This window comes from Kribbella sp. NPDC051587, assembly GCF_044453945.1.
Taxonomy (GTDB): domain Bacteria; phylum Actinomycetota; class Actinomycetes; order Propionibacteriales; family Kribbellaceae; genus Kribbella.
The window spans coordinates 561,622-619,292 of record NZ_JBITDE010000003.1; the positions used below are offsets into that span (position 1 = coordinate 561,622).

Annotated in this window: 51 protein-coding genes (1 of these 51 running past the window's edge); 30 read left to right on the forward strand and 21 right to left on the reverse strand. The window is 68.7% G+C overall.

Features of this window, described 5'->3' with window-relative positions:
- Window positions 1-2,732: 2,732 nt before the first annotated feature.
- On the reverse strand, window positions 2,733-5,810 hold the full coding sequence (locus ACIA49_RS14770; RefSeq protein WP_396377672.1) for a hypothetical protein: 3,078 nt from the start codon (window positions 5,808-5,810) through the stop codon (window positions 2,733-2,735).
- A gap of 48 nt (window positions 5,811-5,858) precedes the next feature.
- A complete protein-coding gene (locus tag ACIA49_RS14775; protein WP_396377847.1) occupies window positions 5,859-6,146 on the reverse strand; it encodes an Lrp/AsnC family transcriptional regulator in 288 nt (95 codons plus the stop codon).
- 116 nt (window positions 6,147-6,262) lie between these two features.
- Between ACIA49_RS14775 and ACIA49_RS14780 the strand changes: the two genes are divergently transcribed.
- Window positions 6,263-9,190: a DUF222 domain-containing protein gene (locus ACIA49_RS14780; protein ID WP_396377673.1), complete on the forward strand. Its 2,928-nt coding sequence runs from the start codon at window positions 6,263-6,265 to the stop codon at window positions 9,188-9,190.
- A gap of 686 nt (window positions 9,191-9,876) precedes the next feature.
- Here the strand turns inward: ACIA49_RS14780 and ACIA49_RS14785 are convergent.
- A complete protein-coding gene (locus ACIA49_RS14785) occupies window positions 9,877-11,652 on the reverse strand; it encodes a DEDD exonuclease domain-containing protein (RefSeq protein ID WP_396377674.1) in 1,776 nt (591 codons plus the stop codon).
- A gap of 71 nt (window positions 11,653-11,723) precedes the next feature.
- Here ACIA49_RS14785 and ACIA49_RS14790 point away from each other — a divergent pair, with 71 nt between their 5' ends.
- The 8 genes from ACIA49_RS14790 to ACIA49_RS14825 all read left to right on the forward strand — a co-directional run bounded on the left by ACIA49_RS14790 (window position 11,724) and on the right by ACIA49_RS14825 (window position 20,032).
- Entirely contained in the window at window positions 11,724-11,879 is a 156-nt protein-coding gene (locus ACIA49_RS14790) for a hypothetical protein (protein WP_396377675.1), read from the forward strand.
- Window positions 11,872-13,179: an NYN domain-containing protein gene (locus tag ACIA49_RS14795; protein WP_396377676.1), complete on the forward strand. Its 1,308-nt coding sequence runs from the start codon at window positions 11,872-11,874 to the stop codon at window positions 13,177-13,179. The genes ACIA49_RS14790 and ACIA49_RS14795 overlap by 8 nt, the downstream gene beginning before the upstream one ends.
- Before the next feature lie 105 nt (window positions 13,180-13,284).
- Window positions 13,285-13,542, forward strand: a complete 258-nt coding sequence (locus ACIA49_RS14800) for a hypothetical protein (RefSeq protein WP_396377677.1) — start codon at window positions 13,285-13,287, stop codon at window positions 13,540-13,542.
- A gap of 219 nt (window positions 13,543-13,761) precedes the next feature.
- Window positions 13,762-14,814, forward strand: coding sequence for an NlpC/P60 family protein (locus tag ACIA49_RS14805; protein WP_396377678.1), 1,053 nt, complete (start codon window positions 13,762-13,764; stop codon window positions 14,812-14,814).
- A 98-nt stretch (window positions 14,815-14,912) separates the two neighbouring features.
- The gene (locus ACIA49_RS14810; protein WP_396377679.1) at window positions 14,913-16,373 is read left to right on the forward strand and encodes a hypothetical protein; all 1,461 of its coding nucleotides are present in this window, start codon (window positions 14,913-14,915) and stop codon (window positions 16,371-16,373) included.
- Window positions 16,366-17,568 (forward strand): M48 family metallopeptidase, encoded by a 1,203-nt coding sequence (locus tag ACIA49_RS14815; protein ID WP_396377680.1) that lies wholly within the window; start codon window positions 16,366-16,368, stop codon window positions 17,566-17,568. The genes ACIA49_RS14810 and ACIA49_RS14815 overlap by 8 nt, the downstream gene beginning before the upstream one ends.
- Window positions 17,565-18,665, forward strand: a complete 1,101-nt coding sequence (locus ACIA49_RS14820; RefSeq protein ID WP_396377681.1) for a glycosyltransferase family 4 protein — start codon at window positions 17,565-17,567, stop codon at window positions 18,663-18,665. The genes ACIA49_RS14815 and ACIA49_RS14820 overlap by 4 nt, the downstream gene beginning before the upstream one ends.
- Window positions 18,666-18,862: 197 nt before the next feature.
- A complete protein-coding gene (locus tag ACIA49_RS14825) occupies window positions 18,863-20,032 on the forward strand; it encodes an alanine--tRNA ligase-related protein (RefSeq protein ID WP_396377682.1) in 1,170 nt (389 codons plus the stop codon).
- Here ACIA49_RS14825 and ACIA49_RS14830 read toward each other — a convergent pair.
- A complete protein-coding gene (locus ACIA49_RS14830; RefSeq protein WP_396377683.1) occupies window positions 20,025-20,990 on the reverse strand; it encodes an EamA family transporter in 966 nt (321 codons plus the stop codon). The two genes, ACIA49_RS14825 and ACIA49_RS14830, sit on opposite strands and share 8 nt — an antisense overlap.
- Before the next feature lie 26 nt (window positions 20,991-21,016).
- On the opposite strand from ACIA49_RS14830, the gene ACIA49_RS14835 reads away from it, so the two are divergent.
- The gene (locus ACIA49_RS14835; RefSeq protein WP_396377684.1) at window positions 21,017-21,124 is read left to right on the forward strand and encodes a pentapeptide repeat-containing protein; all 108 of its coding nucleotides are present in this window, start codon (window positions 21,017-21,019) and stop codon (window positions 21,122-21,124) included.
- Here the strand turns inward: ACIA49_RS14835 and ACIA49_RS14840 are convergent.
- Complete coding sequence (locus tag ACIA49_RS14840) at window positions 21,111-21,755, reverse strand: hypothetical protein (protein WP_396377685.1); 645 nt, start codon at window positions 21,753-21,755, stop codon at window positions 21,111-21,113. The genes ACIA49_RS14835 and ACIA49_RS14840 overlap by 14 nt on opposite strands.
- Window positions 21,752-22,672 (reverse strand): DUF5937 family protein, encoded by a 921-nt coding sequence (locus ACIA49_RS14845; protein ID WP_396377686.1) that lies wholly within the window; start codon window positions 22,670-22,672, stop codon window positions 21,752-21,754. Before ACIA49_RS14845 ends, ACIA49_RS14840 begins: the two co-directional genes overlap by 4 nt.
- Before the next feature lie 130 nt (window positions 22,673-22,802).
- On the opposite strand from ACIA49_RS14845, the gene ACIA49_RS14850 reads away from it, so the two are divergent.
- Window positions 22,803-24,005, forward strand: a complete 1,203-nt coding sequence (locus ACIA49_RS14850; RefSeq protein ID WP_396377687.1) for an MFS transporter — start codon at window positions 22,803-22,805, stop codon at window positions 24,003-24,005.
- On the opposite strand, the gene ACIA49_RS14855 is transcribed toward ACIA49_RS14850, so the two are convergent.
- Window positions 23,965-24,708, reverse strand: a complete 744-nt coding sequence (locus ACIA49_RS14855) for an SDR family oxidoreductase (RefSeq protein WP_396377688.1) — start codon at window positions 24,706-24,708, stop codon at window positions 23,965-23,967. The genes ACIA49_RS14850 and ACIA49_RS14855 overlap by 41 nt on opposite strands.
- 70 nt (window positions 24,709-24,778) lie before the next feature.
- On the opposite strand from ACIA49_RS14855, the gene ACIA49_RS14860 reads away from it, so the two are divergent.
- Window positions 24,779-25,669: a LysR family transcriptional regulator gene (locus ACIA49_RS14860; protein WP_396377689.1), complete on the forward strand. Its 891-nt coding sequence runs from the start codon at window positions 24,779-24,781 to the stop codon at window positions 25,667-25,669.
- On the opposite strand, the gene ACIA49_RS14865 is transcribed toward ACIA49_RS14860, so the two are convergent.
- Both ACIA49_RS14865 and ACIA49_RS14870 read right to left on the reverse strand, forming a co-directional pair.
- Window positions 25,635-26,627, reverse strand: coding sequence for a LacI family DNA-binding transcriptional regulator (locus ACIA49_RS14865; protein ID WP_396377690.1), 993 nt, complete (start codon window positions 26,625-26,627; stop codon window positions 25,635-25,637). The two genes, ACIA49_RS14860 and ACIA49_RS14865, sit on opposite strands and share 35 nt — an antisense overlap.
- A 9-nt stretch (window positions 26,628-26,636) precedes the next feature.
- Window positions 26,637-28,367, reverse strand: coding sequence for a glycoside hydrolase family 36 protein (locus ACIA49_RS14870; RefSeq protein WP_396377691.1), 1,731 nt, complete (start codon window positions 28,365-28,367; stop codon window positions 26,637-26,639).
- Between the two features lie 114 nt (window positions 28,368-28,481).
- Between ACIA49_RS14870 and ACIA49_RS14875 the strand changes: the two genes are divergently transcribed.
- From ACIA49_RS14875 to ACIA49_RS14895, 5 genes are all read left to right on the forward strand, one after another.
- A complete protein-coding gene (locus tag ACIA49_RS14875; protein WP_396377692.1) occupies window positions 28,482-29,681 on the forward strand; it encodes a hypothetical protein in 1,200 nt (399 codons plus the stop codon).
- Between the two features lie 11 nt (window positions 29,682-29,692).
- Window positions 29,693-30,934, forward strand: a complete 1,242-nt coding sequence (locus ACIA49_RS14880) for an extracellular solute-binding protein (RefSeq protein WP_396377693.1) — start codon at window positions 29,693-29,695, stop codon at window positions 30,932-30,934.
- Window positions 30,931-31,974 carry a carbohydrate ABC transporter permease gene (locus tag ACIA49_RS14885; RefSeq protein WP_396377694.1) on the forward strand — a complete coding sequence of 348 codons (1,044 nt, stop codon included), beginning with the start codon at window positions 30,931-30,933 and terminating at the stop codon, window positions 31,972-31,974. Before ACIA49_RS14880 ends, ACIA49_RS14885 begins: the two co-directional genes overlap by 4 nt.
- Window positions 31,974-32,801 (forward strand): carbohydrate ABC transporter permease, encoded by an 828-nt coding sequence (locus tag ACIA49_RS14890; RefSeq protein WP_391542130.1) that lies wholly within the window; start codon window positions 31,974-31,976, stop codon window positions 32,799-32,801. The genes ACIA49_RS14885 and ACIA49_RS14890 overlap by 1 nt, the downstream gene beginning before the upstream one ends.
- A gap of 138 nt (window positions 32,802-32,939) precedes the next feature.
- Window positions 32,940-33,488, forward strand: a complete 549-nt coding sequence (locus ACIA49_RS14895; protein ID WP_396377695.1) for a hypothetical protein — start codon at window positions 32,940-32,942, stop codon at window positions 33,486-33,488.
- A 44-nt stretch (window positions 33,489-33,532) separates the two neighbouring features.
- Here ACIA49_RS14895 and ACIA49_RS14900 read toward each other — a convergent pair whose 3' ends face one another.
- The 5 genes from ACIA49_RS14900 to ACIA49_RS14920 form a co-directional block, all read right to left on the reverse strand.
- Window positions 33,533-34,171 (reverse strand): response regulator, encoded by a 639-nt coding sequence (locus tag ACIA49_RS14900; RefSeq protein ID WP_396377696.1) that lies wholly within the window; start codon window positions 34,169-34,171, stop codon window positions 33,533-33,535.
- Window positions 34,168-35,409 (reverse strand): sensor histidine kinase, encoded by a 1,242-nt coding sequence (locus tag ACIA49_RS14905; protein WP_396377697.1) that lies wholly within the window; start codon window positions 35,407-35,409, stop codon window positions 34,168-34,170. The genes ACIA49_RS14900 and ACIA49_RS14905 overlap by 4 nt, the downstream gene beginning before the upstream one ends.
- 24 nt (window positions 35,410-35,433) lie before the next feature.
- Window positions 35,434-36,207, reverse strand: coding sequence for an ABC transporter permease (locus tag ACIA49_RS14910; protein ID WP_396377698.1), 774 nt, complete (start codon window positions 36,205-36,207; stop codon window positions 35,434-35,436).
- Window positions 36,204-37,109 carry an ABC transporter ATP-binding protein gene (locus ACIA49_RS14915; RefSeq protein WP_396377699.1) on the reverse strand — a complete coding sequence of 302 codons (906 nt, stop codon included), beginning with the start codon at window positions 37,107-37,109 and terminating at the stop codon, window positions 36,204-36,206. Before ACIA49_RS14915 ends, ACIA49_RS14910 begins: the two co-directional genes overlap by 4 nt.
- Window positions 37,110-37,188: 79 nt before the next feature.
- The gene (locus ACIA49_RS14920; RefSeq protein ID WP_396377700.1) at window positions 37,189-38,976 is read right to left on the reverse strand and encodes an AMP-dependent synthetase/ligase; all 1,788 of its coding nucleotides are present in this window, start codon (window positions 38,974-38,976) and stop codon (window positions 37,189-37,191) included.
- Between the two features lie 105 nt (window positions 38,977-39,081).
- On the opposite strand from ACIA49_RS14920, the gene ACIA49_RS14925 reads away from it, so the two are divergent.
- From ACIA49_RS14925 to ACIA49_RS14960, 8 genes are read left to right on the forward strand one after another with little or no spacing between them, the layout of a single operon-like run.
- Window positions 39,082-39,960: an SRPBCC family protein gene (locus ACIA49_RS14925; protein WP_396377701.1), complete on the forward strand. Its 879-nt coding sequence runs from the start codon at window positions 39,082-39,084 to the stop codon at window positions 39,958-39,960.
- A gap of 6 nt (window positions 39,961-39,966) precedes the next feature.
- Window positions 39,967-41,277, forward strand: coding sequence for an ArsA family ATPase (locus tag ACIA49_RS14930; RefSeq protein ID WP_396377702.1), 1,311 nt, complete (start codon window positions 39,967-39,969; stop codon window positions 41,275-41,277).
- On the forward strand, window positions 41,274-41,672 hold the full coding sequence (locus ACIA49_RS14935; RefSeq protein ID WP_396377703.1) for a hypothetical protein: 399 nt from the start codon (window positions 41,274-41,276) through the stop codon (window positions 41,670-41,672). The genes ACIA49_RS14930 and ACIA49_RS14935 overlap by 4 nt, the downstream gene beginning before the upstream one ends.
- Window positions 41,663-42,637, forward strand: a complete 975-nt coding sequence (locus ACIA49_RS14940; protein ID WP_396377704.1) for an ROK family glucokinase — start codon at window positions 41,663-41,665, stop codon at window positions 42,635-42,637. Before ACIA49_RS14935 ends, ACIA49_RS14940 begins: the two co-directional genes overlap by 10 nt.
- 55 nt (window positions 42,638-42,692) lie before the next feature.
- The gene (locus ACIA49_RS14945; RefSeq protein ID WP_391542120.1) at window positions 42,693-43,832 is read left to right on the forward strand and encodes an ROK family glucokinase; all 1,140 of its coding nucleotides are present in this window, start codon (window positions 42,693-42,695) and stop codon (window positions 43,830-43,832) included.
- Window positions 43,829-44,539 carry an endonuclease/exonuclease/phosphatase family protein gene (locus ACIA49_RS14950; protein WP_396377705.1) on the forward strand — a complete coding sequence of 237 codons (711 nt, stop codon included), beginning with the start codon at window positions 43,829-43,831 and terminating at the stop codon, window positions 44,537-44,539. The genes ACIA49_RS14945 and ACIA49_RS14950 overlap by 4 nt, the downstream gene beginning before the upstream one ends.
- Before the next feature lie 29 nt (window positions 44,540-44,568).
- Window positions 44,569-46,824, forward strand: a complete 2,256-nt coding sequence (locus tag ACIA49_RS14955) for a glycosyl hydrolase family 95 catalytic domain-containing protein (protein ID WP_396377706.1) — start codon at window positions 44,569-44,571, stop codon at window positions 46,822-46,824.
- 29 nt (window positions 46,825-46,853) lie between these two features.
- Complete coding sequence (locus tag ACIA49_RS14960) at window positions 46,854-47,942, forward strand: hypothetical protein (protein ID WP_396377707.1); 1,089 nt, start codon at window positions 46,854-46,856, stop codon at window positions 47,940-47,942.
- Window position 47,943: 1 nt separating this feature from the next.
- On the opposite strand, the gene ACIA49_RS14965 is transcribed toward ACIA49_RS14960, so the two are convergent.
- From ACIA49_RS14965 to ACIA49_RS14985, 5 genes are read right to left on the reverse strand one after another with little or no spacing between them, the layout of a single operon-like run.
- Window positions 47,944-48,696: an enoyl-CoA hydratase-related protein gene (locus ACIA49_RS14965; protein WP_396377708.1), complete on the reverse strand. Its 753-nt coding sequence runs from the start codon at window positions 48,694-48,696 to the stop codon at window positions 47,944-47,946.
- 16 nt (window positions 48,697-48,712) lie between these two features.
- Entirely contained in the window at window positions 48,713-49,171 is a 459-nt protein-coding gene (locus ACIA49_RS14970; protein ID WP_396377709.1) for a YybH family protein, read from the reverse strand.
- Between the two features lie 4 nt (window positions 49,172-49,175).
- The gene (locus ACIA49_RS14975) at window positions 49,176-50,405 is read right to left on the reverse strand and encodes a TIGR00300 family protein (RefSeq protein WP_396377710.1); all 1,230 of its coding nucleotides are present in this window, start codon (window positions 50,403-50,405) and stop codon (window positions 49,176-49,178) included.
- A gap of 53 nt (window positions 50,406-50,458) precedes the next feature.
- Entirely contained in the window at window positions 50,459-51,115 is a 657-nt protein-coding gene (locus ACIA49_RS14980) for a hypothetical protein (protein WP_396377711.1), read from the reverse strand.
- A complete protein-coding gene (locus tag ACIA49_RS14985) occupies window positions 51,108-51,878 on the reverse strand; it encodes an alpha/beta hydrolase (protein ID WP_396377712.1) in 771 nt (256 codons plus the stop codon). The genes ACIA49_RS14980 and ACIA49_RS14985 overlap by 8 nt, the downstream gene beginning before the upstream one ends.
- Before the next feature lie 300 nt (window positions 51,879-52,178).
- Here ACIA49_RS14985 and ACIA49_RS14990 point away from each other — a divergent pair, with 300 nt between their 5' ends.
- On the forward strand, window positions 52,179-52,943 hold the full coding sequence (locus ACIA49_RS14990; RefSeq protein WP_396377713.1) for a lysophospholipid acyltransferase family protein: 765 nt from the start codon (window positions 52,179-52,181) through the stop codon (window positions 52,941-52,943).
- Here the strand turns inward: ACIA49_RS14990 and ACIA49_RS14995 are convergent.
- A complete protein-coding gene (locus ACIA49_RS14995; protein WP_396377714.1) occupies window positions 52,910-53,821 on the reverse strand; it encodes a LysR family transcriptional regulator in 912 nt (303 codons plus the stop codon). The two genes, ACIA49_RS14990 and ACIA49_RS14995, sit on opposite strands and share 34 nt — an antisense overlap.
- Window positions 53,822-53,888: 67 nt before the next feature.
- Here ACIA49_RS14995 and ACIA49_RS15000 point away from each other — a divergent pair, with 67 nt between their 5' ends.
- Genes ACIA49_RS15000 through ACIA49_RS15010 form a run of 3 tightly spaced genes read left to right on the forward strand, consistent with a single transcriptional unit; the run spans window position 53,889 to window position 55,919 of the window.
- Window positions 53,889-54,668, forward strand: coding sequence for an inositol monophosphatase family protein (locus tag ACIA49_RS15000; protein WP_396377715.1), 780 nt, complete (start codon window positions 53,889-53,891; stop codon window positions 54,666-54,668).
- The gene (locus ACIA49_RS15005) at window positions 54,665-55,270 is read left to right on the forward strand and encodes an NAD(P)-dependent oxidoreductase (RefSeq protein WP_396377716.1); all 606 of its coding nucleotides are present in this window, start codon (window positions 54,665-54,667) and stop codon (window positions 55,268-55,270) included. Before ACIA49_RS15000 ends, ACIA49_RS15005 begins: the two co-directional genes overlap by 4 nt.
- Window positions 55,271-55,298: 28 nt before the next feature.
- Window positions 55,299-55,919: a DUF4240 domain-containing protein gene (locus tag ACIA49_RS15010; RefSeq protein ID WP_396377717.1), complete on the forward strand. Its 621-nt coding sequence runs from the start codon at window positions 55,299-55,301 to the stop codon at window positions 55,917-55,919.
- A gap of 73 nt (window positions 55,920-55,992) precedes the next feature.
- Here ACIA49_RS15010 and ACIA49_RS15015 read toward each other — a convergent pair whose 3' ends face one another.
- A complete protein-coding gene (locus ACIA49_RS15015) occupies window positions 55,993-56,955 on the reverse strand; it encodes a hypothetical protein (RefSeq protein WP_396377718.1) in 963 nt (320 codons plus the stop codon).
- A 378-nt stretch (window positions 56,956-57,333) separates the two neighbouring features.
- On the opposite strand from ACIA49_RS15015, the gene ACIA49_RS15020 reads away from it, so the two are divergent.
- Window positions 57,334-57,671: the 5' portion of a class II 3-deoxy-7-phosphoheptulonate synthase gene (locus ACIA49_RS15020; protein ID WP_396377719.1), read on the forward strand. Its footprint extends 1,036 nt past the window's final position; only the first 338 of its 1,374 coding nucleotides appear in the window; its start codon is at window positions 57,334-57,336; its stop codon lies beyond the right edge, outside the window.

The window sequence follows — 57,671 nt, forward strand, 5'->3', positions numbered from 1 at the left end:
CGTCCCCGTACGGCGGCGCGCCCGCTGGCTGGCCGGGTCCCTGCGAGCCGCCGCCCCCAGCCAATGCAGCCAACGGCTGCCCGCCGCGCCCGTACGGCGGCGCGCCCGCTGGCTGGCCCGGTCCCTGCGAACCGCCGCCCCCAGCCGAAGCAGACAACGGCAGCCCGCCGCCTCCGTACGGCGACACCTCCGCCGGCTGACTCGGTCCGCCGTGCTCCGCGCTCGACAGCGGTCGCACCGGCGTGCCTTGGGGACCAACTGGCGTCAAAGCCCCCGGCTCTGCACTCACGGGGCCCGCATTCGCCGGCCCCGCCGGAACACCTCGCTGCACATTCTGGCCACCTGCCGCCGCCGAGCGGGCCCCCGGCACCGGTTGTACGTTCTGGGGACCCCTGTACGCCGGTCCAACCGGAGCACCGGGCTGCACGTTCTGTGGACCCACGTATGCCGGAGCGCCGGGCTGCACGTTCTGTGGACCTGTGGGAGTCGGGTACGGCGCAGGTCCAGGCTGCACGTTCATCCCGCCTGGAGGCGTCGACTGATGCGGGGGCCCTGCTTGACCGCTCTGAGGATCAACAGGTGCCGAGCCCATGCCAGCACCCGGCTGCACACCTTGCGGACCCGCCTGCGCATAACCGGGTGGCGCAGCCTGCGGACCACTGACCGGCGGCCGCACGCCAGGCTGCGGCGGTGCACCCGGCGGACGTGTCGACCGTACAGGCGTCACATATCCCGCCTGCGGCTGCCCGCTCGCTGGTCCACCGACTACACCAGGAGCAGGCGCATACCCCTGCTGCCCACCCTGAGGGCCCGCCACCGGCGGTCTACCCCCGGAACCACCTGCCGGCTGCCCGCTCGCAGCCCAACCCGCCGGCTGCCCGCTCGCAGCCCAACCCGACGGCTGCCCACCGGCTGAACCACCCGGCGCCTGCCCACCGGCCGAACCACCCGGCGCCTGACCCACTGAACCGACCACCGGCTGCCCATCTGTTGAGCCAGCCGAGGGTCGCCCGCTCGCCGGGCCAGTCGTCCCTTGCGCGCCCGCCGAACCAACCGTCGGTTGACCACCTGTCGAGCCCGCCGGCGGCCGCCCATCTGCGCGGCCAGTCGTCCCTTGAGCACCTACCGAACCGGCCGGCGGCTGACCACCTGTTGAGCCCGCCGTCGGTCGCACACCTGCGGGACCAGCGGTCGCTTGAGCACCTGCCGAGCCAGTCGTCGGTTGCCCACCTGTTGATCCAGTCGACGGTCGCCCATCGCTCGGTTGCGCACCCACTGGACCAGCCGGCGCTTGCACGCCAGCCGGACGGGCCGTGGGCGGTCCGCTCATCGGACCGCTAGGTGGAGCTGGCGGCCCCGACCGCGGACCGTAACCCGGCTGCCCGGTATGACCCGGCTGAATACCCTGCGGGCCAGATACATCGCCCAGCTCAGGGCGAGTTCCCTGCACAGCTCGAGGATGTGACGGATCGACGTGCTGCGTCGGCTGACCAGTGCGTGCGGGCGGCGAGCCGTACGAACCCGCAGCCGCCTGTCCTCCCAGCTGCGCTCCATCGCCAGAACGCGCCGGCGATCCCGCGTCATCCGCCGGACCTACAACAGTCCAACCCGGCCCCTGCCCACCCACCTGCCGTACGCCGCCCACCTGCGAGACACCACCCGCCTGCGGGGCACCGCCTCCACGTGGAGCGCCGCTAGCTGAAGGCATACCACCCGCCTGAGGCGTACCGCTTGCCTGCGGGCTACCACCTGCCTGAGGGACGTCACTTGCCTGTTTGGTACCTCCCACCGGAGGTGTACCGCCCACCTGCGGTTCCGTGCCCGGCTGCGGACCACGAGCCTGCGACTCCGGAGCTGGACCGGGCCCATACGCCCGTCCCTGCATCGGGTCCTGACCGCCGTACCCACCGGACTGTGCACCCGGCTGTGGGACATACGCCGACGGCGGCCCCACCGGTGGAGTCGGCTGCTCACCAGGCCCGCCGTACTGCTGGCCGACGGGTGGAGTCGGCTGCCCGCTAGGACCGCCGTACTGCTGGCCGATGGGCGGCGTCGGCTGCCCGGCAGGCTCGCCGTACTGGCTGCGACTGGGGGAACGCGGTGGCGGAGGCGGCGGGGGCGCAGGCGCAGGCGACTGCCCCATCAACACATCGCTCGCCCCGCCAAGCCCGGCCGACCGACCCAATGCATCCGACTCACCCAAAGCATCGGACCCACCCAAAGCATCCGACCCACCCAAACCACCCGGAGCATCCGAGCGGCCCAGAGCATCCGACCCGCCCAGACCGTCCAAACCACCCGGGGCATCCGAGCGCCCGGGAGCACCCGCGGTATCCGCCGCGCCCGGAGTATCCGAGCGACCCGGAGCATCCGCCGTACCCGGAGTATCCGAGCGACCCCGAGCATCCGCCGTACCCGCAGCATCCGCTGTACCCGGACCATCCGACTCACTCCACCCGGCTGACCGGTCCGCGGCGACCGGCGTGCCTGCGTCGCCCACCCCATCTGCGTTGTGCACCCCATCGGGACGGTCCGGTGCGGTCGCAGCCTCAGGCTCGGTGCGGGCTACGGAGGACAGGTGTGGGAGGCCGTCGGGGACTGGCATGGTGGTTCCGTCTGCGGTGGGGGAGTCGGGGGCGTCCGACGGTGGGCGGCGAGCGGGGAGTACCGGGGGCGGAGGCGGGGCGCTGTGGCGGCCGGAGCGCCGTGGGGGCGGGGTTTGGTTCTCGTTGTCAGCCAACGTTGATTCCCTTGTAGGCCTGGCTTTCGGCCGCCTTCAGGTCCGGCCGGTTGGTGGGGATGTCGCTGATGTACGCGACCGCGGTCCCGTCCCCGAGGTCGAAGACGGCGATGGTCAGGGTGAGGGTCCGCGCCTGCACCTTGGCCGACTTCGCGGTGATCGTCTGCTGGACGTACCAGCCCGACTTGTCCGACCGCTTCACCGCGCCGTTGACCCCCGGCTTGCGCGTGATCGAGATGCCGCCGTACAGCGAGGCCGGCAGTTCGTCCGCGAGCGCCAGCGCGGTCGCCTTCGGGTCGCCGCCGAACCCGGATTGGTTGCCCAAGGCACCGACAAAGATGTCGGCGTACCAGTTGTTGGTCCCGTCGAACTTCTCCTGCAGTACGACGTACTGCCCGCTCGAGTCGAGCAACTGCGGTACCAGCCGCTTGCGGTCCGACCACAACCCGGTACGGCGCGGGAACGAGATCGCGGTCGACGCGATCCGCTCGCCCTCATGGAGCTTCGGATTCTTCGACTGGCCGGGCTTCGTGGCGTCGGTCGGCTGGTTCGTGGGTTGGTTCGTCGGCGGCGTCGGGCTGGGGTCAGCCTTGTCGTCGCCCGGTTTCGTGATCAGGAAGATCGCGGCGACGATCAGCATCACCAGCGCGATCCCACCACCGATCAGCAGCGGTAGCTTCGCGCCCGGCCCACCGCCTCCGCCAGCTGGCTTCTTGGCTGGTCCACCACGTCCGGTGCTCTTCTTCGCCTTGCCACCACCGCGACCAGGACCGTCCGCATCTACACCCGCCCCGGCACCCCACCCACCGGCCTGCTGCGCGTCGCCCCACGGCCCGCCCTCGCTCTGCGGCGCGGGGGTAGCACCAGCTCCCCAAGAAGCCTCCTTCTGCTCACCCCAAGGCCCGCCAGCAGCCTGCCCGGCGCCCCAAGCCGCAGCACCAGTCTTCTGCTCGCCCTCGGCCGCAGCACCGCCGCCACTCGCAGCAGCTCCCCATGGGTTGTTGCTCGGTGCCACAGTCTCCGCTTGCTCACCCCAGGGAGTACCAGCCGTCTGTACGCCGGATTGCTCCGCGCCCCACGGATTCTGAGCCGCCGGCTGATTGTCCGCAGCGTCGCCAGCCGTCTCCTGAGTACCCCAGGAGCTAGCCCCCTGCGCGTCGGCCGAAGCCTGCGACGCCTCCGCACCCCAAACCTGCGTCTTGTCGTCCTGACCGTCGGGAGTCGCCGCAGTCCAGCCAGCGCTCTGTCCACCGGCCGCAACACCCCAGCTCTGCTGACTGGGAGCCTGCTCCAGATCCGGATCCACACCCCAAGCCGACTGCTCCTGCGGCCCCTCACCCGCACCCTGCTGAACCGCCCCACCCGCCTGCCCCGCCTGAGCACGCCAGGCCTGTTGTGCCTGAGTGGCTTCGTCACCCGATGCCTGCGCAGCCCAGGTTGGCTGCGGCTGCGCGGCCTCGTCGCCTGACGTCTGCGCACCCCAGGCCGGTTGTGCCTGGGTGGCCTCGTCACTCGAGGCCTGCGCACCCCAGGTGGGCTGCACTTGGGTCGTCTCGTTGTCTGATTGCCCACCCCAGGCTGGCTGTACCTGCGCGGCTTCGTTGCCCGACGACTCCGCACCCCAGGTCGGCTGTACCTGGGTGGTCTCGCTGTCCGGCTCTCCACCTGCGTCCGCCTGAGCCGCAGCGGTCTCGTCCGGAGCATGTGACCCACGGGGCTTCCGGGCAGCATTTGGAGCCTCAGTCCAACTCACATCGGACCACCCCTGCCCACCACCCTCGGCAGCACTAGGGTCTCCAGTCGCGGTGCCCCAAGCCTCCGGCGTACCGGGCGTCTCAACCGGCTCACCGCCGCTCGCCTCAGCACCCCAACCAGCGGCCGCGGTCTGATCGCCGCCCTCCGGCTCCACGCCCCAACCACCAGCCGAGGCACCACCGTCCTCGCTGCCCCAACCACCGGCAGCACTAACCCCAGCCTGTACGCCGGTCTCACCCTCGACACCCCAGTCACCACTGGCCGCCGCACCCCATGAACCACCCTCGGCCCCGGCGCCCGCCGTACCCGCGTCGACCTCCGGCGCACCACCGTCACTCCAGCCAGCCGCCGTACCGGCCTCAGCCCCAACCTCCGACGCACCACCGTCGGTCCAGGAGCTCGCCGCACCGGCCCCAGCCTCAGCCGCCGATGCACCACCGTCAGTCCAGGCAGCCGCCGTACCACCGTCAGTCCCGGCCTCGGCCGCACCGGTCTCAGCCCCAGCTGCCGCCGTACTACCGTCAGCCGCGGCGTTCGCCGTACCGGCCTCAGCTCCAGCCGTCGCCGTACCGGCATCAGCTCCAGCCGTCGCCGTACCACCGTCAGTCGGGACGATCGCCGGACCAGCGTCAGTCCCGGCACTCGCCGTACCAGCGTTACCCTGCGCATCGTCCGGCGTGGAGGCCAGCCGCAGCGTCCACCCGTTAGGCGCGGCCTGATCATCACCTTGCGGCGCAACGGCGGTCTGCTCGCCTGCGGCAGTCGCATCGACATCCAGTACCGGTCGCTGGGTCCAGTGCTCCGGCGGGGCCGGTGCGATCTCCGGTGCGTTCCAGGTAGCCCGGGCCCGCTCGAACGGCGTCAGCCCATCGTCCCCGCGCACCTCACCACTAGCAGCGCTCTCACCACTATCCACCGGCCCGACCGCCGTCAGCCGCGGCGCACCCGTGTTTACGGATTCATCCGGATTAGGCCACCAACCACCTTGCTGTGGCGGCGACGTCGTATCCCACCCGGCCCGCGGACTCGCACCCCAAGCCGTCTCCTGAGACGACGACGCCCCCCAAACAGGCTGAGGCCCCGTCTGCTGCGGTGACACCGGCGCGTGAGAATCCGCCGTACCGACAGCAGGCTGTACGGCGTCGCCAGCCCCAGCCGCGTCCGGCGCAGACTCGTCCACCGGTTCAGGCGCCGTGGACTCGCTCGGAACCGCTTCCTTCTCGGTGCGGTTGGTCCACTGCTTCCCGTTCCACCAGCGGATGGTGTCTGGCAGCCCGGTCGGGTCCGGGTACCAGCCTGCGGGAGGGTTGCTCATGCGTTCACCGTAACTTCAGCGCGTGTCAGAAAGTACAGGTTCCGAGCCTCAGACACCGTCCTCCTGGCCCAGGCTGAACGCCGCCTCCAGGTCGTGGCTCGAGTACGCGCGGAACGCGATGTGGGTCTCCGTGCTCAGTACGCCGGGCACGCGGTTCACGTGGTCGGGAATCACCGTCGCCAGTTCGTCGTGATGCGCGACCCGGATCATCGCGATCAGGTCGAGCCCGCCGGTCACTGAGTAGACCTCGCTGACTCCCTCGATCGCCGCCACCTGCTCGGCGACCTCCGGGATCCGCGCGACATCGGCCTTGATGAACACGATCGCGGTGACCATGTCGTCCTCTCCCTCGAAGCACATCGGACCTGCCGAAGCATAGTGGCGGCCACCCCCGGACTCCGCGCCGATCCCGCCGATTTGGTGCATTCGAACAGGTGTTCTAATATGTATGCATGACGATTCACCCGGCCCGCGCCACCGATGAGCAACCGCTCGTCGGGAGTTTCGCGAGCCGGTCGGGTGGAAGGCTCGCGCTGGTCCCACCGCCGCCTGACTCCCAGCCTGCGGCGACGTTCTTCCCGCCCGGCGATCCGGACGAGGTGCCCGACGACGCGTACGACGAGGTGTGGGACCTCGACGACCCAGAAGCGCCGATGGTGATCAGCGAAGAGGAGTTCTACGACGCCGACCTCCCACCGATGTCGGCCGTCGACCAACTGGAGTGGGAGCTGTGGGCGTCGGCTGATCAGGACGAGGCCGAGCGGTTCATGCTGCGCCAATCCGCGCCCGACTGGGTGTTCCTGCCACCCGGCGGTGACCTGGCGGCGGCGCTGGGCTCGGTTCGCGTGCAATGCCTGTCACCAATGGCCCTGATCGAGTACCTCAAGGCAGCCTCGCGGCTGGCGTCCTGGGCCGAGGCGATGAAGGCGGCCGCCATGGCGACGTTCTTCCGCCAGCGCAAAGCGCAAGAGACCGAGACGCCACGCCCCGAGGAGATCGACTCGTCCGGCCGGCCAGTCAATCCGGAGCGTTCGTGGGCCGCCGAGGTCGGCGCAGCACTGCACCTGTCGCCCAACACCGCAGTCCGGCACATCGAGACTGCCCTGCACCTGACCGGGCCCCTGGCAGCCACCTTCACCGCCCTGAGAACAGGCGCCCTGTCCCACTCGAAGGCGCTAGCGATCTCGGAAGCCACCCGCGCCCTGTCCGACGACGACGCCCGCGCAGTCGAGTCCCACGTCCTGCGCCGAGCCGCCTCACAGACCCACGCCAACCTGCGCCGCTCGCTACGTCACCAGGTCGCCAAACACCAAGCCGACGTCGAGGCCGACCGCCACCGCGAAGCCGTCAGCGAACGTACCTGCAAGATCGTCCCTCTCGCCGACGGCATGGCTGGCCTCTGGATCGTCCACACCGCCGACAACATCCAAAAGATCTGGGTCGTGGTCCAAGCCCTGGCAGACCTAGCCAAACGCCCCACCCCCACAACCCCTGAACCCACCGCCCCAAAGCCACCCACAGAATCCACTGCCCCCGCACCAACACCAGCATCCGCGGAACCCACCGAGCCGACGCGACCCACAGAACCCGCAGAACGCGCAGAACGCGCAGACCCCAAAGGACGCGAAGCACGCGGAGCACGCGGAGCACACGAAGCACGTGGAGGTCGCGAAGGTCGCGGAGCACACGAAGCACGTGGAGGTCGCGAAGAGCTCGCCGGACGCTGCGCATCCGGCGCAGCCGAAGCCTGCGCGTCACCCACCGATTCCGCGGTCCCCTCGGAGTTCGCCGAGTCCACGACAGTCGCAGAGTCACCGGCTCCTTCGGCATCCGCTGACCGCGACGCATCGTGCGAGCCTGCGGCATCGACCGCCTCGACCGCCTCCGGCGTACCTGCACCGTCTGCGGCGCACACAGGAACCGCCGGCCTTGGAGCGCGAGTCGATCGCGAGGTATCCACGGGATATTCAGCACCTGCGGCGTCCGCCGATCCTTCGGAACGCCCAACGTCATGCGGGCCTTCGGTACGCGCGGAGTCCACCGATCCTTCGGAGCACCTAACGTCAGGTGATCCCACGCAACGTGCTGCGTCCACCGATCCTTTGGGTCGGGCGGTGTCGGGTGGGCACTCGGAGCGTGTGCCGTCGGGCGATCCTTCGGTACCTGCGGTGACCGGCGAACCCACGGACGGCGCTGCGTCCCGTGCAATCTCCCGACCCGCGACATCCCCCGCGAGGTCGCTCGACGCCCCGGAGCTCACCCAGCCGGTGGCGAATTCCGCTCGCACCGCCTTGGACTCTGCCAGTACCGCGCACGGCCATGCCGCTCCCGTCAGCCGTATCGCAGGCGAGGCCACGCCTGGAGACCCGTTCCCCTCCGTTGACGGACTCCGCGAGACGGCAGATGCAGCTACCCGGTCGACCAAGGCCAGCGCTCGCGTAGACACGGCCGCCGAATCGAACCCGACTGAGTCGGATCTCGCCAAACCGAACTCCGCAGGCCCGAACCCCGCAGACCCCAATTCGGCTGAGCCGAGGCTGGCCGAACCGAACCCGGCCGAGTCGGATCTCGCCAAGTCGAACCCCGCAAAGCCGAACCCAGCCAAGGCCAACCCCGCCAAGCCGAACCCTGTTGAGTCGAATCGTCCCGAGTCGAACCGGGCTGAACTGGACCCGGCCGATCCGAAGCCGGCCGAACCGAACCCCGCCGATTCGAAGCCCGCACGCGATGAGCGGACGGCTGAACAGCGGCGGGCGGACTCGGTGGCGGACCTGTTCGGGCACATGCTCTCGAACGGGCTCGACTGGCTCGGGCGCCGCTTGCCGGATCAGCATCGTCGTCGCCCCCACATCGAGGTACTGATCCCGGTGGGCACCTTGCTGAGCCTCGACGACGAACCGTGCGAGCTCACCGGATACGGACCGATCCCTGCGGAGATGGCGCGCCGGATCGCTGCGGACGGTACCTGGCGCCGACTGCTCACCGACCCCGAGAACGGCGTCGTCCTGAACGCCTCCACCACTCGCCACGATCCCAGCCCGATGGTCAGCGAGACGCTACTCGCACGCCATCCGGTCTGTGCCTGGCCCGGATGCAACCGCTCATCTCGTGAATGCGACCGCGATCACGGTACGCCGTTCGCCGTATCGGGCCGGACCAGTCTGGCCGGGCTCGCGCCGTACTGCGAGTACCACCACGTCATCAAAGACACCCCTCGCTGGGGCTGGCGGACCGAGAACCATCCCGACGGCTCGGTCACCCTCATCGCTCCCACCGGCCACCGCTACACCACCGTCCCACCTGCCCGAGGCCCCATCACCCGCGCCCCCACCCGCGCCCACCCGGGTGGTCAGGCTGCCACGGACCCGCCGCCGTTCTAGCAAGGCTGCACTCGGCCGCTCAGCCACGAGTGAAGCTCAGAGCAGGGGCGCCGAACCCCAGCCGAGGTTGTGGGGGCTCTCGGATTCGCGCCAGCTGACCGGTGGAGCTCGCTCACCGGGTCAGATCGGGCTTGGTCAGAGTCCACGTCATGCGTTGAAAATCTTGCCGCGCGGCACATTTGCGACATCGTCACCAGCCGCATCCCTTCTGGGACAACACCCGCCTCTGGGATATCACCCGGCTCTGGGCCATCGCCCGGCCCTGTCCGGCTCGTGGTCGGGCCGACTGACGGTGGGGGATAACCAAGCCCTGCGTAGAAGATCTGGGGCCGGGGCGGCTAACCGGTACGGGAATGCTGGGCTGCCATCGCGAAGCTGGTTGTCAGGCTGGTGGTTCAGGCCGCGTGCTGGCAAAGGCACGGTTGGCCGTTGGCCGTTGGCCGTTGGCCGTTGGCCGTTGGCCGTTGGTGGTGGAGTGGGTGGGCTCCGTCCGGAGCGCACGTTGGCCCGGGGGTCGATCGATGCTCGTGCTGTTCCGCGCAGCTGCCAGTCGGAGCAGTAACGCAAAGCAGAATGTTCGTCGGGATGCGGGCGTAGGGGACTGCCGGCGCTGGCGGAGGCGGGGCGGGAGGCACGCGGGCGTGGGCGCTGCTCGCGGCCTGAGCGCGCGGAGATGAGGCGGATCGTTAGCTGGCTCGGGCGGGGCCTAGGGGGCGGAGGCGGCGGCGTTCGGTGGGGTGGTGGAGGTCGGCGGTGGCGTTGTCGATGCGGGTGAGGTGGCGGCCGGCGCCGGTGATGGGGCAGGTCCAGGTGCCGTCCATTTCGACCAGGCGGATGCCGGGCTGGTCCAGCCAGCGCAGGACCAGGTCGATCTCTTCGGGGGAGGCGGTGGCGACGGGGCCGATGCCGGGCAGGACGGTTTCGGCGGAGGCTCGCAGCATGTCGAGGTAGCGGCGGGGGTCGGTGCCGCGGGGGCTGATGCCGGCGGCGGCGAGGCGGCCGCGGCGGATGACGTGGAGTTCCCAGCCGCCGTCGTCGGTACGGCGGGCCGCGCAGATCTCGGCGCAGCTCGTGACGGATGCCATCCGCTGCATGCGGGCGGAGCTGCGGACGAAGGCGCTCAGGCGGTCGCGGTGGACGGCGGCGTCTTCGAAGCGTTCGTCGGCGGACAGTACGTCGATGCGCCGGTCGAGGGCGGTGATGACGGGGGTCGGGTCCGCGGTCAGGGCGGTCCGCAGGTTGTCGACGAATTCGCCGTACGAATCGGACGAGATCCGGCCGTCGCACGGTGCCACGCAGCGTCCCATCTCGGCCAGGACACAGGGCGACAGCCGTGGGGTGCGCGACATGCGGGCTGTGCACTGGCGGATGGGGAAGGCTTCGTGGAGCGCCGCCATCGCGCGCTCGGCGGTTTTGCGGGAGCTGAACGGGCCGAGGTAGCCGCCGTCGTCGTCGCGGACCTGTTTGACCAGGGAGAGCCGGGGGAACGGCTCGACGGTGACCTTCAGCCAGTGCTGCCGTTCCGGGAACTTGGACTTCCGGTTGTACCGCGGTTTGTGTTCCGCGATCAGCCGCAGTTCGCGGACCTCGGCCTCGAGCGACGTCCCGCACTCGATCCCGCGGACCGAGGTCGCGATGCCGACCATCTCGCCGATCCGGTTCCGCGTCTCGGAGGCCGTGAAGTACGAGCGGACCCGGTTCCGCAGGTCCTTCGACTTGCCGACGTACAGCACCTCGCCGCGGTCGTCGGTGAAGAGATACACACCCGGTGCGTGCGGCAACGATTCGGCGAGATGCCGCTTGGCCCGGACGGCGGGGGCGACCCGCGAGTTGAAGGTCTGCAGATCCTCGAGCGTCTGTACGCCGAGCGAACCGACCCGCTCGAACAGTCCGTGCAACACGTCCACGGTGGCCCGCGCATCGGACAGTGCGCGGTGGTTCGGGGTCGTGGTGGTGCGGAACAGCTTCGCCAACGTGCCGAGCTTGCAGTTGGGCGCTTCGTCCGGCGTGATCACGCGGCGCGCGAGCAGCGCGGTGTCGACGACGGTGAAGTCGGGCCAGTCGTATCCGTGCACGAGGCTGTCGTGCTTGAGGAAGCCCATGTCGAACGGCGCGTTGTGCGCCACCATCACGCAGCCGCGGGCGAACTCCAGGAAGGCCGGCAGCACCGAGTCGATCCGGGGTGACGAGGCAACCATCGGGTTGGTGATGCCGGTCAGCACCGCGATGAACGCCGGGATCGGTTTCCCCGGATTCACCAGCGTCTGGAACTCGCCGACGATCTCACCCGCCCGCACCTTCACCGCACCGATCTCGGTGATCCCCGAGTCTCCGGGCGCACCGCCGGTCGTCTCCAGGTCGACCACGCAGAACGTGACGTCGCGCAGCGGGGTCCCGAGGTCGTCGAAACTCGGCTGGACACCCCGGATCGGCAGCGCTGTCGGGACGGGCGGGCTGGTCATGGCAACGACGCTAAGAGCCGCCACCGACAATTCCGCGGGTGACACGCGAGCTGGTCGACTACGCTCTCGGTATGCGTACACAGGCGATCACCGCGAAATGGGCCCGTTCGGCCGTTCGTTGTGGTCTGCATCACGGGCTGCTGCCGCACGGTTCCGAGCGTCCGGAGTTCACGGACCGGACCAGCGCGGCGGCCGTCGTCCCAGCCGGACTGCGGACCGGTGACTGAGGCAGGCACCGCCGCGAGCTCCGCCGCTACGACCTTGCCCGAACCCGTCCGGCAACGAGTCCTCACTCTTGCCGCGCAGGCGCTCGGCCAGCTTCCCGCGACCGACATTCCGGCGCCGCTGCGCCGGTTCGCGAGCTTCGCCCCGGCCAAGCGCGCCAAGCTCTCGGCGTCCGTCCTCGGCCCGATCCTCGAGACCGACGAGCACTTCCGCCGGCTCACCGCTTTCCAGGTACGGCGGGAGCACGCGGAACTGGGTGATGCGATCGCGGAGGGAATCGCCGTACCGATGGCGGATCCGATCGAGGTCGCCGCGCTGGCGTACCTGCTCCGGCCGGACGATTGGGAGGCGCGCGTCGCCGCCGCGGCTCAGCTGCCGGTGGAGACGCCGCGAGCCGACGATGAAGCCATCGGCCGGTTGTCGGACCAGCTCGATCAGGCTCGCACCGAGACACGTCAGGTCCGCGAACGGCTCCGCGAACAGGTCAACGAGCTGAAGGCCGAGAACGTCACCCTGCGCCGCAAGCTCAACGAGGCCCGGCAACGGATCACCGGTCTGCAGACCGATCTCGAGAAGCGCACGACCGAGGCGGAGACCGCGGACGAACGCGTCGAGGCCGCACGGACCGAGGTCGATCGTGAGCTTCGTCGGCTGCGCGCTCGGATCACTGAGCTCGAGGCGGTCGAACACGCAGCACGTCGTACGGCGGGACAGGAGCGCGAACTCGCATCGACGCGTACCCGGTTGTTGCTGGACACCGTGCTTGAGGCAGCGAGCGGATTACGGCGGGAGCTAGCCCTGCCGCCAGGTGGTGAGCTCAGGCCGGCAGACACGGTGGCCGGCCGGGAGCCTGAGGCGGCGCCCGTCGGGCGGACTGCTCCAGAGGACGACCCGGCGCTCTTTGACGAGCTGCTGGCGTTGCCGCAGGTGCATCTGATCATCGACGGCTACAACGTCACGAAGACCGCTTGGCCGACCTCGCCGCTGCATTCGCAACGTCAGCGCCTGGTGACGGCACTCGGCGCGCTGGTGGCCCAGCGCCGGATCGAAGTGACGGTCGTCTTCGACGGCGCCGAACTGTCCGGTCCCGTGCAGCTGAACCCACCCCGCGGCGTCCGCGTGCGCTTCAGCCCGGCCGGCGTGATCGCCGACGAGGTGATCCGCCAACTAGTCCGTGCCGAACCACCCGGCCGCCCGATCGTCGTCGTCTCGACCGACCGTGAGGTTGCCGAGAGTGTCGGAAAGCTCGGCGCCCGCTCACTGTCCGCAACCAGCCTGATCACCCGCATCGCCCGCGCCTGAAACCAGCCTCCAGCAGGTAGGCCTTCACAAAACTGTCGGCGGCCTTCTCTAGCGTCCTGATCAGCCGGATGCAAGTCCGGGTGCTTCCCCACTTTGGAGGACGTTGTGCTGATCGACTGCGACGCCTGTGTGATGCGTGGTCCGGGCTGCCAGGACTGCGTGGTGACGGTGGTGCTCGGCTTCTCCGCCGAACGAGATGAAACCATCACCATCGACGACGATGAGCGTGCGGCGCTCGACGTACTGGCCCAGTCCGGGCTGGTGCCACCGTTACGCCTGGTGCACGCGGTCAGGAGCGTCGATCCCAACACTCCTGCCGAAACCCTTGCTGGAGAAGGCGATACGGCGGTCGGCTCGGGGTGATCCGACGTTAAGTTTGGATCAAACCCGAGGGGCGAGTTGTACCGGTCACGAAACGGTCACTACTGTTACGTCCTGTTGCCTCAGGGTGTCGGTTGATCGGACCGACCGGGCAACGGGGAAGCCGAGGGAGTGACCTCGCGGGCAGCTCGGGCGTTAAGCCTGTAGCACCGGCGTGGTTGACGGGGACGGCGTCGAGCAGAGGAAGGGACCGACCGGGCTGTGTCCACCGGACGCATCAACCGCACCAAGGGAATCGCCCTCGCCGCCATCACCAGCACCGCTGTCGTAGCGGGTGTGCTGTTCATCCAGTCGGGAGCGGACGCTGATCCGAAGCCGACGCTGGAAGAGGCGAAGAAGCAGGTTGCCGCTCTGCAGCACAAGTCCGAGGAAGCCGGTGAGGCTGCCAACGACCTGCGTGGTCAGATCACTGCCTCCCAGGCTCGGTTGAAGGCCCTGCAGGCCGCTGTGAACAAGCAGCAGGCCCAGGCCGACGAGGTCAAGCGTCAGATCGGCTCGCTCGCGGTCGCCGGGTACCAGACCTCCGGGATGTCGACGACGGCCCAGTTGCTGCTCTCGCAGAACCCGGACCAGTTCCTCAGCCAGGCCTCCACCGCCCAGGCCTTCGCCGGCCAGCAGAACTCGGTGCTCCGGAAGTTCCAGGACGCGCAGGGCAAGGTCGCGGACCTGCAGGCCAGCGCCCAGAGTGAGCTCGCCTCCCTGCAGGCCGTCCAGACGCAGCAGAACAAGCTGATCGCCGAGGCGAAGGGCAACCTGGACGCCGCGGAGAAGGTGCTTGGCAAGCTCAGCGACGCCGAGCGCGCGCGGATCCGGGAAGAGAACGAGAAGGAAGCCGAGAAGGCGCGCAACGAGCGCCCGAGCCGCGACGGCGACCGGATGGACGACGATCTGCCGGTCCCGGCCAATGGTCGCGCCGGACAGGCTGTCGCGGTGGCGATGAACCAGCTGGGCGACCCCTACGTCTGGGGCGCTGCCGGACCGAGCACCTTCGACTGCTCCGGTCTGATGATGTACGCCTGGGGCAAGGCGGGCGTCTCGCTGCCGCACTCCTCGAAGGCGCAGGCCAACGAGGGCCGTCGGGTCAGCAAGAGCCAGCTGATGCCGGGCGACCTGATCTTCTTCTACAGCCCGGTCAGCCACGTCGGCATGTACATCGGCAACGGTCGGATGGTGCACGCGCCGCGCCCGGGTAAGAGCGTCGAGACCTCGTCCATCGACACGATGCCGTACAACACGGCCGTTCGTCCGGGCTGACCCGTCGGCTTGCGATACTCACCGGCTCCGGGGTCTCGACCCCGGAGCCGAGTCGTTTCACGACCGTCCAAGTGCTCTACTGTCGGAGGAGGCACGTAGTGTCGCGCCTGACTGGGGCAGGTGAGCAGCGAGGGGCTGAAGTGATCGACGAGCAGGGCGATACGGTGCCGATGCCCGCCGTCGAGGAGCCGGCTCACGACGAGCTCGGGCCATCTGAGCCCAAGCCGTTCCTCAATACATCGATCGTCAAGAAGGTCGCGATCGGTGTTGCCGTGTGCCTGGTGGCGGGTGCTGGGTACGCCGGCCTCCGTCAGGTGGCCAACGCCCCTGCCGATCCGAATGCGCCGGTGGGTGCGCATGATCCGCAGACCTCGACATCACCGGACGACGAAGCGGCAGCCGGTGTTCAGCGTGCTACCGACGGTGACGCCGTACTGCAGGCGATGGCCGACGCGGTGAAGAGTGACAGCCGCAGCGCCTTCCTGGACACGATCGACCCGCGGTCGACGGCGTTCAAGGCCAGCGCGCGGACGATCTTCGCGAACCTCGAGCAGCTCCCGATCGGGGCGTTCCAGTTCCGCTACGTGAGTGACGACACCGGTGCGCTCACGCCGGATCGCACGACCGAGCTCGGCGGTACGGCGTCCTGGCTGGCGCAGGTCGAGGTCTCGTGGCAACTTACCGGGTACGACGCCAAGCCGGCCCGCGCGATTCTCCCGGTCACGTTCGTCACTCGTGACGGCAAGACGTACGCCGCTTCGTTCTCGGAGCGCTTCGTCGCCGGCCAGCGGCGTCCGGTCTGGACGCTCGGCGCGCTCGATGTCGCCAAAGGCGATCGCAGTCTGGTGATCAGCCTGAAGTCCGAGGCCCAGGCGGAGGCGTACGTCACCGTCGCCGATCGGGCGGTCACTTCGGTGAGCAAGGTCTGGGGCAAGGCGTGGTCGCAGAAGGTGGTTGTCTACCTGCCGGCCAAGCAGTCGCAGATGGAGGCCGTGCTCGGTGCCGCGCCGAACACCTACACCCAGATCGCGGCCGTCACGATGGCCGAACTCGACCAGCCGCAGGTTGGTGCGCCGGTGCGGATCGTTGCCAACCCGAAGCTGTTCGAGGAGCTCGGCAAGCAAGGCCGCCGGATCGTGCTGACTCACGAGACCACGCACGTCGCGTCGACGGCGACCGCGTCGCCGGTGCCGTTGTGGCTGGCCGAGGGATTCGCCGACTACGTGGCATTCACCGCCGTACCGGTGCAGGACGAGTCGGCGGCGAAGGAGCTCTTCAAGGCGATCCGCGCGGGCAAGGTGCCGGCCGCGTTGCCCGATACGAACGCGTTCGCTGCCTCGTCGGCGGATCTCTCCCAGGCGTACGAGTCCGCGTGGCTGGCCTGCCGGCTGATCGCGGAACGCGACGGGCAGGCGCAGTTGGTGAAGTTCTATCGCGCGGTGCACGCGTCGAAGAGCGCGAGCGGGCTCGCTGATGCGTTCAAGTCGATCCTGGGGATGACCGAGCAGGAGTTCGTCGCCGAGTGGCAGAAGTACCTGAAGCGGCTTGCTGGTGCTTGACAGTCGTTGGGCGCCACGGGTCGCGGCCGTCGTGCTCGCGATTGCACTGGTCGTGGTGATCGTCACCACGACCCCCTGGCACCTGATCGATCTCCCGACCCCCGATCCGGCACACGATTTCACCTCGGCCGAGATCGCCCGCCAGCAGGCGTTCCGGTCCGAGCTGTTGCCGTGGTCAACGACCTCATGGGTGCTGACTGTCGTGGTACCACTCGTGATCGGCTTCAGCCCGCTGGGCCGCCGCCTGTACGACGCTCTCCGCATCAACCGCTGGTACGTCGCCGTACCGCTGCTGATCGCTGGACTCGGACTCCTCACCAGCGTGATCACGTTGCCGACCGACATCCTCGCCGAGCAGGTCACCCGGAAGTACGGCCTGTCGGTGCAGGGGTGGGGGTTGTGGGCCCGCGATCGCGCGGTGAACTGGTTGCTGGTGGCATTGGCGATGGCTGTGATCGCCGTTTGCCTGATGGGCTTGGCGAAACGACGGCAGCGGACGTGGTGGTTGCCTGCGGCCATCGTCACCGCGTTGCTGGTGCTCGGGATCTCGTTCGCGTACCCGGTGCTGGTCGAGCCGCGGTTCAATCACTTCACGTCGATGCCGGCTGGTACGCAGCGGGACGAATTCCTCAAGCTCGCGGCGGAGGACGGCGTACCGGTGAAGGACGTACTGGTCGCTGATGCTTCGCGGCGGACAACTGCCTTGAATGCTTACGTTTCCGGCTTCGGGTCGACGCGACGGCTGGTCGTCTACGACACGCTCCTGAAGCAGCCGCCGGCGCAGACGCGACTCGTGGTGGCGCACGAACTCGGGCATGCGGCCGAGGACGACGTCCTGCACGGGACGTTGATCGGGGTGCTCGGCGCCGCGTTCGGCATCGTCCTGCTCGGAGCGTTGCTCGGGGCAAGGATGGCGGATCCGCGGCGGACGGCTGCCTTGCTGGCGTTGATCGCGATCGGTACGACGGTCTCCGCACCGGTGCAGAATCTGGTCAGCCGGCGGATCGAGGCGCGCGCGGACTACCACTCGCTACGGCTGACCAACGATCCACAAGACTTCATCGCGATGCAGCACGACCTGGCGGTCACCAACATCTCCGGCCTCACACCGAGCCGCTGGCGGTACTGGATGTTCGCCTCGCACCCGACCCCGCCGGAACGGATCGCGATGGGTCGCGCCTGGGCAGACCGGTGACAGTTCTCGTTGTCACCAACGATTTTCCGCCCCGGCAAGGCGGGATCGAAACCTTCGTCCGCTCCCTGTGCGACCAGCTGCCCGACCTCGTCGTCTACACCTCCGACGAGCCAGGCGCCGCCGAGTACGACGCGATGCTGCCGTTCCCGGTGATTCGCGACCGTACGACGATGTTGCTGCCGACGCCGAGGATCACCCGACGGGCGGTCGCGTTGATGGTCGAGTACGGCGCCGACCGCGTGCTGTTCGGTGCGGCCGCGCCTCTCGGTCTGATGGGCCCGGCGCTCCGACGAGCCGGAGCCCACCGGATCGTTGCCCTCAGCCACGGTCACGAGACCTGGTGGGCGACCGTCCCCGGCACCCGTCAAGCCCTGCGCCGAATCGCGGACGCCGCCGACACCCTCACCACAGTCTCAACCTGGTGCGCCGACCAGATCGCCCCAGCCCTCTCGCCAACTGCCGTACGACGCATGCACCGCCTCAGCCCCGGCGTGGACACCCAGCGCTTCTACCCCGGATGCGGCGGAGAGCAGGCGAGTCGGGGACCACGCGTGGTCTGCGTTTCACGGCTGGTGGCTCGGAAGGGGCAGGACACGTTGATTCGGGCTTGGCCTCGGGTGTTGGCGGCGGTGCCGAATGCCACGCTGCTGCTGGTCGGGGGTGGACCGGATCGCTCCAGGTTGGAGCAATTGGCGGCGGCGACAGGCGTTCAGGCATCGGTGGTGTTCACCGGACCAGTCGCCTGGGCGGACATTCCGCCGTACCTGGATGCTGCGGATGTTTTCGCGATGCCGACCCGCACGCGGCGGTTCGGGTTCGAGCCGGAGGCGCTGGGAATCGTGACGCTCGAGGCTTCGGCGACCGGCCTGCCAGTGGTGATCGGGGACTCCGGAGGGACGCCGGACACCGTCAGACATGGGGAGACCGGGTATCTCGTCGACCCCTACAACCCGACGGCGGTGGCGGTTCGGCTGATCGAGTTGCTGAGTGATCCGGCCGAAGCACAGCGAATGGGCGAGGCGGGCCGGCGGTGGGTCACCGATGAATGGTCCTGGGAGCGGGCCGGCGCCACGCTGCGAGAGCTACTGGACAGCTAGCGCGTCCGGTCGTGTACTCTTCGAATCATGCATCAGATGTTCAGCGTTGTCGTAGCAGCCGTACGAGCTTCGTGCTCTCCGGCTGCCGCTGCCTGACATCTTCTTCCACCACCGGCGACCGGAAACGGTTCGCCGGTTTTGTCGTTCCTGACGCCAGGTGACTCGGTTCCGGTCTTCTTCCAGACAAGGACCAGACCATGACCACCACGCTGCAGAAGAGCATTACCCGCACCTTCATCGACTTCTTCCACGAGCACGGCCACATCCCGACGACCGGGTCCACGCTGATCCCGCGGCTGGGTGATCCGGTGCTGTTCACGACGTCCGGGATGCATCCGCTGACGCCGTACCTGGAAGGTGAACCGCATCCGATGGGTCGCCGCCTCGTGGGCATCCAGCGCTGCCTGCGCACCACGGACCTCGACGAGGTCGGCGACCCGACGCACCTGACCGTGTTCGAGATGCTCGGATCGTGGTCGCTCGGCGACTACGGCAGCAGCCAGACGCTCCGCTGGGGCTACGAGCTGCTGACCGAGGGCTTCGGCATCGATCCGACCCGCCTGTACGTGACGGTGTTCGGCGGCGACGAGCAGGTCCCGCTCGACCAGGAATCCCTGCGGACCTGGCAGGATCTCGGTCTCCCGATCGAGCTGACCACCGAGGACAACTGGTGGTCGAACGGCCCGACGGGCCCGTGCGGTCCCGACTCCGAGATGTTCGTGTGGACCGGCGACGGCGACCCGGAGGGTACGCCGACCACCGACGACCGCTGGGTGGAGGTCTGGAACCACGTGATGATGCGGTACCGCCGCCACGAGGACGGTTCGCTGGAGACCCTGCGGCAGCAGAACGTCGACACGGGCCTCGGGCTCGAGCGGCTGACCATGCTGCTGGAGGGCAAGGGCTCGGTGTACGAGACGAGTCTGTTCGAGCCGTGGATGCGCGAGATCCCGAAGCTGTGGACGCTCGGCACCGAGGAGCAGCGCATTGTCATCGATCACCTCAGGTCGAGCATCGTGATCGTCGGTGACGGTGTGCACCCGTCGAACACCGGTCGCGGGTACGTCCTGCGCCGGCTGATCCGCCGCGTGCTGACGCTGCTGTGGACGCACGACGACTCGAGCAGCCTGTCCGACCTGCCGCTCGAACTCTTCGAGCACACGCTGAACCACTTCCACCAGGGCGAGACGGTGACGCTGGTCCGGCGGATCCTGATCGACGAGGAGATCCGGTTCAGCAACCTGCTCGAGCGTGGCCGCAAGGTGCTCAGCCACGAGCGCTTCCACAAGACACTGAACGAGACCGACTACGAGTATCTGCACGAGACCCACGGCCTGCCTCGTGAATTGGTGGACTCGCTCAGGTGAGGCTGGGATCCAGTACGTCGGTGGGCACGGGCACCTCCGAAGGAGGCGCGACCTTCCCCACCGACGACTGGGCCACGAACGCACCGACGAGTACGATCGCCCCACCGATGATCTGGTTCGTGGTCAGTCGTTCGTTCAGCAGGATCAAGGCGAACAGGCTGGCCGCGACAACTTCGACGTACGCGACAGCTCCGGCGACAGCAGCTGACAGTCGCTGTACGGCGGCCGCTCCGGCGAGGTAGGCGATCACGGTGCTGACCCCGATCAGCCAGGCGGCCATGATCCAGCCCGGTGCATGCCGATCGCCGATCGCGATCGTGTCCGTCAGCACGTGCCACGGCGTCTTCCACGGCACCGCGATCAGCGTGAGCAGGACCGCGCCAACGACACTGCCGGCCGCGGTCATCACGAGCGGGTCGGCGACACCGGTCAGCTTGTCGATCAGGATGAAGTACGTCGCCTGGCACGCGGCCGCCGCGAGTCCGGCCAGCAATCCGATCAGGTCGATGGTCAGACCGGACCAGATCTCGGCCACCGTCGCCAGGCCGATCAGCGCGATCCCGACGCCGATGGCGGCCGAGCGCGGTACGGCGACCTTCTGCCCGAACTTGAGCCACAGCACGACCAGCACCGGCCCGGAGAACTCGAGCATCAGCGCGACCCCGACCGGTAGCCGGCTGGCCGCGATGAAGAACAGCGTCTGGCAACCGGCGATCCCGGTCAGCCCGTAGAGCACCAGCGGCTTCCAGGACGCCCGCGCGGCGCGCAGACCCGCCTTGCCCCGCAGTGCCAGCACCAGCGGGACGAGCAGCAGCGCCGCGCCCAGGATCCGCACCCAGGCGGCCTGTTGCGGCGAGAAACCGGCGCCGATCAGCGCCTTCGCGAACGGTCCCGAGCCGCCGAACGTGACGGCCGAGAAGAGCGCAAAACCGAGCCCCACCGACTTCGTGCTGTACATGGGCATAACGCTCTCATGCCCATTACATGCCTGTCGAGGCCCATCTCACCGGCGCACGTCTGACCGGCGCACGTCTGACCGGCGCTCGTCTTACAGACGCAGGTCTCACCGGCGCACGGCTCAGAGGACGTTGACCGCGCGGGCGGCGACGACGGCGACGGTGAGCAGCGCGATGGCCGACTGGATCGCCATCAGCACCTTCACCCGGGCGGTCAGCGGCATCGTGTCGGTCGGGCTGAACGCGGTCGCCGCGGTGAACGCGACGAACAGGTAGTCGGTGAACCCGGGGAGCCACTTGTCCCACCCGTCCAGGTCGACCGTCATCTGCGGGAACAGCAGGTCGGCCCGCTCCTCGGTGTGCTCGTGTTCAGGGGCCCGCGCGAAGGGCCCGCCGCGGTCGACCTCCCAGTACCAAACGCCGAAGGCAACGACGTTCGTCGCCCAGATCAGCACCGCCGCCTTCACCAGCACGACACCGTTGTTGGCGGCACCTGAGTTCAGATAGATGATCAGTTCGACCAGATAGATCGCGTTGGCCAGCACGAGGACCCCGAGCAGGGCCAGCTCGACCCAGCGCAGCCAGGGCTCGTCGCGGCGCAGGTGGAACGGGTTCATCCACACCAGCGGCAGCAGGAGCAAGGCGCCGAGCGCCGGCATCACCCAGCGCGGGAATGTCGCGATCTGGATCGGGATCAGCAGTTGCAGGATCAGTACGGCGACCACCGCGAGCGAAGCCGGCCAGCGCCGGATGTGCCGCATGTTCATCTCGCCATTATGGAGGCGTCGATGACGGCCTGGCCCACTTCGGTCCGTCGGTAGTGCACCCGATGTCCGGTACGGCGGCGTGTCGCGAGCCCGGAGTCGTGGAGCGCGGCCAGGTGTTCGGCGACCGTGGCCAGCGCCAGCCCGTGTTCCGCCGCGAGCGCACTGGTCGTGGCCGGCGGATCAAGGGCAACGAGCAGCGTGGCGCGGGTCCGTCCCAGCAAGCGGGCCAAGGGATCCGGGGGAGCGGGGGAGTCGGACCACAGCCGGGCCGCACCGCGGGCCGGATAGATCAAGGACGGTTGGTAGTTCGGGTCGACGATCATCACGAGGTGCGGCCAGGCGAAGACGCCGGGGACCAGCAACAGGCCTTGGCCGGTCAGGTCGCGATCGGGTTCGCGGTACTGGCCCGCGATCAGCCGGTCGCCCACCCAGCTCACGGTGGGATGCAGGTCGTCGAAGAGACCGGCGAGGCCGCCGCCGGTGAACTGGTTGCCGCGGTAGGCGATGTCGTCCTCGAGGACCCGGCTGATCATCGGCCAGTCGGGCTCGATCAGCGCGTGCCAGGCGCTCTCGATCTCGTCGGCCAGCCGGTCCCGGGCGCGGGCCGGATCGGCCAGCATCCGGTCGATCTCGGGTCCGCCCGGGTTGTTGAACTCGTCCCGGGAACGGATCATCTCGGTCCGGACCCGGTCGAGCGGCGTACTGCGGACCCGGGCCAGCTCGGTGCTGATCTTCGCCCGTGACGCCTTGGGCGGCGGCGTCAGGAAGTCGGGGGAGTAGCCGGTGCGCGGCTGGAGCGCCAGCAGTCCGCTCAGGTCCAGTCCGGCGGCGGCGTCCGTTTCGCCGTCACCCAGGGCGTGTACATCGGGCGGTGCTGGATTCCGTTCAGGACCCGGACGGCGGACACGGTCTCCCACAACGGTGACAGGCCGAAGCGGCAGCGCAAGGTATCGCTCTGGGTGAAACGCAGGACGGTCATCCGCCCGGACTTTCGGTCACAACCAAAAGTCTAGATTGTGCATGGACAAGTCGGACACCCTTCGGGGCGTGAGGTCCTATCGCCGTGTTCTCGGCATCCCTGGCTTGCGTAACGTGTTCGTCGCCCATGCCGTCTCGATGCTGGGCACGATCGCCGCCCAGGTCGCGTTGTCGATCCTGATCTTCGAACGCACCGGTTCACCGTTGCTGTCGGCCCTCGTTCTGGCCTGCTCGTTCCTCCCGTACGCGCTCGGCGGCATCCTGCTCTCGTCGGTCGCCGACCGCTTCCCGGCGCGGCGCGTGCTGGTGGTGTGCGATGTGCTGAGCGCGGTCTGCATCGGGTTGATGTTGATCCCGGGGCTGCCGGTTGGAGCGCTACTCGGGTTGTTGTTGGCGACTGGCGTGATCGCACCGATCTTCGCGGGCGCCCGTGCGGCGAGCCTCGCTCACCTGTTGCCGGTTGAGCTGTTCCCGGTGGGGCGATCGTTGCTGCGGGCAATCAGTCAGCTGACCGTACTGACCGGGTTCGCGCTCGGTGCGGCCGCGGTGGCGGCTGTTGGCGCACCTTGGTTGCTCGCGGTGGACGTGCTCACCTTTCTCGTCTCCGCGCTGCTGATCGGTCTCGGTACGCCGTACTCTCCGGCAGGCGAGCGGAGCCGCAGTACTGTGCGCGACTCGTGGACCGGGCTGCGGCATCTTTTCACGCATCCTCGGTTGCGGCCGCTGATCCTGCTGACCTGGGTGACGCCAGCCTTCTCGTCAGTGCCGGACGGGCTCGCAGTCGCCTACTCGGCGCAGACCGGCGCGGCGCCCGCGGCCGCCGGGGCGCTCTTTACCGGCTACGCCGCCGGCACTGTACTCGGCGAGCTTGTCGTCGCGCGGTTCACCCCTTCCACGCGACGACGGCTCGTCGTTCCACTCCTGCTAGCCACTCAGGTGCCCGCGATCGCCTTCCTGGCAACGCCTTCCGTGCCGGTCGCGGCAGTGTTGCTGGCGGTGGCGGGCAGCGGGTTCGCGTTCAACCAGGCGATCGATCCGATGATCCTCGACGCGGCCGATCCGGCGTACCGGGGTCGGTTGTTCACCGTGCAGACCAGCGGGCTGATGGCGATCCAGGGCGTGAGCATTGCGTTGGCCGGGGTCGTCGGGACGCTGATCCGGCCCAGTCTCACGATTGCCCTCGGTGGTGTGCTGGGTACGGCGGTGGTGCTTGGCATTGCGCGTCAGGCGCTCACCACAGTGCGACCTCATCCAGTGCCGACGGTCCTCTGAACACACCGGTCGGTCCGTCGGCGGGGATGGTTGCCAGCAGCACCGGTACGACGGCGCCGTCGGCCGGTGTGCGTTGACCGCGATCCACCGTGGCCTCGGTGTTGAGGTCGGTGGGGACCAGGCCGGGTGTCGCCGCGTTGACCTTGATGCCGTCGGGGCGGAGGGCACCGGCGTACAGGAGGGTCAGTGCGTTGAGGGCGGCCTTGGAGGAGCTGTAGGCGAGCAGGCCCTGGGTGTTCAGACGGCCGTCGAGGTCGGAGAGCAGGTTGACCGAGCCGAGGCCGCTCGACATGTTCACGATGCGCGCGTTCGGTGACTGGCGCAGGAGCGGGATGCCGGCCTGGGTCGTCGTGATCACGCCGAACACGTTGACGTCGTACGCCGTCCGGACCTGTGCGGCGGTGATGTCGGGGACCTTCGTGCCCCACTCGGAGACGATGCCCGCGTTGTTGATCAGGACGTCGAGTCGGCCGGAGTCGGCCTCGATGTGCTCGACGGCGGCCTGGACCGACGCCACGTCGGTGACGTCGAGCTGGACGAAGCGGACGTCCGACCCAGCCAGCTCCTCGGCTGCTGCGAGACCGAGCGCAGGGTTGCGGGCGCCCAGGTAGACGGTGAAGCCGCGGGTAGCGAGCTGACGGACGATCTCGTGGCCGATGCCTTTGTTTCCGCCCGTGACGAGGGCGACTTCGTTGCTGTTCATGGTTCCAGTGGAGCCCCGGCACCCGTCGGGGGGCCAACACCGATCAGGTACGTCGCCATACCCTGGAGGTATGGCCGAGCCCGAGATCCGTGAACTGCGGTACTTCCGCGCGGTCGCGGAGGACCTGAACATCACCCGTGCCGCCGAGCGGCTCGGCATCGCCCAGCCGCCGCTCTCACGCGCGATCCGGCAGTTGGAGCATCGGCTGGGTGTCGAGCTGTTCGACCGGTCGGGACCGCGGCTGGTGCTGACCGACGCCGGTGAGACGCTGCTGAAGGAGTCCGGTCCGGTGCTCGAGGCGCTCGATTCCGCCGTACGGCGGACGCAGCGGGCCGGCCGGGTGTCGCACGGTCCGGTGGTGACGGCGAAGCCTGGTGTCGCGACCGAACTGTTGCACCGGGTCGTCGGCGAGCTCCGGCGCGACGGTGAGCTACCGGGGATCGAGATCCTCGTGAGTGGGTTCGGGGAGCAGGCCGCCATGGTCCGCGACGGCCGGGCGGATGTGGCGCTGGTCAGCCTGCCGTTCGATCCGCGCGGGCTGGAGTGCGAGGCGCTCTACACCGAGCCGCGCGTCGCGGCGTTGCCGGCCGGGCACGAGCTGGCCGAGCGCGAGGTGTTGGAGGTCGCCGACCTGATCGGCTTCCCCGCACCGCGCTGGAACGGCGCGAGCGACGGCGACTACAACTACTGGTCCGCCGAGCCGAAGGCGCCGATCGACGGACCAGTCGTCCACGACACCTCACAGCTGCTGGAGGTGATTGCCTTCGGTCAGGCGATTGCCTTGGTGCCGCGTTCGATGGCGCTCCGGAACCTCCGGCCGGAGGTCGTGTACCGGCCGGTGGTCGGTGCCGAGCCCTACGAGATGCTGGTGGTCTGGCCGGCCGGCAGCCGATCGCCCGAGATCGCGCACTTCGTCGAAGCGGCGGTCAGGCACTCGACCGAACCACCAGCGGTGCCGTGACGAGCCGGCCGGGCTGATCAGGGTCGCCGTTGATCTCCAGCAGCGCGCGGTCGAACAGGCAGGCCGCGATGTCGCGCAACGGGATGCGCGCGGTGGTCAGGGGAGTGTCGAGCATGCCGGCGAACGGGAAGTCGTTGAAGCCGGTGACCGCGACGTCCTCGCCGACAGGGATACCGCGGCGTTGCAGGGCGCGCATGGCGACCACCGCGAAGGCGTCGTTGTCGGCGACGAGAACATCCGGGGGAGCGCTCTGCGACGAGACGTAGGCGTCCACCTGTTCCAACGAGCTGAACGGGTGGACGACGGTGTTCGGGAATTCGCGGACGAAGCCGTCCTGCCGCTGGTGAACCCACGGCAGGGAGCTGTCCGTTCTCAGGTAGAGAGCGCTGTCTCTGCCGCTGTCCCGCAGGTGCCGCGCGATGCCGGCCATCGAGGTCTCGTTGTCCACGTCGACCCAGCACTGCCGGTGCTGCGGACCCGTGCGGCCGAACGCGACGAACGGGAACCGGCGCTGACTGAGGAACTCGATCCGCGCGTCGTTCGGCATCGTCTCCAGGACCACGATCGCGTCGACCTGCCGAGCCGCGATCAGCTTCTCGTAGAGCGCTATCTCGGTTGCTCCCGCGGTCGGCGTGGTGACATGAACGCCGTACCCGGAGACCGCCGCAGCGCGCACCAGGCCGTCGAGCAGGCCGTGCAGGAACCCGCTGAGACCTGGGTTCTCCTCACTGAACTCGTCGTACAGGGGCAGACCGATGACCTGGCTGCGACCCGACGACAGCGCGCGGGCCGCGTGGTTCGGGATGTAGCCGAGCTCGTCGATCGCCGCTTGCACCGTGCGGACCGTCGGCTCGCTCACGCGGTGCGGTGCGTTCAAGACGTTCGACACCGTCATCGCGGACACCCCGGCGAGGCGCGCGACGTCCGCAACCGTCGTACGGCGTGGTCGTGATACCAATCCAGCCCCCTAGTTCCGTTCGATGCGCGCTACTCCAGCCACCGGTACGTCGATCGCCCACAGCGCAGAAGGCGTTTCCGTACGGCGATACACCTCAACCCCCGAACAGTCCGACACTACGAGGTCGACCGGTCCGGGACCGGCACCTTCGACCAGGAGTCGCGGTCCACTCCCACCGTTCACCAGCAGGACCGACCGATCGGAGTCGGCCAGCTGCACCACCGGGTCGGTGAAAGCCGCCACCACCGTCGTCGCACCGACCGCCTTCACCTGCGCATACCGCGCATCCGACCGCGAAGGCAACAACTCCCCACCTTGCAGTACGTCGAGATGCTGGCGCATGAATCCCAGCCAGTGGCGGACCACCCGATCGTGCTCGGGCGACAGCTCCGAGATGTCCATCGACACCTGGACCGTGCTGAAAAGCGCACCGATGAACTGCTGAGCCACGGTCTCCGGCGTCGCCGTCGGGTGCCACACCAGCATGTCGGAGTGCACCGCGCGATCCCCAGCGAGTAGCCGGGTGTCGATGGTCCGCACGCGATTCTCCACCGGATCCATCGCGCAGTCGCCGGCCCGCAGGAAGGTGCCGAACTGCCACAGCCGCGGGTTCACGTAGTCCTGCCGGAACTCGATCAGTACGTCGTCCCGCAGCCGCTGCACCTCGTCCCGAACGGCCTGCAGCAACCGCTCCACGCCCTCATCGATCGAGGTGCAGTCAGCATCTGGCGCATCAGGGACGGCACCTTCCCACGCCCACGAGTCGATGAAGTCGATCTTGAGGCCGTCGACACCCCAGTCACGCACCGGGCGGACGCAGCACTCGACCAGATGCTCGCGCACCTCGGGGTACCGCGGATCCAGCACCGCCACCACGTCACCGTCGGCGAACCCGAGCACGCGGTCCTTCAACCGCTCCCACGCCTTGGAGTGCACGCCGATCAGCGGCGGCGCGATCCACAGCACGTAACGCAGTCCGAGCTCGTGCACCCGCCGTACATGCTCGGCCATGTCGGGGAACTTGCCGCTGGTCGGCTCCCAGTCACCGCAGTACGCGTACCCGCGCGCGGTGCTGTCCGTCTGCCAGCCGTCGTCGACGATGATCGCCTCACACCCGTACGCCGCGCTGGCACTCGCGTGGTGCTCGACCGTCGACGCGGTCACGTGCTGATGGTCGCTGTACCAGGTCGAATACATGGCCTGCCGGCCAATCTCCGGTACGACGGCCACCCGGTCACCGAGGTCGGCCGCCCACTCGGCCGTCACACCGCGCAGCGCCTCGGCGAAATGGACGTCGCGCAGATCGATCCGGAGGACGAACCGGGCAGCGCCGTCGGTCAGCTCGATGTCGTCGGCAACCAACTCGATCAGCTGCTCGGCGGTCTCCTCGTTCACCCCGATCGCGAACTCGCAGCCGCGAACGTGCGCCGACAAGGCCACGGTCAGCAGGCTGCGGTCGCGATCGTCGACCAGACTGCCGACCGGGGCGGACCGGACCGAGTTGATCCGGCGTCGCGAACCCCAATCGGTCGGGAGCTCGCGGCGCGCGCCACACGAGGCCCGCCACAGCGTCACCGCCGACCCGGTCGGCCAGGTCCAGGTCAGCGTCACCGGACCGTCCGCGATCACCTCGAACCGCAGTACGCCGGACTCGGCGCTCGGTAGTTCTCTCACCGAGCGCGCACCGGTCGCCGTACCGGTCCGCCGCAGGGTCCCGGCCAGGATCTCGAAGCTCGTCACGGCGGCGACTATAGCGGTAAAACCGGCTCGGCTGAAGTATTGACGGAATTGGTCTACATGCTTACTTTAGCAAGGAAATTTTACCGCTAATATCCGATCTTCGAGGAGCGTCAAGTGCTCACTGTGAGCTCCGACTCCGGCTACGTCGAGGATGCCTTCGCCTGGGCGTCGCGGCGTGCTCTGGACTGGGTCCAGACCGGGAAGGCGCCCGGCAACCTGCCGTCGTACTGGGCGGGCTACCCGTCGCGGGAGATGTTCTACTCGCGCGACGTGTGCCACCAGGCGGCCGGTGCGCACCTGCTCGGCCTGGACGCCGAGAACTTCGCGATGGTCCGGCATTTCGCCCGGTCCGCGACGCCGGCCCGGAAATGGTTCCCGATCTGGGCGTTCCACTTCGACGGCCGGATCGCGGCCCTGGACTATCACGACGACGAGCACTTCGTCCGGGAGATCCCCGCGGTGTTCGACCTGTGCTACCGGGCGCTGGAACAGTACGACTGGACCGGCGACCGCCGCTGGCTCGACGACCCCGACCTCGCGGCGTACTACGCGAACAGCGTCGGCGCGTTCGTGGCGGCCCACGATGCCGATGGTGACGGCATCCCGGAGGCCGGCGGTACCGCGGACATCTTCCTCGGCACCGCGACCTACAACGAGCGGGAGGCTCCGCTCCTGATCGCGGGCGACGGCCTCGCGACGCAGTACGCCGTACTGCGCAAACTCGGCCGGGACGCCGAGGCGGACAAGATCCAGGCGACGTACGAGAGTTGGTGGGGTGGTGATCACTTCGCCCGCGGCGTGACCAAGGACGGCTTGGACTTCGACTGGGGGTTGGAGTCGCACACGTTGCCGCCGCTGTTCGGGCTCGGCGGTACCGACGAGTCGCTGGACTGGCTCGAGTCCACGATGGACTCGGACCCGCCGAAGAACATCGAGTCGCTCAGCTACTACCCCGAACTGCTGTTCAAGTACGGGCGGGACGAGTCGGCCTGGCGCTGGACCAAGCACCTGATCGACAGCCGGGACGAGTACCCGGAGATCTCGTTCACGGTCGTCGAGCACCTGGTTGCCGGCCTTCTCGGCCTGCGCCCCAGCAAGGGTGTTGCCCTGAGCATCGAATCCCACCTGCCGGAAGAGATCGGCTGGCTGACCGCCGACCACGTAAAGGTCGGCGACTGGGACCTCCGCATCACCCAGGAGGCCCGGCACACCACCGAGGTCGCCGTGCACAGCGGACCCGGGCCGCTGCCGGTGACGGTCGGCGCCGAAACACATCCCCTCGAACCGGGCCAGACCGCCCGGTTCATCCTCTAAGGAACCCCCTCATGAAGCTCCGTTTGATCCCAGTCGCCGCCGCCCTCGTGCTCGCCGCGGGCTGCGCGACCAGCAGCCAGCCCGCGAGCAACAGCAACAGCGATTCCGCCGGCATCACGTTCTCCTTCTGGGGCACGAACTCGGAGGCCGCATCGCTGAAGGCGATCGCCGCCGCCTTCGAGCAGGCCAACCCCGGAACCAAGGTGACCACCAACTGGATCCAGGCCGACTACGAGCAGAAAGTCCTGACCTCGATCGCCGGCGGCACCCAGTCGACCGTGATGGAGATCAGCAACAACAGCCTGGCCGGGTTCGTGCCCAGCTTCGCCGAGCAGCAGGTCGACCCGGGCAAGTACGTCCAGCCGAACATCTCGTCGGCCCTGCGGTTCCAGGGCAAGTACTACGCGATGCCGTTCGCGGCCAAGCCCAAGGTGATGGCGATCAACGTCGACGCCTTCAAGGCCGCCGGTGTGCCGTTGCCGAGCGCAACGACACCGCTGACCCTCGACGAGTTCAAGACACTCGCGGCCAAGCTGTCCCACGGTGACGGCAAGGCGCGCGTCTTCGGGTCGAGCAACCTGTACTACCGCGGCTGGCTCACGGCGGCCGGCGGCGGCTACTACAACGCCGACGGGACCGCCTGCACCTTCGGCGACGAGACCGGAGTGAAGGCCGCGCAGTACGTCGTCGATCTGCAGAACCAGAAGTCGGCGCCGACCTCGACCGACATCCAGGGCCAGGACCAGGCGCAGTGGTTCGCCGCGGGCCGGCTGGCGATGTTCAGCGACTTCGGACCGTGGACGGTGGCCGACTTCGCGAAGATCAGCAAGCCGAACTGGACGCTGGTCCCGGTCCCGGGCAAGGGCTTCCAGATGGAGGTCGACGGGCTCGCGATCAGCAAGAAGGCGACCGGCAAGCAGTTGGAGACGGCGAAGAAGTTCGTCGAGTTCGCCGGGACCCAGCAGATCGCGCAGGATCAGCTCATCCAGGGCAACACCGCCCTCGGCGTACCGGTGATCGCCGCGTCGTCGGGGACCTTGGAGAAGGTGCTGCCGGCCGATCGCAACCTGGCCGCCTTCACCACCGCCCTGAAGACCGGTGTCGTCGGTCCGTCGGTGGCCAAGGAGAACCAGGTCTCCGGTGATGCCGAGAAGGGCATGAACAGCTACACCCCGCTGGGCACCGGCAAGGACGACGTCGCCAAGATCCTTCCGGAGCTGTCCGACAAGTGCACGGCGGCCCTCACACAGTGAATCCGACCATTGGCTGGATCCGGGACCTGGCCGCCTCCTGGGGAGTCCCCAGCGCGCTGGTCCCGCTGGTCCCGTTCCTGCTGTTGCTGATCGTCCTGTACGCCGTCATCGGGCTGGCGGCGTACGGGGCCCGGCGACGGTGGCCGCGGGCCGACAAGACGATCGCGTTCTGGCTGTTCATCTCGCCCTGGCTGATCGGGTTCGCGATCTTCACGATCGGGCCGATGATCTCGTCGATCTTCGTCAGCCTGACGTCGTGGGACCTGATCACGCCGCCGCGGTTCGTCGGTTTCGCCAACTACACCGAGGCGTTCCAGGACCCGCGGGTCGGGCAGGCGCTCAAGGTCACCCTCCTGTACGGCGTGATCAGCGTGCCGTTGCAGACCGCGCTCGCGTTCGTGGTCGCGCTGCTGCTGAACGCCGAACTCCCCGGGATGCGGTTCTTCCGGACCGTCTGGTACCTGCCGAGCCTGGTGTCCGGCGTGGCCCAGATGGTCCTGTTCCTCTGGGTGTTCAATCCGCGGTACGGCCTCGCGAACGACGTACTGGCCAAGGTCGGGATCGAGGGACCGGGCTGGTTCAACGACTCGGCCTGGGCGTTGCCGACGGTGATCCTGATGAGCCTGTGGACGGTCGGCGGGGCGATGGTGATCTACCTGGCCGGGCTGAAGGACGTCCCGGCGAACCTGTACGAGGCGGCCGCCATCGACGGCGCCGGGACGCTGCGGATGTTCTGGCACGTGACGATGCCGCAGATGTCGCCGATCATCCTGTTCAACGCGCTCACCGGGATCATCGGCTCGCTGCAGATCTTCACCCAGGGCTTCATCGCGAACGGCGGCCCGAAGGACTCGCTGCTGTTCTTCGTCTACTACCTGTACGACAACGCGTTCAAGAACTTCCGGATGGGCTACGCCTCGGCGCTGGCCTGGATCCTGTTCGTCGTCATCCTGGCGCTGACCACGGTGACGCTGCGGGGGAGTTCGTTCGCTGTCTACTACGAGACCGAGCTGGCGACCCGGAAGAAGAGGAAGGCCTGATGAGACGCCGCAGTGTGGCCACCACGATCAGCCTGTACGTCGTCCTGGCCGTCGGCTCGGTGGTGTTCGTGTACCCGTTCCTGTGGATGATTGCCACCTCACTGCGGTCCCTGGCCGGAGTGGGCAGTTCGGGGGCGAGCGTCGTACCGCATGAGTTCTTGTGGGACAACTACCGGCGGGCGGTGACATCGTTCCCGTTCTGGCGGTACACGCTGAACTCGGCGCTGACCACGTTGATCCCGATCGTCGGGACGGTCTTCTCGTGCTCGCTGGCCGGGTTCGCGTTCGCGCGGCTGCGGGTGCGGTTCTCCGGGCTGGTGTTCGGCGTCGTCCTGGCGACGATGCTGCTGCCGGGAGAGGTGACGATGGTGCCGCAGTTCATGCTCTTCAACAACCTCGGCATGATCGACACGCTCTACCCGCTGATCCTGCCCGCGTTCTTCGGGTCGCCGTTCTTCATCTTCCTGTTCCGGCAGTTCTTCGCGCGGATGCCGTCGGAGCTGGCGGACGCCGCGGTGGTCGACGGGTGCGGATGGTTCAAGACCTTCTGGCTGGTCTACCTGCCGCTGGCCCGGCCGGCGGTGGTGGCGGTCTCGATCCTGCTGTTCATGGGGTACTGGAACAACTTCCTCGGGCCGGCGATCTACATCAACTCCGACGAGTGGAAAACGTTGCCCTTGGCCCTGGCCGGGTTCCAGTCGGTGAACGGCACGGACACCCCGTTGCTGATGGCAACCTCGCTGCTGATCACGCTGCCGTGCCTGGTGCTGTTCTTCGTCGCCCAGAAGCAGATCACGCAAGGGATTACCTTCACGGGCGGAAAGTAATCGAAGGGTTCCGGAGTGTGACCGAACCATGGACACCGTTGTCAATCTCTTCTAGCGTGGCCGCACCTTCTGCCTCCGCCCAGTTCTTTCACCATTTGGCGTGTGAGGCACCGCCCCCCACCACAGAAGGAGAAATCAATGGCTCGCAAGCTGTTGATGGTGTCCGGCCTGGCCAGTGTGGTCCTTGCCGTCGTCACCTACGCCGCCCCGGTCGCCCTCGCCGGGGCAGCACCGTCCCCATCCGCCCCCGCCGCGAGCGCTTCGGCGTCTCACGGCACGACAGCGATCGATACCCCAGCAGCCCTTCAGGGCAAGGCGAAAGTCCTCGCGCCTCCGCCCGGCGGCTGGTCGGTACCGAGTCAGCGCAACTACACCATCACGTCGTCCTGCCAGCCTTACGCAGCCGCCATTCGGCAGGGTGCCGCGGCGTGGGCCGGGCTGCGTGAAGGTGGCGGTACTCCGGTCGAGTGCCGCAACGGCTACATCACCGACTGCGGCGGCGGCAGCAATGTCGTCGGCTGCAACTGGGGTTCCGGTCAGCGCATCGCCTTGTACATGGGCGGTGTGAACGACGACGCCCTGCTGGCAGCACACGAGTTCGGCCACGACTGGTACGGCCACTCGAACGTCCAATGTGCCGCCTGGGACAGTCCCACCACGGTGATGTCACCAACCATCTGTAACTGAGTGAGGTCGGTGGTCCGGTCCGCACCTGCCGGCGGACCGGGACACTACCGGCCCAGAATCCCTTGCTCGTAACCCTTCGCGACCGCGGCCGCGCGATCATTCACGTCCAGCTTGGTGAAGATGTGGCTGAGGTGCGTCTTCACCGTGGCCTCGCTGATGAACAGCTCGCGGGCGATCTCGCGGTTCGACGTACCCTTCGCGACCAGGACGAGGACCTCGCGTTCCCGCGCGGCCAACGGGCTCGGTGCCGGCGTCTGTACGGCGGACACCAGCCGGGAAGCGACTGCGGGGGACAGGACCGCCCGCCCGGCCGCGGCCTCGCGAACGCCGAGGAACAGTTCCGCCGGGGGAGCGTCCTTGAGTAGGTAGCCGGTCGCGCCGGCCTCGATCGCGGGGACGGTGTCGGTATCGGTGTCCCAGGTCGTCAGGACGAGGACCTTCGCGCGGGCGCGGCGACGCTGTAGCTCGGCGATCGCGTCGAGCCCACTTCCACCGGGCATCCGGAGGTCCATCAGGATCACGTCGGGATCGAGCTCAGCGGCCAGCGCGACCGCCTCGACGCCGTTCGAGGCTTCGGCGAGCACGGTGAATCCCTCGGTGGACTCGAACATGCCGCGGAGTCCGTTGCGGACCACTGGGTGGTCGTCTACCAGGAGCAATGAGATCACGCGTTCCCCAGTCATCGTTCGTCGACCACCAACGGTACGCGGGCCGAGACCGCCGTACCGGCTCCTGGTTCTGCTTCCACGGTGAGTGAGCCGGCGATCCGCTCGGCGCGAGCTCGCATGCCGTCCAGGCCGAAGCCGCCGGTGCCGGTGCGGACCGGCAGGCTCAGCGGGTCGAAGCCGGAACCGTCGTCGCGAACGTCCAGCGTCACCTCGCCGTCCATGAAGCTGAGCGTCACGCCGACCCGCGACGCATTTGCGTGCTTCCCGACATTCGCCAGCGCCTCCTGGGTGATTCGGAGCAGGGTCGCGGAGATCTCGCCGTGCAGCTGTTGCGCCGTGCCAGTGACGGTCAATTCCGTGTGTACGCCGGTCCGCTCGGCCCACTGGTCGACCGTCTTGCGCAGCGTCTGCGGCAGGCCGTCGTGCGAAAGCCCTTCTGGGGCTAGGTTCTGGACCGATCGGCGGGCCTCGCCGAGGCTGTGCCGGGCGAGGTCGGTCGCGCGGCCGACATGCTCCTCGGCGACCTTCGGATCCGTGGTCGTCGCGACCACTTGGAGCTGGGCGATGATGCCGGTCAGCCCCTGCGCGAGGGTGTCGTGGATCTCCGCGGCCAGCCGTCGACGTTCGTCGGCGACCCCGGCCTCGCGAGCCTGGATGAGGAGCTGCGTGTGCAGAGCGGCGTTCTCCGCCTGCGCCTGCTGGAGTTCGGCGATCGTCGCCGCGCGCGCCCGCGAGCGCTCCTCCTCCTGCTCGGCCATCCGGCCGACGAAGTTCAGCAACGCGTTGTTGGCCGTGAGCAGGCACGCGAACACGATCCAGCCCACCGGCCCGTCGGTCGGGATACCCCCGACCTGCGCGAACGAGATCGGCACCGAGCAGGCGAACAGCGCGAACCGCCGCCGGCGCTTGCCGGGAATGAAGGTGGCGGAGTCGAAGTACCCGGCGGCCATGAAGAACGCGAAGAAGCCGTTCAGCAGCGCGAGCGTGGCGCCGAGCAACCAGCGGACCACGAAGTAGGTCACCGAGAGCGCATCCGGGCGGGAGCGCCGAGGGCCTGCCCACAACCAGAAGAGCTGCAGGACCGCGGTCGCGGCGACCACCACGACGATGAGCTGCTGCTTCCAGGGCTCCGGTGTGATCACGTCTTTGGTGACGAAGGCCAGAATGCCGGCGATGACGAGCAGCAACGGCGACGCCAGGCGATTGAACATCGCCCGGCGCCGATCGATGGCGCGGTCGCTTGCTGTCGTCACAGCCTCAGTCTGCACGAGTGGAGCTCACTCCCACCGGAACCAGCGCATCGCAGCGGCCGACAGGACAATCGCCCAAGCAGCCAGTACGCCGAGCTGTGACCAGGCCGGCCAATCACCGGCCGCTGCCTCGCCGAGTGCCTTCGCGGCCGCGCCGAACGGCGTGAGGGTGATGATGCGGGCCATCGCGTCCGGCATCGCCTGCACCGGCACCCACACGCCCGTGGTGAACAGCGCGGGGAAGTAGGCGATGGTGCCGATCGCGGAAGCGATCTTGGCGGTCCGCGCGACGGCGGTGATCAACGCGCCCAGGGACAGCGCTGCGGCCGCGGTAAGGACGAGTGTGAGTACATAGCCGATCGGCTGACTCGGCAACTTGACGCCGAACGCGATCCGGCCGATCGCGAGGCAGAGTACGACGGACGCCAGCGCCGCGCCACCGGCCAGGACTACCTGCGCGGACAGCAGGGCCGACGGACGGACCGGAGTCGCCGACATCCGGCGCAGGATGCCTCGTTCGCGGTACCCGGTGAGGACCGGCGGCAGCATCTGCAGGCTGGTTGTCACCACTGAGACCAGGACCAGAACCGGCACGTAGACGTCGATCAGCCGCAGCCCGCCGAGCCCCGGATCGGCCTTCCGGAAGGACGTGATGGAGCCGAGAATCACGAGCAGGATCGAGGGAAACGCCAACCCCCAGAACAGGACGCCGGGCTCGCGCCAGAACAACCGGGTCTCGGTACGCAGGACAGCGGCGTACGGCGAAGTCCTTCGGGTCGGTGTGGTCGCGATCGTCGTCATGAGGTGGCTCCGGTGAGGTTCAGGAAGGCATCGTCCAGGGTCGCGTCGGTGACGCGGAGTTGGTGGGCGGTGATGTGGTGCCGGGCGAGCAGCGAGATGACCGCGTTGACGGTCTCGTCGGATCCGCTCAGGGTGATCCGGCCGTTCTTGTGCTCGACCGAGGCGAGCGCGGGAAGCGCGGCCAACTCCTCGTCGTCGACCGGGGACGACGGCGTGAACGAGATGACGGTCGCGCCCGCGGAGCGCGCGATCAGACCCTGCGGGGTGTCGAGCGCGGTGATCCGGCCCTGGTCGATCAGCGCGATCCGGTCACACAACCGCTGCGCTTCCTCCATGAAGTGCGTGACCAGCAGCACCGTGACCCCGCGCGCCCGGACGTCCTCGACGACCTCCCAGGTCTCACGGCGAGCCCGCGGATCGAGCCCGGTTGTCAACTCGTCCAGTACGACGATCCGCGGGTTGCCGATCAGCGCGAGCGCGATAAACAACCGCTGCTTCTGACCACCACTCAGTACGCCGAACCGCTTGGGCAGCAGCGCAGTGAGCCCCAACCGCTCCGCGAGCGACCGCCATTCGGCCGGCCGCGGGTAGAAAGCGGCGTACAGCTCAAGGGCCTCCTGCACAGTGAGCTTGGCCTGCAGCTCACTCTCCTGCAACTGCGACCCCAGCACCTCGGTGACCGCCTTGCGGTCACTGGCCGGGTCCAGCCCGGTCACCCGCACCCGACCGCTGTCGGGCACCCGCAACCCCGAGATGCACTCGACCGTGGTGGTCTTCCCCGCGCCATTCGGCCCGAGGATCCCGAAGATCTCGCCCTCACCAACCGTGAACGACACGTCGTCCACGACGGTCCGACCGCCGTACGACTTCCGCAGACCACTGACCTCGACAACCGGATTCATACCCTGAGCCTGCCGGTCGAGCCCCTGGCTCGGCATCGCCCGACAAGCTCGACCCGGTATCAACCGATCGGCTGATGGCCTACTTCGTGTAGAGGGCTTCCACGTCGTCGCCGTGGTTGGCCATGACGATGTGGCGGCGCAGCGAGAGCTTGAGGGACAGCTCGCCCGACTCCTGCGTCCAGTCGATGGGGAGGATCTGGAACTTGCGGATCGCCTCGGCCTTGGAGACCGAGTTGTTGGCCTCGTCGACGGCCTTCTGGATCTCGGCGATCAGGTCGGCGTCGTCGGTGAGCGAGGCGACGTCGGTGGGCTTGCCGCGCTCGGTGGCCCACGGCACGATCGTTTCGGGGTCGATGGTGACCAGGGCGGCGATGAAGGGCTTGCCGTCGCCGACCACCATGCACTGGCTGACCAGCGGGTGCAGGCGGATCTGGTCCTCGAGGACGGTCGGGGCGACGTTCTTGCCGCCGGCGGTGACCAGGATCTCCTTCTTGCGGCCGGTGATCTTGATGAAGCCGTCGACGTCGAACTCACCCAGGTCGCCGGTGTGGAACCAGCCGTCACCGTCGATCGCGGCCGCGGTGGCGTCGTCGTTCTTCCAGTAGCCCTGCATGACCTGGCCGCCCTTGAAGAGCAGCTCGCCGTCGTCCGCCACGCCGACCGTCACACCAGGAAGCGGCCGGCCGACAGTGCCGATGCGGATGTCGTCGGGCAGGTTCACCGCGACGGCGGCGGTGGTCTCGGTCAGGCCGTAGCCCTCGAGGACCGGTACGCCGATGCCGCGGAAGAAGTGGCCGAGCTTGTCACCGAGCGGTGCGCCGCCGGAGACGGCGTACTGGACCTTGCCGCCGAGGACCGCGCGGAGCTTGCTGAAGACGAGGCGGTCGAACAGCGCGTGCTTGGCCTTCAGGCCGAACGACGCGCCGCCCTTGTCCTGCGCCTGCGAGTAGGCGATCGCGGTCTCGGCGGCGGCGTCGAAGATCTTGCCCTTGCCGCTGGAGTGCGCGTTCTGGCTGGCCGAGTTGTAGACCTTCTCGAAGACCCGCGGCACGCTCAGGATGAAGGTGGGCTGGAACGACCCGAGGTCGGGGACCAGATTCTTCACGTCCGGGCTGTGCGCGACCTTGACCCGCCGCATCACGCAGCCGACCTGGATGATCCGGGCGAACACGTGCGCCAGCGGGAGGAACAGCAGCGTGCTCGCGCCGGTGGTGTCGAAGAGCTCGTCGAGGATCTTGACGGCCGGCTCGAGCTCGGCCAGGAAGTTCCCGTGGCTGATCCGGCAGCCCTTCGGCCGGCCCGTCGTACCGGAGGTGTAGATCAGCGTCGCCAGGTCGTCCGGTGTTACCGCGGTCCGGCGCTTGTCGTAGTCGGCGTCGGTGACGTCGCGGCCGAGCTCGGTGAGCTGGTCGACCGCACCGGCCTCGATCTGCCAGACCTCCTGCAGGGCAGGGGCCTCGGCGCGGGCCGACTCGACGACGGCACCGTGGGTGGCGTTCTCGACGATCGCGACGACGGCTTCGGAGTCGGTCAGGATCCACTGGATCTGGGAGGCCGAGGAGGTCTCGTAGATCGGCACGGTGACGGCGCCGATGCTCCAGATCGCGTAGTCGATCAGAGTCCACTCGTAGCGGGTGGGGCTGAGCAGTGCGACCCGCTCGCCGTGCTTCACACCGGCCGCGATCAGGCCCTTGGCGACCCCGGTCACCTCGGCGGCGAACTCGGCTGCCGTCACGTCTTGCCAGGCATCACCCGCACGCTTGCTGAACACCGCGGTGTCCGGGTGGGAGGACGCGTTCGCCCACACAGGATCGCTCAAGCTGCCGCCGGGCGGCTCAGTCACAGCAGGAACGGTGTACTCACGCATCCGCGTCTCCTCAGTCGGTCACGAATTGTCGACTTCCGGCGCACGCTACAGTCACTTACCCGCAAGTAGCCAGGTTTATGTGACCCAGGGAACTAGGTTCTAGTCATGCCCACGCTCGACATCAGTTGCGACGACATGGTCGTTGCTGATCCAGCCTACGTTGCCGAGCGGCTCGGCTCGGACACCCTCTGGCGTGAGTGGTGGCCGGAGCTCACGCTGACCCCGTCCGAGCGGCGTGGTGCGGAGGGTGTGCGGTGGGCTGTCACCGGGGCCGCGATCGGTACGGCGGAGTGGTGGCTGGAGCGGGTTCGCGACGGGGTCGTCGTGCACTGGTACCTGCGGGTCGACCCGGCCCGCCCGGTCCGGGGCCGGGCGCTCACCCGGCTGCGGGAACGGTATGTGACGCAGTACCGGGAGCGGTTGTGGGCGTTCAAGGACGAAGCCGAAACGGGCCGCGCCGCGGGCGAGCGACGTACCGGGGACCAACCCGCGATAGTCTCTCGCTCTGAGCAACTCCCGACGGTGCAGTCCCGGCAGCAAAGAGGTGAATCGATGGCGGAACAGACCACCTCGACCATCGTGGTGAACGCGACCCCCAAAGAGATCATGGCGGTGATCGCGGACTTCGCGGCGTACCCGGAGTGGGCCGACTCGATGCGGGAGACCCAGGTGCTGTCCACCGACGAGGCCGGCCGGCCCAAGCAGGTCCGGTTCAAGGTCGACGCCGGTGCGATCTCCGACGAGTACACGCTGGACTACGTCTGGTCCCGCAACGAGGTGACCTGGACGCTGGTCGAGGCGAAGATGGTCAAGGGCATGGACGGCGCGTACGTCCTGCGAGAGCTCGGTGCGGAGGGTACGGAAGTGACCTACCGGCTGGCGGTCGACATCGCCATCCCGATGATCGGCATGCTCAAGCGCAAGGCCGAGAAGGTCATCATCGACACAGCCCTGAAGGGGCTCAAGAAGCGCGTCGAGTCCTGATCCGACGTGACTCGGGTACTGCTGTACACAGGGAAAGGCGGCGTCGGCAAGACGACGTCGGCCGCGGGGACCGCGACGCTCGCCGCGTTGCGCGGGCTGCGCACGCTGGTGCTGTCCACGGACGCCTCGCACTCGTTGTCGGATGCCTTCGACTCCGAGGTCGGCCAGGAGCCGACCGAGATCGACGACCTGCTGTTCGTCCAGCAGATCGACGCGCAGCGCCGGTTCGAGCGGTCCTGGGGTGACATCCAGGCCTATCTGCGCTCGGTGCTGCACATGGTCGGCGTCGACCCGATCGAGGCCGAGGAGCTGACCGTGCTGCCGGGCGCCGAGGAGGTGCTCGCGCTGCTCGAGGTGCGCGACCACGTCCGGTCCGGGCGCTGGGACGTGATCGTCGTCGACTGTGCGCCGACCGCGGAGACGCTGCGGCTGCTGGCGCTGCCCGACGCGCTCAACTGGTACATGGAGCGGATCTTCAACGCCGAGCGCAAGGTGATGCGGACGTTCCGGCCGTTCCTGAGCCGCTCGTCGAGCATTCCGATGCCGGATGACACCGTCTTCGACGCGCTGCGGCGGTTGCAGAGCGACCTGTCGGACATCCGTGCGCTGCTGGCCGGCCCGGACGCTTCGGTGCGGCTGGTGCTGACGCCGGAGGCCGTGGTGGTCGCGGAGGCTCGCCGTTCGCTCACCCGCTTGTCCTTGTACGGCTACCGAGTCGACGGCGTGGTGGCCAACCGGGTGTTCCCGGCGGCCGGCGCCGACACGTGGCGGCGGCAGTGGGTTGCCGCGCAGCGCGGGATCCTCGAAGAGGTCGCCGACTCGTTCCGGCCGCTGCCGATCTGGGAGTCGCCGTACCGGGTGTGTGAGCCGGTCGGGGTCGAGGAGCTGGCCGCGTTCGCCGTCGAGATGTACGGCGGGGACGACCCGTTCGCGCGGGCGACCGAAGAGACCTCGTTGTGGGTGGATCGGCATATCGACACCGACGGCCGGACGTACACGCTGACGATGCCGTTGCCGCTCGCATCCGCGAGCGAGCTGGAGCTGGCGCGGCATGGCGACGAGCTGATCATCACGGTCGGGTCGTACCGGCGGGTGCTGCCGCTGCCGGCGGCGCTGGCACGTGGTGTGGTGGCTGGGGCTCGGCTGGACGACGGGCGGCTGCAGGTGCGGTTCGCGCCGCGGGAGGTCGCCCGGCCGGTGGAGATTCCCAGTGCGGCGGGACCGTTGGAGTCCGCTTCCGAGCTGGCACAGGGGTTGACGGCCGAGTACCACGCCAAGCAGGAGGCGCGCGAGGCGGCGATCGGGGAGGGCCGATGAGTCCCAAGGAACCGGTGGGGTCACTCGCCGAGGAGGCCGCCCGGCTGTTCGCCGTACTGCAGTCTGCTGCTGACACGCACGCTGGGCCTCCTGCTGCGGAGCCTTCCTCTGAAGAACTACACGAGCACAAGTCGGGGCCGGACTGTGTCTGGTGCCCGGTGTGCCAGCTGATCAACAAGGTGCGCAACACCAGCCCGGAGACGATCGAGCAGCTGTCGACCGCTGCCGCTCATGTGCTCGGCTCGGTGCGGACGTTGCTGGAGTCGGCGGCCGAGGTCGCCCGGCAGAAGCAGGAGGACGCAGCGTCGCGTTCCTCGCAAGCCCAAGACGAGCCGGCCGCACCGCCCACGGTGGACCGGATCGACGTGAGTGAGGACCCCGAACCATGGGACTGACCATCGGCATCGATGTCGGCGGGACGAAGATCGCGGCCGGCGTCGTGGACGCGAACGGCACGATCGGCGCCCGGACACATCGCGACACCCCGGCTGACTCGGTCGACGCGACCGCCGAGGCGATCATCGACGCGGCGGCCGAGCTGATCGCCGCGCACGACGACGTGGAAGCGGTCGGGATCGGTGCGGCCGGGTTCGTGTCGTCGGATCGGTCGACGGTGCTGTTCGCGCCGAACCTGGCCTGGCGGGACGAGCCGCTCGGGGCCCGGGTCGGCGAGAAGCTGAAGATCCCGGTCGTCGTCGAGAACGACGCGAACGCCGCGGCCTGGGGCGAGTTCGCCTTCGGTGCCGCGCGCGAGGCCGAGCACATGGTGTGTGTGACGGTCGGGACCGGTATCGGTGGCGGCGTCGTGATCGACGGGCAGTTGCTCCGGGGTGCGCACGGTGTTGCCGCCGAGCTGGGGCACATGCGCGTCGTACCGGGTGGTCATCGGTGTGGCTGTGGCGCGCGCGGGTGCTGGGAGCAGTACGCCTCCGGTCGCGCGCTGGTGCGTGAGGGACGTGCGCAGGCGGAGTCGGGTTCGCTGTCGGCTGCGCAGATGCTGAGCGTGTGCGGGATCACGGATCCGGCCGAGCTGACCGGGCCGATGATCACCGAGGCCGCTGCCTCGGGTGATCCGTGCGCGGTGGAGCTGCTGGAGGATCTCGGTCGCTGGCTGGGCGAGGGGCTGGCGAGTATCGCGACCCTGTTCGACCCGACCACGGTCGTGATCGGCGGTGGCGTGAGCGCGGCCAAGGAGCTGCTGATGAAGTCGGCACAGGTGGCCTTCGAGAAGAACCTTCCGGCCAAGGCGAACCGGCCGCACCCGACGTTCGGGCTGGCTCAGCTGGGCAACGACGCCGGCCTGATCGGCGCGGCCGACCTGGCGCGCCGCCCGGCCCCGGCCCTCGGGCCGGTCAAGTGATTCAGCCGATGCCGGATACTGGATCTACCGAGGGGGACACGACGAGGAGGCTCGTGTGGCTCTGACGCAGGCTTTGACGATCGGTATCGACATCGGCGGCACCAAGGTCGCCGCCGGGGTGGTCGACCCGGAGGGCAACATCCTGGACCGGCTGCGCCGGGACACGCCGACCAAGGACCCGAAGGAGACCGAGGACGCGATCGCCGAGATCGTGCACGACCTCGAGTCGCGGCACGACGTGATCGCGGTCGGCATCGGTGCGGCCGGCTTCGTCGACGGGACCCGCTCCTCGGTGCTGTTCGCGCCGCACCTCGCCTGGCGGCACGAGCCGCTGCGGGACGCGGTCGAACGACGCCTCGGGCTGCCGGTGGTCGTCGAGAACGACGCGAACGCGGCCGCGTGGTCGGAGTGGCGCTTCGGCGGTGGGCAGGGCGAGAGCCACCTGGTCTGCGTCACGCTGGGTACGGGCATCGGCGGCGCGATCCTGAACGACGGCGCTCTGCAGCGCGGCAAGTTCGGTATCGCGGGCGAGTTCGGTCACATGCAGGTCGTGCCGGGCGGGCATCGCTGCGAGTGCGGTAACCGCGGTTGCTGGGAGCAGTACGCGTCCGGCAACGCGCTGACCCGCGAGGCCCGCGAGCTGGCGCTGTCCGGTTCGCCGGTCGCCCACAACTTGCTGCGAGCCGCCGGTGGCGATCCGCGGAAGATCAACGGGCCGATGGTGACCGAGCTGGCCAAGGACGGCGACCCGGTTGCCGTTGAGCTGCTCGAAGATGTCGGTCGCTGGCTCGGCATCGGCCTGGCCAACCTGGCAGCGGCGCTGGACCCAGGCACCTTCGTGATCGGTGGCGGCGTTTCGGATGCAGGTGAGTTGCTGCTTGCCCCTGCCCGTGAGGCGTTCAAGCGGACACTGACCGGTCGCGGCTTCCGGCCCGAGGCGCGCATCGTGCGCGCGGTGCTCGGACCTGAGGCTGGCATGGTTGGCGCAGCTGACCTGGCTCGCGAAGAAGCCACCTGGCTCCGTCGGGTCCGCGTCAAGACCACCGCTGTCACGGCGAAGACGGCCGCGGCGCGAGGCCGCTCCACCCGAGTGGAGAGGGCAGCCCGCAAGTCCGCGGCCCGTCGTACCGGGTTGCGCGCTGCGACTCCTGATCCTGATCTCCAGTCCGTCGACCTGAACGACTCGGAGGCATGACCGAACCGCATCCGCCCGCTGCGCTGAGGGTCCTCTCCTACAACGTTCATCGGTGGGGTGACGACCGCGAGGCATTGGCGCGGGTGGTGCGGGCCTGTGCTCCCGATGTGATGCTGGTGCAGGAGGCCCCGACCTGGTGGGGGACCCGGCGGAAGCGGCGGGCGATGGCCGCGACCTTCGGGTTGCGGTACATCGCAGCGTCGGCGCGGAACGCGGTGTTGGTTGCCGACAGCATCGATCTGGTCCAGCCGTTGCACTGGCGGATCTGGCGGCCGTTCGTGCGACGGCGGTTGCGGTTCATTGCGACTCAGCTGCCCGGCGGCGCGGTCGGTGGGCGGGTGACGGTGGGATCGGCCCAGGTGGCGTTGGTGGTGTGCCATCTGGGGCTGCACCTTCTTGGCCGGCAGCATGAGCTGGATCAGGTCCTGCGCGGCTGCCGCTCCTTCGGTACGCCGTTCCTGCTGGTGGGTGATCTCAACGAGACGCCCGACGGGCCGGTGTGGAAGCGGTTGGCCGAGGAAGGGCTGGTCGACCTCGGGGCGGATGCCGGGCCGACGTTCAGTTCGTCGGATCCGCAGCGGCGGATCGACGGCGCTTTGCTGACGCCAGGGGTTCGCGGCCGGGTGCTGCCGATCCCGGCCTCAGTGGCTGGTGACCTGCCGAAGGCCTCTGATCACCTTCCCCTCTTGATCGAGCTGCACCTCTGAGACATAGGATCTCTCGCATGGTGAATCCGGTGAGCAGCTTGCGCTACGACCGTCCGGCCGGGGAGTGGGTGGAGGCGTTGCCGCTGGGCAACGGCCGGATCGGGGTGATGTGCTTCGGCCGCCCCGGTACCGAGCGGCTCGCGCTTAACGACGAGACGCTGTGGTCCGGCAGCCCGGAGACCCAGCGAGTGCTCTCGCAGCCCAAGGGTGCGGTCGGATCACAGGCCCTGCAGGCGGTTCGGGATGCGGTGGCAGCGGGTGATGTACGGCGGGCCGAGGAGCTGGCCACCGGATTCCAGGCAGGCCACTCGCAGGCGTATCTGCCGTTGGGTGATCTGCTGCTCGACTACACGGTCAGTGGCGAGGCGACGTCGTACCGGCGGGAGCTGGACCTGGAGGCGGCGGTCGCTACGGTCGAGTATGAGATCGGAGGTCTGACGCTGCGGCAGGAGGCGTTCGTCAGTCACCCGGCGGGTGTGCTCGTGGTCCGCGTGACAGCTTCGGGGCCGATCGGGGTCACCGCTCGGCTGACCTCGCAGCTGCAGTCTTCGGAGGTCGAGCACGGGCTGTTGATTCAGGCGCCGGCCGACGTGGCGCCGCCGCATCGCGAGGGCGTGGAGGCGGTGCGCTACTCCGATGGGCCTGATCGCGGGATGGCTGCTGCTGTTGCGCTCCGCAGCGTCAACACGAACGCGACTGAGTTCACCTTCGTCCTGTCGACCGCGACCGGGTACGACGGTCCTGCTATTGCGCCGACGAGCACCCGCGAGGAGTGCTTCGCCGAGGCGGACGTGCGTGTGCAGGCCGCGCTCGCTCGTGGGTACGACGATCTGCTGGCCGAGCATGTGGCCGACTACCGCGGTCTCTACCGCCGTTCGACGCTTGATCTTCCCGCGACCGACGCTGCTGTGCTGCCGACTAATGAGCGGCTGGCGCACAACGACGATCCGGCGCTGGCCGCGCTGATCTACAACTACGGCCGCTACCTGATGATCGCGAGCTCGCGACCCGGCGGTCTGCCGACCACCCTGCAGGGCATCTGGAACGACATTCTGCAGCCGCCGTGGAGCTCCAACTACACGGTCAACATCAACACCGAGATGAACTACTGGCCGGCCGAGACCACCAACCTCTCCGAGTGCCACGAACCACTGCTCACGTATCTCGGTCACCTCGCCACGGCCGGCCGCCGTACGGCGTCTGAGCGCTATGACGCGGCGGGTTGGGTCGCGCACCACAACGCCGACGCGTGGTGCTGGACGGTCCCGGTCGACGGCAACCCGAAGTGGTCCAACTGGCCGATGGCCGGCACGTGGCTGGTCCGGCATCTGTGGGATCACTACGCGTTCACCGGCGACCGCGACTTCCTCGAGCAGGCGTGGCCGGTGTTGCGCGGGGCTGCGGAGTTCTGCCTGGACTGGCTGACCGAGCTGCCCGACGGAAGCCTCGGTACGTCGCCTTCGACCTCGCCCGAGAACGAGTTCGTCGCGGCGGACGGGGAGCCGGCGTCGGTCACGGTCTCGTCGACGATGGATCTCGCGCTGATCGCCGACCTGTTCGACCAGTGTGTCGAGACTGCCTCGGTGCTCGGACTGACCGACGTACTGGTGGATCAGTTCGCGGCGGCGCGGAAGCGGATCCCGGATCCGTCGATCGGCAGCCGGGGACAGTTGCAGGAGTGGGCCGCTGATCTGCCTGAGCAGGAGCCGCACCACCGGCACATGTCGCACCTGATCGGTCTGCATCCCGGCGACCTCATCACCCCGGACAGCACGCCCGAACTCGCGGCCGCGGCCACCCGGACGATGGACCTCCGCGGCGACGAGGCGACCGGCTGGTCATTGGCCTGGAAGATCAACCTGCGCGCGCGACTCCGCGATGGTGCGGCTGCGCACCGACTCGTGCGCGCGTTCCTGACCTTGGCCGACGACACCGAGACCGACTACGTCGGCAGCGGCGCGGGCGTCTACGCGAATCTGCTGTGCGCGCACCCGCCGTTCCAGATCGACGGCAATTTCGGCGCCACCGCCGGGATCGCCGAAATGCTCCTCCAGAGCCACACCGGTTCACTCGAGCTCTTCCCGGCTCTGCCCGCGGAGTGGCCGACCGGCAGCATCACCGGCCTCCGCGCCCGCGGTGGGGTCACCGTCGACCTCACCTGGTCACCGGAGGGCCGCGAGGTGATCCTCACCGCCGACCACGATCAGGACCGCGTCATCCGGTACGGCGACGCCCGCACGCCGGTGGCTCTGGTGGCTGGAGCGGCACACCGGATCAGCCTCTGAAGGACCGGGCGGCTGCCATAATCGCTTGAATGGCGAAGCGCGTGACGCGGGCTTGGCGGGACCATCGGGCCGGCTATCTCCGCCGGCCCGACCTCGAGTCGGAGCCGGCCCGGATCGTCACCGGCGCCAAGGCCTGTTCGCGTCTACTCGCGATCGGTGCCGGGCTCTGTCTGGCTACGATCGCGGGCCGGTTGTTCGCCGGCAGCGCTGAGTTGTCCCTCGGTGCCGTCCACCTGCCGCTCGGGTTCGCCTGGGTGGGGCTGCTGGCGATCACGGTGGCGCACGCCTTTACCGGGGCCTTCCTTGCCGAGCGCATCACGAAGTACCTCCCGTACCTGCACCTGCCGGGCCAGGCACTGCAGGTGTTCCGCGACGTCACGAGCAGCGGGAATCCCTTCGTCTTCGGGCTGCGTTCCCGTGCACTTCCGCGACGGCCTGGCGGCCGCTACCACCCGATGAGCCTGCGCGATCCGTCGGCCTGGGTGGCTTACGGCGCGGCCGCGATCCTGCTACTCGCGGTGTTGCCCTGGCATCTGGAGGCCGGCCGGATCAGCTGGAGCGGCGGCGTTTCGGGCTGGGGCCAGGTGGTGCTGGCGGTCGTTCTCCTCGCCGTGAACTGGTGGGCCGGTTCGGTCTGGATGGTTTCGCTGTCCCGGCTGCATTACCTGGGCACCGAACTTCGCGATCTCCGCACCGGACCGCTCGGACGTGACGAGGTCCGCCGCCTGCTCCGGCCTCTCGAGCCCGCCGAGGTCGCGGCGTTCACCGAACCTGACCTCTACCGGCTCGCGAACCTGCTGGAGCGCTTCGCCGAGCGACCCTTGCCGCGGGCCGACGTCCGCGACTGCATCGGTTCGCATCCCGAAGCCCGCAAGCGCTTCGCCTGGGCGCGGTCCCGGCCCAACGGTCTGTGTACAGACCATTCTCGGCTGATCGAGGCCACCTATCGGCTCGTTGCCGCGGCCGGTCTTCCTATGGTTCTGGCTGATGTGCCCAACGTGCTGTGGGCCCACCGGTCCGCCGAGTACGAGTCCCCCGAGCGCCTGGCCGAGCGCATGGTCTTCCGCCGCCGGGGCCGTCGACCCAAGCGCGACAGATGGTGGAACTTCGTGTCTTAGCTCAGCTCTTCTTCTTACGGTTCAGGAAGGCGAGCATCGCTTCCTGGGCCGCGGGGGAGCCGAACAGGGAGGCCGACAGTTCGGCCAGCTCGGTGCCGCGGGCGTCGATGTCGGCGAGGAGTTCGCGGTTGAGCAGCTTCTTGGTCTCGCGAAGACCCTGGGGTACGCCGAGGAGGACGGACTCGACCATGGACTCGAGGACCTCGTCGAGCTCGTCGTCGGCGACGGTGAGCGTGACCAGGCCGAGCCGGGCCGCCTCAACTCCCTCGAAGCCGTTGCCCGTCAGGAACGTGTACGCCGCCGCGCGGTCGGTCAGGCGGGGAAGCACGGTCAGCGAGATCGTCGCTGCCGCGAGTCCAAGACGCACCTCGGTCAGCGCGAACGTCGTACTGGCCGCGGCCACGCTGATGTCGGCCGCGGCGACGATGCCGATGCCGCCGGCCCGGACCGGTCCGGCGACGCGGGCCACCACCGGCTTGGGGTTGGCGACGATCGCGCGCTGGACGTCGACCATCCGCTGTGCGCCGACACCCATGCCGACACTGGTCGCCTCGGACATGTCCGCGCCGGAGCAGAACACGTCGAGGGCCGACCGGATCACGATCACCCGGACCGCGTCGTCGCCGGCCGCGCTCTCCAGGTGCTCGAGCAGTTCGCCGGTGAGCTGCTGGGAGAGCGCGTTCTTGTTGTGCGGCGAATCCAGGGTCAGCGTCGCGACGCCGTCGGTCACGGTCAGGTGCACAAGCTCGGTCATAGGGCCATCCAAGCAGCTAAGGGGTGGTCGGCGGGGCGGCCAGCGGGTCCGCATGCCGGTGGACCAGCTTCCAGTCGCCATCCTCGACCCTGAACACCATCGTCACCCGCAGTTCGTGACGATGCTCACCCGGGCGATCGACGTACCGGACCGTGCAGCGCTCGATCGCGACCGTGTACGCCGAGTCCGGGCCGACGTGCTGATCCAGGTACTCGAACTCGACCTTCGCGCCGCTGGGGGCGAACTGGGCCGAGGCCCATTCGTAGCGCGGGCCGACCTGCGACCAGCCGGTCTCGCGGCCCCCGAACCCACCGAAGATCGAGCTCACCTCGCTGCGCGACACCAGCGGCATCCACCGCGAGACATCGCCGTTCACGAACGCGGAGTTGGCCTCTTCGAACTCGCGTAAGAACACTGTGAACTCGTGCAGGAACGCCGTGAACCGGTCCGGTCGCGCTGCGGAGTCTTGAGTCACCCGGCTATTTTGCCTCGGCGTACGACGGGCTGAGCTCGCGGGCCAGGTGCTCGACGAACAGGCCGACGTCGGTGACGATGCCGCGGGCCTGGGACGAGCCCCGGTCGGCGAGCTTGGTGACGGTGGCCGGGTTGATGTCCACGCAGGTCAGCGGGATGGAAGCGGGCAGAATGTTGCCGGTAGCAACCGAATGCAGCATGGTCGCGGCCATCAGGCAGTAGCCGACGCCGGCCAGCTCGTTGCGCATCGCGCGCTGGCCGTCGAGGACGTCGGTGTAGACGTCCGGCAGCGGGCCGTCGTCGCGGACCGAACCGACCAGCACGAACTTCTTGCCCTGCTTGACCAGTGCGTGCATGACGCCCGAGGTGAGCACGCCCTGCTCGACCGCGGCCGCGATCGAACCGGCCTTGCGGACCGTGTTGATCGCGCGGATGTGGTGCTCGTGCCCGTGCTCGACCCCCCGACCACGGGCCAGGTCGACACCGAGCGACGTACCGTAGAGGGACGACTCGATGTCGTGGGTGGCCAGCGCGTTCCCGGCGAACAGGACGTCGACGAACCCGGCCTCGACCAGCGCGACCATCGCCGGCGCGGCGCCCGTGTGCACGATGCCGGGACCACCGACCCACAGCACCTTCAGGCCGTTGGCCTTCGCCTCGCGCATGCCGTCCGCGACCTGCTTGACCAGGACCCGCTGCGGTTTCTCGCTGGAGACTTCGGACTCCATGAAGCCGAAGGCCTCTTCGGTGTTCGCGACGATCGGCGGGGTCACCTTGACGCCCTGCGCGCTGGAGATGATCCGCATCCCGGCCTTCACGTCGGACATCGGGATCGTCCGGACGGTCTCGCCCTCGACGAGCAGACCGCAGTCCATCTCCGGGTTCCGGACGGCGACCCAGTGGCCGTTGAGGCGGACGCTCGTCGGCAGGTTCGTGGTGGAGTAGAAGCCGTCCGGGAAGACGCCGTCCCGGGTCACCTCGGTGATCTCCGGCGTCCCGGGATCGACCAGGTTCGCGCCCTTGGTCTGGATCCGCATCAGCAGCCGCTGCAGCGACTCTTCGTCGTCCGCGCCGACCGTCATCCGGACCGTCGACGGGTCGTCCTTGTCGTAGCCGAGGTCGAACTTGTCCAGCGTGTACTCACCGCCGTACCCGCGGATGTCGTCGAGCACCCGGGAGAGCAGCCCGGAGTCCATCAGGTGGCCGGTGATCTCGACCGTCTCGCTGACCTGCACGGGTGTACCTCCCTCGGCAAACCGTCGGATTGTCCGACGATCCGCACTCTAGCTCACACGACCGCCCCGTCGTCGGGGGTGTCGTCCTGGGCCGGGCGGTCCTTCATCCGGATCACCAGGGTCAGGAAGCCGCCGATGAAACCGGCGACCGCGACCGCGGTGATCCGGCGGTCGCCGAAGTCGAGGACCGCGGCCAGGATCAGCAGGATCGGCCCGCCGAGGGCGCCGAGCCAGGCGAGCCGGCTGGGCCAGTCCAGCTTCGGGCCGCGCGGGGGCTCCGGCGGGACGAAGTGGTCGTGCGGGTCGTCGGCAGGCCGCTTGGGGCGGGCCTCAGGCTCGTCCTCCGGCTCGTCGCCGACGATCAGACCGGCCGGTACGTCGATCAGCGGTTCGTACTTCTCGTCCACGTCCTCGCTGACCGGCCACCGCGGGACCGGCGTCTCACCGCCGTCGTGGCCGGGCGCGGACGGCGCATTGAACTGCTCGACCAGCGACTTCCACTCCGCGTCCTCGGTCGCGCGCGCGATCACCGGGCGGGCCTGCTCGAGCTGGTCGGCGTCGACGAACAGCTCGTCCGGTACGTCGTCGGAGCTCTCGCAGTACGCCGCGATGCCGGCCGTGGCGAGGGCGGCCAGGACCGGCTCGGCGACCAGGGTGTCGATCCGGCCGAACGAGGTGTACTCCGCGGCGGTCAGGCCGTTGTCACGCATCGGCGGGACCGGTCACGCGCGCAATGAAGGCTGCGCTGTCCTCGAAGATCTTCGGGGCGTCGTTGTCCAGAGTGGCCACGTGGTAGCTGTTCTCGAGCAGGGTCTCGGTCACGTCGCGGGACGACACGGCAGCCAGCACGTTGCGCGCCGAGCTCGCCTCCACCACATGATCGACAGTACTCCGGAACAACAGCAGCGGCTGGGTGACCTTGGCCAGATCCGCCCGGGTCACCTTCCACAGCTGCGACAGCGAGAGCATCGCCTTCAGCGGCATCCGGGAGTACCCGTGCTCGTCGACGCCCGGCTTCTTGATGTCGTTCGCGATCGGGGGGAAGGACGGGATCACCTTGGCGAGGACCGGCAGCAGCGCGGCCCGCTTGTCCTCGGTGCTGACCGACGGGTTCACCAGCACCAGACCGGCGATGTCCGCCCCGTGCTCCTCGGCCAGCCGCAGCGCCAGGCAGCCACCCATCGACAGGCCGGCCACGACGACCTGGTCATGCTCCTTGCGCAGCCTCGCCAGCTCGTTGTCGAGTACGGCGTACCAGTCCTGCCAGGTGGTGCGGTTGGCTTCCTGCCAGGTGGTTCCGTGCCCGGGCAGCCGCGGCACGGCCACGCCGTACCCGAGGGCGGCCAGATGCTCACCCCAGGGGCGCATCGAGTACGGCGTACCGGTGAATCCGTGGCTCAACAGGACGCCGACGGCGGCGTTCGCGCCGGTCCCGGCACTGCGGAACTCCTCCGCGTGGACTTGCACTGGCACGGTCGACTCCTCGCCCGGTCGTGGGGTTCCTCACACGCGGCATCCAGCGGTGGCCTCGAGCCCCCACCCAGCCGCGGGATCAATGGTCGCATCTGGACCACGTCCAGTCTGCATCCAGATGACAACACGGTGAGCAACGTGGGCATTCCTGGCGGTGACATTGCCTGAGGGGGAAGCTGGAACGTAGTCTCCGCACCGGCGGGCACTGGTGCCGGCGACGGTACGGGCGGACCATGAACGGGTACCGTCATGCTGTATCTGTGATGGACGGTGTCGGGCGAGTGACGGAGGTCGAGGCGGATGCTGTACCTGCTCATCAGACAGTTCATCGTTGCGCCATTCGTGAAGCTCTTCTTCCGGCCGAAGGTGACCGGGCTGAGCCACATCCCGACCGATGGCCCGGCGCTGCTGGTCAGCAACCACCTGGCGTTCTCCGACTCGATCTTCCTGCCGGTCGCGGTGCCCCGGCAGATCGTCTTCCCGGCCAAGTCGGAGTACTTCACCGCGCCCGGGCTCAAGGGCAAGCTGATGGCGACCTTCTTCCGGTCCATCGGCCAGATCCCGATCGACCGCTCCGGCGGGCGGGCCTCGCTGGCCGCGCTGAACACCGGCCTGGACATCCTGAAGAAGGGTCAGCTGTTCGGGATCTACCCCGAGGGCACCCGCTCACCCGACGGCCGCCTGTACAAGGGCAAGACCGGCGTGGCCCGGATGGCGATCGTCGCCGGTGTCCCGGTGATCCCGGTCGCGATGATCGACACCCACAAGCTGCAGCCCCCGGGCTCGGTGCTGCCGAAGATCTGGCGGCGTGAGCCGGGCAAGCTGTTCCCGCGGATGAACCGTCCCGGTGTCGCCGTCGGCGAGCCGCTGGACTTCTCGCGTTACGAGGGCATGGAGCGCGACCGCTTCGTGCTGCGCTCGGTCACCGACGAGATCATGTACGCGCTGATGGACCTGTCCGGCCAGGAGTACGTCGACATGTACGCCGACAAGGCCAAGGAACTGATCAAGGCCGGCGAGTCGGTCGACGATCACCTGCGGCTGGGCGACACCAAGGCTTCCTGACCTCCTAGTACGGCGCGCGCCTGGTCCCGCAGCCACGCGTGACCCGGATCGCCGTCGTACCGCTGGTGCCAGGCGAGCCGGATCGGGATCGCCGGTACGGCGAGCGGTAGCGGCAGCGCGACCAGCCCGAAGTCGACGAGGTTGGTGACCTCGGGGAGTGTCACCACGAGGTCGCTCAGGCGCACCAACTGGAGCGCTGCGGCGACGGTCGGCGACGCCACGACCACCTCACGCCGCAGACCTGCCTCCGCAAGGACGTCGTCGATCGGATCGACCAGGCGGCCACGCCGTGACACGGTGACGTGCTCGGCAGCGGCGTACCGCTGAGCCGTCAGCTCGCCGGTGGTCAGCGGATGCTCAGCCCGTACGGCGACCACCAGGCGGCCCTCGCCGACCAGCTCATGCCGGATCTCCGGCAGCTGGGGTACTCCAGCGCCGGCTTCGAGGTCCACCTCGCCGCGACGCAGCTCGTGGGTGTCCGAGCTGGCCTCCGGCAGGAACCTCAGCCGTACGCCGGGCGCCTGCGCGCGAACTGCGGTGAGCAGCGCGGGCGCATAGGCCACGGTCAGAGCGTCGTGCCAGCGCAGCGTGAAGGTCCGTTCGAGGGTGGCGAGATCGACGCTGCGGTCCGGCGACAGCAGCACCTGAGCCTGGTGGACGAGCTCGTGGACGCGGGCGTGCAGGGCGACCGCGTGCGGGGTCGCCGTCATCGAGCGGCCGGTCCGGACCAGGATCTGATCGCCGGTCGCCCTCCGGATCCTTCCGAGTGTCCGGCTCATCGCCGGCGGCGTCACGTGCAGCCGCTCGGCGGCTCCCGCCACGCTGCCTTCCTCGAGCAGTGCGTCGAGCGCGGTGAGGAGGTTCAGATCCAAGTGCATATGAGTAATGCTAAACCTATCAAGGTTGCACTTGATGTTATGTATTGGCGCTTCTAGCGTCGAAGCCATGAACCTCATCGAAACCATCACCGAAAACCTCCGGCCCGCCGCCGCCGTGCTGCGCGACCGTTTTGATGTCAACGCCCGCCCGGCCGACGGGGCCGCGATCGTCGATGCGATCTACGCGAACGACGACGCCGTACTGGCTGTTCTGAAGGAGCCGCTGCTCGCCGCCCGGCCGGGTGCGGGCTGGGTCGAGGACGAGCTCGAGGGTGGCGAGCTGCCGCCTGGCGAGTGGTGGGTCGTCGACCCGGTCGAGGGGAACATCAACGCCATCCACGGCATGCCCGAGTGGGGGATCAGCGTCACGCTGGTGCGCGACAACGAGCCGGTGCTGACCGTCGTACACCTGCCGCTCACCGGCCAGACCTACACCGCGATTGCTGGGGAGGGCGCGTATCTCGACGGGCAGCGGCTCACCGTCTCCGCCAAGACCGACCTGGGCGCCGCTCTGGTCGCCACGGGGCAGGCCAAGCCGGGGGAGACCGAGGAAACCTTCCGCCTGATCGGGCGCAGCGTGACCGCGATGCTGATCGGTGCCCTGATCGTGCGGGTCTCGGTACCGGCCACGCTGCCGTTGATCCAGGTCGCGGCCGGTCACCTGGACGCGTTCTGGCAGTACTCCGATGTGCGGTCCGGACTGCTCGCCGGGGCGTTGCTGGTGCGGGAGGCCGGTGGCACGGTGACCGATCTCGCGGGCAAGCCCTGGAGCCTCACCAGCACCGACTTCATCGCTTCGGCTCCGGGTGTGCATCAGGCGGCGCTCGACGTACTGGCGGCGTCGTGAAGATCGCAGTCCTCGGCGCGACCGGCCAGACCGGGCGGCTGGTGGTCGACCAGGCGGTGGAGCGCGGGCACGAGGTGTTTGCCCTGGTACGACGGCCGGCCGCGGCACCGTGGTCCGGCGGAGTGCACGTGGTGCAGGCGGACGTCGAGGTGCCCGAGACCGTCCTTGCTGCTGTCGCCGACATGGATGTGGTGATCAGCGCGCTCGGGGTCGTGAAGGGGCAGGACCCTCGGATTCTCAGTGATGGCGCGGCTGTGGTCGCCTCCTCTGGCAAGCGGGTGGTCTGGCTGGGGGCGCTCGGTGCGGGCGCGACCACCGGCAAGCTCGGCGGCCTGAACGACTGGCTGTTGCGGAAGGTGCTGAGCGACTGGGAGGCCAAGGGGCTCGCGGACGATGCAGTGCTGGCCGCGGGTGGAACCGTGGTGGCATCGGGCGTGCTGACCAATCGGCCCTACCGCGGTGACGGGCGGTTGGTCAGCGCAAGCGGCTTCCGGCGCAGCCTGCCGCCGCTGTCACCACGGGCCGGCATCGCGGCGCTGATGGTGGCCGAGGCCGAGCATCCCGTTTTCGTCGGGGAAGTGGGAATCGCACTGTTCGGATGACCCGCTCGGGTACGTAATCATGGGCGCCATGGATCGACAGGGGTTTTGGGACACGATCGCCCGGGCGCGTGCGTCGGTCGAGGACACGTACGGCGACACCGAGGAGTTCGCGGAGGCCCTGACCGACGTACTGGCCGAGCTCGAGCCGGCCGAGATCGCTGCCTTCGACCGCGAGTTCCAGCAGTTGCAGGCGGAGTCGTACCGCATCGACCTCTGGGCGGCGGCGTACCTGATCTGTGGCGGCGCCTCCGACGACGCCTTCGACTACTTCCGCGCCTGGCTGGTCGCCCAAGGCCGCCCCGCCTGGGACTCCACCCTCACCAGCCCCGACTCCCTGGCCAACCTCCTCGACCCCACCATCGACGCCGACTTCGACGGTGAGCTGGTCCTGTACGCCGCCCCCACCGCCCACGAACGCGTCACCAACTCCCCACTCCCGCCCACCCCCACCCAGGCCGCCGTACCGGCCGGCGACCCCTTCGACTTCGACGACGACACCGAGCTCGAATCCCGCCTACCCCGCCTCCACGCCGCCATCGAATCCCTAGAAGCCGACCCCGAAGACGACCCCGAAGAAGAAGACGACGACGACCCCGAAGACGAGGACCACCCCACCCCCTACGGCGACGCCTGGACCCCCCGCCGCTGACCCTCCCATCGCTGAGTAGTCGAGTGGGGAGTTGATTGGGCCGGTCAGGGCTGAAATCCACCCCACTCTGGGGTCAGGCTCCGATTGGACAGGTGGGTGAGCAGGGGTGGGGGCGGCCGGGCCAGCCTCGGAATTGCAGGGCCGCGGCGACCTGCGCGGCGGCCTCGCACGGCCGGCTCACTAGTTGGTAGCCGAAGCGCAGCGTTAGTTTGCCGCTGGTCGCGGCAGCGTTGTCCCGGCTCATGTCGCGCCATCGGCTGATCGGATCCAGGTGCCCGACCTGACCGTCGAGCTCGACGACGACCCCGTACGGCTCATGCTCAGTATCGCGGTAGATCGTCCCGCCGCTCCCGGACACACGCACCTGACGAGTCGCGCGCGGAAGCCCATGAGCCCGCTCGACCCGCTGCAGATAAGTACGCTCCAGCACAGAATGGACCCCTTCCGCCGCGTCCATCAGGATCTGCCGGAGGAACTGGCGACCCGGGAGCCGGGCAAGGGAGTCCAGCTCGGTCAGAAGCCGCGCCGGGGTGGTACGGCGCTGCCGGCATGCGTCGAGGAGCACAGAGGCCCGTCGGAACGCGTCGCGAGACGAGCCCGCGGTCATGAGCAGTGCTGCTTCCAGTCGCATCATCGGCGGTTCGCGCGCCTCCAGAACCAATGCCTCGAAGTCGCGGTGCCGAGTCACGCGGACGCCCGGTCGAGGGTCAAGTCGCCGCGCGTGCGGCACGGCGAGATGGATTTGATCATCCCGCCAATCGCCTTCGACGCCGAAGCGGCGAAGAGACGTCTCCCCGGCCAATGCAGCGTCCGGCCCGCAGCTGAGCCAGGCTGCCCACATCCGCGTCTCCCACGGCAGAGGTCCGGTGAAGTCGGCGTACACGCCGGAACGCACCCGCTGCAACTGCCGCGCCCGACACCTCCCCTGCAGCACCTTCTCGCTGACTCCGTGGGCCAGCGCCTGCGTCCTGCTGAACGCCCCCGCCTGCCGACCCCGCAACTCCCCAAACCTGTTCGACACCTCGTCGTCCCCCACCAGCGCATCCCTCCCGTCGGCAACCTGTCGCCAAGAAGATGCACCCCTCACCCCCCGTCTCGTTCCCCTCATCTCCCACCTGTGGACAACTCCCCAAACCGGTTCGGGGAGCCCACACATCGGCCGCCACCGCTCCGGGGAGGATCCAGGACGGGTTCAGGGGGTGGATCCTCCCCAAACGCGATCTGGGAAGGGTCCAGCCCTCCCCAAACCGGTTTGGGGAGGGGCGGATGGGTGCGTTGGTTTGGGGAGGATCCGGGACGGATTCGGGGGGTGGATCCACCCCGAAGCGGTTTGGGGAGGAGGGAGGGAGGACGGGGGGAGGGTGTGAGTGAGACGGGAGTGCGGGGGGTGGTGGGGCTCGAATAGGGTTGGGGTATGCAATTCGCGACGTTGAGTGCCGGTGAAGTGCCTGGGGTTCCGAGTCTGGACGAGCTGCGGGGGCTGAAGCCGCTGCAGCAGCCGGAGTGGCCTGATCCGGTGGCGTTGGAGCAGGTGATCGCGGAGCTGCGGACGTTGCCGCCGCTGGTGTTCGCCGGTGAGTGTGACGACCTGACGACCAAGATCGGTGCGGTGGCGCGGGGTGAGGCGTTCCTGCTGCAGGGTGGGGACTGCGCGGAGACGTTCGACGGGGTGACCGCGGAGAACATCCGGGCCAAGCTCCGGGTGCTGCTGCAGATGTCCGTCGTGCTGCAGTACGCCGCGAGCGTGCCGGT

Excerpts from the sequence above, each read along its gene's own strand:
- ACIA49_RS14830 (WP_396377683.1), bottom strand. The coding sequence starts at position 20,990 with ATGTACAGCACGAAGTCGGTGGGGCTCGGTTTTGCGCTCTTCTCGGCC.
- ACIA49_RS14890 (WP_391542130.1), top strand. The coding sequence starts at position 31,974 with ATGAGACGCCGCAGTGTGGCCACCACGATCAGCCTGTACGTCGTCCTG.
- ACIA49_RS14775 (WP_396377847.1), bottom strand. The coding sequence starts at position 6,146 with ATGGTCACCGCGATCGTGTTCATCAAGGCCGATGTCGCGCGGATCCCG.
- ACIA49_RS14880 (WP_396377693.1), top strand. The coding sequence starts at position 29,693 with ATGAAGCTCCGTTTGATCCCAGTCGCCGCCGCCCTCGTGCTCGCCGCG.
- ACIA49_RS14935 (WP_396377703.1), top strand. The coding sequence starts at position 41,274 with ATGAGTCCCAAGGAACCGGTGGGGTCACTCGCCGAGGAGGCCGCCCGG.
- ACIA49_RS14900 (WP_396377696.1), bottom strand. The coding sequence starts at position 34,171 with ATGACTGGGGAACGCGTGATCTCATTGCTCCTGGTAGACGACCACCCA.
- ACIA49_RS14925 (WP_396377701.1), top strand. The coding sequence starts at position 39,082 with ATGCCCACGCTCGACATCAGTTGCGACGACATGGTCGTTGCTGATCCA.
- ACIA49_RS14860 (WP_396377689.1), top strand. The coding sequence starts at position 24,779 with ATGGCCGAGCCCGAGATCCGTGAACTGCGGTACTTCCGCGCGGTCGCG.
- ACIA49_RS14995 (WP_396377714.1), bottom strand. The coding sequence starts at position 53,821 with ATGCACTTGGATCTGAACCTCCTCACCGCGCTCGACGCACTGCTCGAG.
- ACIA49_RS14960 (WP_396377707.1), top strand. The coding sequence starts at position 46,854 with ATGGCGAAGCGCGTGACGCGGGCTTGGCGGGACCATCGGGCCGGCTAT.
- ACIA49_RS15010 (WP_396377717.1), top strand. The coding sequence starts at position 55,299 with ATGGATCGACAGGGGTTTTGGGACACGATCGCCCGGGCGCGTGCGTCG.
- ACIA49_RS14980 (WP_396377711.1), bottom strand. The coding sequence starts at position 51,115 with ATGCGTGACAACGGCCTGACCGCCGCGGAGTACACCTCGTTCGGCCGG.
- ACIA49_RS14950 (WP_396377705.1), top strand. The coding sequence starts at position 43,829 with ATGACCGAACCGCATCCGCCCGCTGCGCTGAGGGTCCTCTCCTACAAC.
- ACIA49_RS14785 (WP_396377674.1), bottom strand. The coding sequence starts at position 11,652 with ATGACCAGCCCGCCCGTCCCGACAGCGCTGCCGATCCGGGGTGTCCAG.
- ACIA49_RS14940 (WP_396377704.1), top strand. The coding sequence starts at position 41,663 with ATGGGACTGACCATCGGCATCGATGTCGGCGGGACGAAGATCGCGGCC.
- ACIA49_RS14840 (WP_396377685.1), bottom strand. The coding sequence starts at position 21,755 with ATGAACATGCGGCACATCCGGCGCTGGCCGGCTTCGCTCGCGGTGGTC.
- ACIA49_RS14770 (WP_396377672.1), bottom strand. The coding sequence starts at position 5,810 with ATGAGCAACCCTCCCGCAGGCTGGTACCCGGACCCGACCGGGCTGCCA.
- ACIA49_RS14855 (WP_396377688.1), bottom strand. The coding sequence starts at position 24,708 with ATGAACAGCAACGAAGTCGCCCTCGTCACGGGCGGAAACAAAGGCATC.
- ACIA49_RS14915 (WP_396377699.1), bottom strand. The coding sequence starts at position 37,109 with ATGAATCCGGTTGTCGAGGTCAGTGGTCTGCGGAAGTCGTACGGCGGT.
- ACIA49_RS15000 (WP_396377715.1), top strand. The coding sequence starts at position 53,889 with ATGAACCTCATCGAAACCATCACCGAAAACCTCCGGCCCGCCGCCGCC.
- ACIA49_RS14965 (WP_396377708.1), bottom strand. The coding sequence starts at position 48,696 with ATGACCGAGCTTGTGCACCTGACCGTGACCGACGGCGTCGCGACGCTG.
- ACIA49_RS14835 (WP_396377684.1), top strand. The coding sequence starts at position 21,017 with ATGCCTGTCGAGGCCCATCTCACCGGCGCACGTCTGACCGGCGCACGT.
- ACIA49_RS14920 (WP_396377700.1), bottom strand. The coding sequence starts at position 38,976 with ATGCGTGAGTACACCGTTCCTGCTGTGACTGAGCCGCCCGGCGGCAGC.
- ACIA49_RS14990 (WP_396377713.1), top strand. The coding sequence starts at position 52,179 with ATGCTGTACCTGCTCATCAGACAGTTCATCGTTGCGCCATTCGTGAAG.
- ACIA49_RS14780 (WP_396377673.1), top strand. The coding sequence starts at position 6,263 with ATGACGATTCACCCGGCCCGCGCCACCGATGAGCAACCGCTCGTCGGG.
- ACIA49_RS14895 (WP_396377695.1), top strand. The coding sequence starts at position 32,940 with ATGGCTCGCAAGCTGTTGATGGTGTCCGGCCTGGCCAGTGTGGTCCTT.
- ACIA49_RS14790 (WP_396377675.1), top strand. The coding sequence starts at position 11,724 with ATGCGTACACAGGCGATCACCGCGAAATGGGCCCGTTCGGCCGTTCGT.
- ACIA49_RS14825 (WP_396377682.1), top strand. The coding sequence starts at position 18,863 with ATGACCACCACGCTGCAGAAGAGCATTACCCGCACCTTCATCGACTTC.
- ACIA49_RS14910 (WP_396377698.1), bottom strand. The coding sequence starts at position 36,207 with ATGACGACGATCGCGACCACACCGACCCGAAGGACTTCGCCGTACGCC.